The organism is Antrihabitans cavernicola (assembly GCF_008297975.1).
Taxonomy (GTDB): domain Bacteria; phylum Actinomycetota; class Actinomycetes; order Mycobacteriales; family Mycobacteriaceae; genus Antrihabitans; species Antrihabitans cavernicola.
The window spans coordinates 55,978-97,146 of record NZ_VLNY01000016.1 but is presented as its reverse complement, the minus strand read 5'-3'; the positions used below and the strand labels follow the sequence as shown (position 1 = coordinate 97,146).

Here is a 41,169-nt window from a genome sequence, read left to right as displayed (position 1 = left end):
GCTCGATACAAGGCGGTCAGGGTGAAGATTTCCTCGGCCTGCGCGATCGCCGACGCCCGATGCTGGGCGCGCAACTGATCGATCAGCCGCCTCGCCTCATCACTCGCATCGGTATCGAACATGCATTCGATTCTACCGCATACATGCAGATCACGCCAGCTTTTTCCGTTGCTCAGCGAGGGCAGTACCGCGAAGTTGCGCGGCGGCGCTGCGATTCATGTCGGGCGTGCTGTCGGAGGTGATGCGCGCGAACAGGTCCGGGTATTTGTCGACCTCCCCGACCAGCCCCGACATGGTGAGCAACGTACTGGACGAGTGGTACCGCACCAGATACTCCACGTCGCATACGGCTGCGGCGAGTGCGTCGATCAGCTCAGCGGTCGGCGCGAACTCACGTAGCGCGATCGCGGCGTCGATCCGCGGGCCCCAGTGTCCCGGTTCGCGGAGCACCGGCAGGATTTCGCGTCCGTAGCGTTGCTCACCGGTCAGGGCGAAACACGCCTGCGCAACGCGCACGCGAAACGATCCCGTTGCTGCGGGCAGTTGGTCGAGCAGAGCAGGCAGCAGGTCTCGTGGTGGACGAAACTGCCCGGCCAGCGCCGCAATCGACTGCGCGGCAAGGGGATCGCCCGCGCCGAGGCCGAGGCGTAACAGGTCAGCGGTCGATCCCCTGCTGAGCAGCCACTTGCGGCGGAGCTTCGTGTAGTCGGCTCCGTCGTGCCACACCAGGTACGGGTCGCCGAACGTCGCGAGCCGAAATTCTTGCCATGGGTTGTAGTCCACGCTCACGTTTTAAGGATTCCTTAAGGACTCCGTCAGCGGTGCCGGACATGGTTTATCCAACAAGCCGAACACCGAACAGACTAAGGAACCAGACACCATGAACCGCACGCCCGCCAAGATCATCGCCGGACTCGCTGCCACCGCCGCCGTCACCGGAGCGCTCGCAGTCGCGGGCACCGGCATCGCGAGCGCCGATTCCTACACCGGCAATCCGGGCCACGCCCTCACGTCGACGGCCGAGTGCCGCCACGACGACGGCCAGGTCAAGATCAAGTTCGATCACCCGACGGTGTACGCGCAGCCCGACTACCTGCCGGGTGAGCACCAGACAGTTCGCTACCGCACGGTGGTGGTCGACGTGGCCAACGGCGACATCATCGGAGTCAGCAACTACGAGAGCGCCAAGGCCACCGTCGACAAGGCCGCCGATCTGGACACCACGGACGACGTGAAGGTCGCAAGCTCCGATTCCGCGCACTACGTCGCGATCCAGCAGGTGGAATGGCTCGCCTCCAACCAGCAGACCGTGGTCGGCACCACCGATCTGTACGCCACCGCGTACGAGGTCAAGGACGGGCGCACCCTGCTCGGCACCTTCGATACCTGCCAATAACGGCATGCGACAGAACTGGGCGGGTCCACTAGAGGGGGGTGGATCCGCCCAATTCTGTTGTCACCGAACCACTTCCTCGAATACCATGACGGTCGTGCCGATACGCACGCCGTCGCCGTCGGCCAGGATCGCCGCACCGTCGATTCGCTGCTCGTTGACGTAGACGCCGTTCGCAGAATGCAGATCGCTCAACAGAATTCCCGCCCGGCTGCGCGTGATCCTCGCATGGTGCCGACTGACTTTGGGGTCGTCGAGCTCCACATCGTTGTCGGTCATCCGACCCAATGTCAGCCCGTCCGCACCCACCACCACCACGGTTCCGTCGGCCAGCCGTAATTGCCCGCGCCGCACCACGTTCTGCGTTTCGGCCACCGTCTCGTTCATCGCCAAGGCAGCACGCCGCGACGGCCGAGCGAGCGACAGCGGTTCCTGCCGCAAAACCTGTTGCTCCAGCTGTGCCAGCGCAGGTCCGGGATCGATACCCAGTTGATCGGACAGGATGGTCCGGACCCGACGCGCCGCATCGAGGGCGTCCGCCTGCCGCCCGGACAGATACAGCGCGGTGATCAGCTGGCCCCACAACGGTTCTCGCAGTGGATGATCGGCGGTGAGCGCGACCAGCTCGCCGACCACCGATGCAGCCCCGCCGCCTGCGATGTCGGCGTCGATACGAGCCGACGTGGTGAGCAGACGCTCCTCGTCCATCGCAACGGTGAAGTCGTCGGCGAACCCGATTCCGCGTAGGTCGGCCAGCGCAGCGCCACCCCATTCGGCGAGCGCCGCAGCGTAATCGCCTCGGCTACGGGCATTTTCGAACCTGCCGAGATCGCAGTCGTCATCCGCGAGCTCGAGTCGATAGCCGGGCGCGACCGTTCGCAGCATCGAAGCGGCATCGATTCCTTCGGCGCGCAACGACTTTCGAATGTTCGACACCGAAACCTGCAGGCTCGCACTGTAAGCGTCGGGCGGCTCGCCGTTCCACAGCGCGTTTGCCAGCGCCTCGGCGGGAACAGCGCGGCGCCGGTTGATCGTCAGCATTGCCAGCAACGCCCTCGGCTTCGGGCCCCCGACCGCGAGTGGTCGACCGTCCACCAACAGCTGAACAGGCCCGAGAACCCGTATGTCGACTCTCGGGCCCATCACGAATGAATCCCTATCCGGCGCTGACCGACCGGCCGGCCGACTTCAGGTCGTTGCATGCCTCGATGACACGCTCAGTCATCCCGGCCTCGGCCTTCTTCAAGTAGCTGCGGGGGTCGTATACCTTCTTGTTGCCGACCTCGCCGTCGACCTTCAGGACGCCGTCGTAGTTGCTGAAGAAATGACCGGCAATCGGACGCGAGAAGGCGTACTGCGTGTCGGTGTCGACGTTCATCTTGACGACGCCGTAGTTCAGCGAGTCGTCGATCTCCGACTTCAGCGAGCCCGAGCCACCGTGGAAGACGAAGTCGAACGGCTTGCTGCCCTCGGCAAGGCCGAGCTTGGCCGCAGCGACCTTCTGGCCCTCGGCAAGAACCTCGGGACGCAGCTTCACGTTGCCCGGCTTGTAGACGCCGTGCACGTTGCCGAAGGTGGCAGCCAACAGATAGAGCGAGCCCGAGTCGCTGGCACCGAGCGCATCGACGGTCTTCTCGAAGTCCTCGGCGGAGGTGTAGAGCTTGTCGTTGATCTCGGCTTCGACGCCGTCTTCTTCGCCACCGACGACGCCGATCTCGATTTCCAGAATGATCTTGGCCGCGGCAGCCTTCGCCAGCAGGTCTTTCGCGATCTCGAGGTTCTCGTCGATCGGGACCGCGGAGCCGTCCCACATGTGCGACTGGAACAACGGATTCTTGCCCGCGTTCACGCGCTCCTGCGAGATGGCGATCAGCGGACGCACGTAGGTGTCCAGCTTGTCCTTGGGGCAGTGGTCCGTGTGCAGGGCAATCGTGACGTCGTACTTCGCGGCGATCACGTGCGCGAACTCGGCGAGCGCGACCGCGCCCGTCACCATGTCCTTGATGCCGAGGCCGGAAGCGAACTCGGCGCCACCGGTGGAGAACTGGATGATGCCGTCGCTACCCGCGTCGGCGAAACCCTTGATGGCCGCGTTGACCGACTCGGAGCCGACGCAGTTGATGGCCGGGAAAGCGAAGGCGTGCTCTTTGGCCCTACCGAGCATCTCGGCGTAGACCTCGGGGGTTGCGATGGGCACTGTGAACTGACCTCCATGGCGAGTGTCGAAAATCCGTCGACTCACCATAAGACAGCGGACGCCACCGTGGGACAAGGGCCTGCACATGCGGCTATCAGGGGATCTTCAGGTTGATGCCGGTAAGGTAAGCGACGTGATTGTGCAGGCAGCGTCGGAGTCCGTGACCAACTTAGCGTTGATGCCCCAGTGGCTCGATCCGATGTACTTGCTCACTGGCGACGGCCCGTTCGCATCGGCCGTGCTTCCCGCCATTCTCGTCATCGTCTTCATCGAGACAGGCCTGCTGTTTCCGCTGCTCCCTGGCGATTCGTTGCTGTTCACGGGCGGTTTGCTCTCCGCCCAGCACAATCCTCCGGTGTCGATCTGGGTGCTGTTGCCCGCCGTCGCATTCACCGCGATCGCAGGCGATCAGTGTGCCTATTGGATCGGGCGCAAGATCGGACCCGCCCTGTTCCAGAAGGAAGATTCGCGCTTCTTCAAGAAGCAGTATGTGACCGAGTCGCACGAGTTCTTCGAGAAGTACGGTCCCAAAACGATCATCTTGGCCCGATTCGTCCCGATTGTGCGCACCTTCACACCCGTCCTCGCGGGCGTCTCCGCGATGAGCTATCGCAAGTTCCTCGGCTTCGACATCGTCGGCGGCATTCTGTGGGGCGGTGGCGTCACCGTTCTCGGCTACTTCCTCGGCAACATCGCCTTCATCAGGAACCATGTCGAGGCGATCTTCCTGCTGATCGTCTTGATCTCGATCCTGCCTGCCATCATTTCGGTCGGTAAGCGCGTCCTCGACTCGCGTCGTGCATCCAGCCAGGTCGATCGCGTTGCAGTTCCCAACGACCCCACCAGTTGAACCGGTGAGCACCTTCGCCGGCGGTTTCGAGGCCCTCGAAACCGCGGGCCCGCTTGTCGTGTGGGCGATCGTGTTCACCTTCGTCTTCCTCGAATGCGCGCTGATCGTCGGCTTGTTTCTGCCCGGTGATTCGCTGCTGATCACGGCGGGCATCGTGCTGTCGTCGCATGCGGGGAGCGAGCAGGCGTGGGCGCTGTCCGCGGGCACGATGATCGCCGCGGTCGCAGGCAATCAGGTCGGCTACGTGATCGGCCATCGCGGTGGCTCGAAGTTGTTGGTACGCAAAGAGGGCAAGTATCTGAACACCCACAATCTGCACCGCGTGAACGTGATGCTGGATCGGCACGGCTTCTGGGCGGTGCTGATCTCACGCTGGATCCCCTGGGTCCGTACGTTCTGCCCGCTGGTCGCCGGTGCCGCGAAGATGGATCACCGCAAGTACACGATCGCCAGCACGCTCGGAGCCATTGTGTGGGCACCGGTTCTGATCATGGTCGGCTATTACGCGGGCACCTTCATCGAACGCGTGTCGTGGCTGATGCCCACCGTGCTCGCCGTGATGGTTGTGGTGTTGTTGGCTGGCATCGGCGTCGGCGTGTGGCACTACCGCCAGGAAATGGCCAAGGAGCCGGAGTCCGTCACGGTCGACGAGGTCCATTCGGCTCATATGCGGTAGCGACGAATCGCTCGATCAGCTGCCTTTCGACGTCGGGCGTTTCGGCAGGCCACGACAGGAACGACAGCACCACCCGCACCACCCATTGCGCAGCAAGCGGATCGTCGGCAGCATCGATGCCGGCGAGCGTGGCTGCGGTGGTTGCCAACTCGGGTGCTCGCAGCAGATATTCGTTCACCGTCGTCGACGACGTGCGGTCCAGTAGTTGCGACGCGACGGGATCGCCGCGAACCGCGGCGAGCGATGCGGTGATCGCGGTGACGAATCGCTCACGCCCGGTCAACGGCGACACGGCTCGTGCGACCCGATCGCCGATTCGAGCCGCGGCGCGAGTCAGCACGGCGTCGGCGATGGCGGATTTGCCTCCGACGTAGCGATAGACCGTCGCACGGGAGCACCCTGCGGCGGCTGCGATGGCGTCGATGTCGATGGCGGCCGGCCCGTCGCGGGCGATCAGCTTGGCGGCGGCGCCGAGAATGCGCTCGACGGCCAAGGCTTCACGGTTGCCGCCGACCAGCCAGTCTCGACGGGTTGGAGGCACGATACGAAGTCCGATCTGTGTCGCACAGTGAGACAGAATACTGACAAGCGTACCGGATAACTGCAGTTCAAACACTTTCGATGAGATAGACCGGCCGCCCAGATATCAGCCGAATTCTCAGTTGTTCCGGAGCTGTTGACGGCGGTTCCGCCGGACCCGACGATCGGGGAATGACAGCCTTCACCGAGCTCGACGATCCCTATGCGATGTACGAGCGGTTGCGCACGAGCGACCCGGTCCATCGGGTGAGCTGCACCGATTTCTATCTCGTCTCGACTTGGGATCTGGTCATGGAGGCGGTCAACAGGCCCGCGGACTTCTCGTCGCATCTGACCGCCGCGTTGGTGCAGCGACCGAACGGCAAAGCAACGGTGTTCGATCTCGACGGTGCGGGCCAGGCAATTCACGTGCTGGCAACCGGCGACGATCCGACGCACATGGCGCAGCGCAAGCTGGTGCTGCCTACGTTGGTGGCGAAGCGAATTCGAGCGCTCGAACCGGCAATCGAGGCGATGGCCGCGGAGCTGATTACCGATGGCATGCACGACAATCGGATCGAGTGGATGTCTGCGGTGGGCGATCGCCTGCCGATGACCATCGTCGCTCGGCTGATCGGGCTACCCGAGCAGGACGTGCCCCAGTTGGTCGAATGGGGTTATGCCAGTACCGAACTGCTGGGCGGCGTCACGGCGGAAGACCGGCTAGGCGCGGTTGTCACCGCTGCCGCCGCATTGGCCGACTACCTGCGCAGCAAGCTCGAACTCGCCGGTGCGTCGCCGACGGACACTTTGCTCGGCGACCTCGCACGCGCACATTTCGCGGGTGATCTCGACAGTACTGTCGCGGTGCTCATGCTGGTCCAACTCGTGGGCGCCGGTGGGGAATCCACGGCGGGTCTGATCGGCAATGCAGTTCGCATGCTTGCTCTCGATACCGCACTGCAACAACGGATTCGGGTCGATCGCGACCTGCTGGCCTCCTTCTTGGAGGAAGCGCTGCGTCTCGAGTCGCCGTTTCGCGGGCATCATCGCCACGTCGTAGCCGATACCACCCTCGGCGGCGTGCGACTACCGGCGGGCAGCCATCTGTTGTTGCTGTGGGGCGCGGCCAACCGCGATCCCCGCGCGTTCGACGATCCCGACCAGATCCGTTTGGATCGTCCGAATCTCCGCGCGCACTTGGCATTCGGAAAGGGCGCACACTTCTGCGTCGGGGCGGCGTTGGCCCGCCTCGAAGCGCGAATTTCGCTGAGTGCGCTACTCGACGCGACGAGTGAGTTCGCCCTGGCCCCCACCCCCGACGCGGCACAGTGGTTGCCGAGCATTTTCGTTCGACGGCATCTGAAACTGGACCTGGTAACCGTGGCGACACCGGACCACACTTGACAGGTCCAGCCACTCGATCCGGAGGTCACAACTATGTCGACACAACCAACAATCGTTCTGGTGCACGGATTCTGGGGCGGGGCTGCGCATTGGGCAAAAGCCATCGTCGAGCTGCGCAAACGCGGATACGGGTCGCTGTTCGCGGTGGAAAATCCCCTCACCTCGCTGGCCGACGATGCCGCACGTACGCAACAGATGATCAAGCAGGTGGACGGCCCGGTGTTGCTGGTTGGACATTCCTACGGCGGTGCGGTCATCACGGAGGCGGGTGATCTGCCGAACGTGGTCGGCCTGGTCTACATCGCGGCCTTCGCGCCGGATGCCGGCGAGAGCCCGGGGCAGATCAGCCAGGAGATGCCGCCTGCCGCGTTCGACAACATCAAGCCCGATTCCGACGGTTACCTGTGGGTGGAGCAGGACAAGTTCCACGAAAGCTTCTGTCAGGACCTGACCGCCGACGAGGCACTCGTGATGGCTGTGACGCAGAAGGCGCCGCTCGGTTCGACATTCGGCGACAACGTCACGGCACCGGCGTGGAAGAACAAGCCGACCTGGTATCAGGTATCCACCGATGATCGAATGATCCACCCGGACAACGAACGTCGGATGGCGCAACGCATGAGTCCGCGCCACACGATCGAGCTCGCGGCCAGCCATGCATCGTTGGCATCTCAGCCTGATGCGGTGGTCGACCTCATCGATCGCGCGGTGGCCGACCTCGGATGGTTCTTCGCGTCCACCGCGCGAACGCGCCTGCGCCCAGCATCGCCGAACCACCGAGAACAGCCGCGGCAACTCCCAACGCGGCAACACCGCTGATCACGCCGACCACGATCGGCCCGGTGAACATGCCGACGTCGTGGGTCAGCCGCCACGCACCGAGGAATTCGGCGCGGTATCCGTCCGGTGCTGCGTCTGCGCCGATCGTCATCATGACGCCGTTGCTGAGTCCGTTAGCCAAGCCGAGCAGCACAGCTACGCAACCCATGGTCAGCGTGCCGGTGGAGAGGGGCAAAACCAGGTAGCCGAGTCCGAACACCACCATCGACGGGACCGCGACCGCGCGGCGCCCCAGCCTGTCCATCAGCAGTCCGGAGGGATAGGACATCAGGACGTCCACGGCGCCGCTGACGCCGAAGATCAGGCTGGTGGTCGATGCGCTCATGCCGATATGCGCGGCCCACAGCGGCAGTAGTGCCGTTCGGGAGGCGCGCGATGCACCCATCGCCAAGGCGCCGGACCCGAGTGTCCCCAGCAGCCTGCGGTGCTCTACGATCACCGATGCCAGCGAGCGAACCGGGCCTCGACCGTCGGCGATCTCGCCGTCCGGCAGCGTGGCCATCAACCCGCCGGAGGCGACAATCGCGATCAGTTGCACCCAGAGTCCGCCGCTCAGCCCCACCCAATGTACAACGCCCGCACCGAGAAACGGACCGACGAAGAAGCCGAGACGCATCGAGCCCGCCAGCGTCGACAGCGCCCGGCCACGGTCGGCGATCGGCACCGCCGACACCACGTAGGACTGACGGGCCAACCCCCACACCGCATTTGCGACACCGAGCAGCAGCATGCCGACGCCGAGCACGGTGACGTTCCACGCGGAGATGCACAGGACAACGCCCACGGCACCGAGCGCCGAGCCGAGCACCACCGACCAGCGCTCGCCGATCCGCGACACGGCACGACCCGCCGGTAGATCGCCGAGCACCATGCCGAGGCCGGACAGCGCGATGATCACGCCGGCCACCGCGGTCGACGCCCCGAGTTCCAGCGCGCGCAACGCGAAGATCGGCGTTGCGGCACCTTGGCCGAGGCCGAACACCGCGGCAGGAAGGAAGACCTGCAGGGTCATCGCCCGCAGGCGAACGGGCTCTGTTCTGCGACAGTCCGATTCGGTGGCTGTCACTGCTTGAAGAGAATCACTGCGCCGCCGCAGCGCGGCCCGCGAACTGACTTTCCGGCCGAGGCAGCCCGAAGTGATCGCGCAACGTAGTGCCCGTGTATTCGGTGCGGAAAAGCCCACGCTCCTGCAGGATCGGAACCACCGTCTTCGCAAAGACTTCGAGACCGCCTGGGTAATACGGAGGCATCACGTTGAAGCCGTCAGCGGCTCCCTTGGTGAACCATTCCTCGATGGTGTCGGCGACCTGCTCCGGGGTGCCGACGAAGACGCGGTGCCCGCGGGCACCGGCAAGACGGTGCAGCAATCCACGCACCGTCGGCTTCTCGCGTTGCACGATTCCCGCGATCACCTGCAGCCGACTGCGCGAGTTGTCGGTGACATCGCCTGCATCGCCGAACAATTCGACGGGAACGGGGCCGTCGAGATCCAGGTGATCCAGGTCTTTCCCGACCAGGTTCCGTAGCTGACCCAGCCCGTAGGCGGGTACGGTGAGCTCGTTGAACTCTCGCTCCAACGCCTTGGCCTCGGCTTCGGTGTCCGCGATGAACGGGCTGATGCCGGGCAGGATCTTCACGTGCTCCGGGTTGCGGCCGAACGAAGCTGCGCGGGCCTTGATGTCGGAGTAGAACGCCTGCGCGTCTTCGAGCCGCTGATGCGCGGTGAAGATCGCCTCGGCGTATTGCCCTGCGAAGGAACGGCCGTCGTTCGACGCACCTGCCTGCACCAGCACCGGGTGACCCTGTGGTGTCCGCGCCGAATTGAATGGCCCACGCACCCGCAGATGGCGACCGACGTAGTTGATTTCGTGGATCTTGTCCGGATCGGCGTAGATACCGGATTCGGTGTCGAGGACGATCGCGTCGTCCTCCCAGCTGTCCCACAGCGCGACGACGGCGTCGACGAACTCGCGGGCACGCGAGTACCTCTCCGCGTGATCTGGATGCTTCGCGAGGCCGAAATTGGCTGCGGCCAAGTCGGTTCCGGTGGTCACGATGTTCCAGCCCGCGCGACCCCCGGAGATGTGATCGAGCGACGAGAACAGGCGGGCAAGGTTGTACGGCTCGTAGTACGTGGTCGATGCGGTGGCGATCAGTCCGAGATGAGTCGTCGCCGCGGCAATGGCGGTGAGGAGCGTGATCGGCTCCAAGCCCGGTGCCGCATAGTGTTTCACGTTCTGACGCAGCGCTGGACCGTCGGCGAAGAAGACGGCGTCGAACTTGGCGGCTTCGGCAGTACGACCGATTTCCTGGTAGTAGCTGACGTCGTAGATGCGGTCCGGCGCACTGTCGGCGTGCCGCCACGCCGCCTCATGGTGGCCGGAGGGATAGATGAAGGCGTTGAGGCTGAGCTGTCTCGGCTGCGTGGTCTCGTGCATCTACCCGACCTCCTGCAAAGTCTTGTCGAATACGTTGGTCGGCCTGGGCAGGCCGTAGTGCTCGCGCAGGGTCGAGCCGGTGTAGTCGGTGCGGAACAGGCCGCGCTCACGCAGGATCGGCACCACGGTGTCGACGAACGCCTCGAGGCCGGACGGCAGCACTGCGGGCATGATGTTGAAGCCGTCGGCGGCGCCCGAATCGAACCATTCGGTGATCGCGTCGGCCACCTGTACCGGCGTGCCGGTGAACGTGCGATGACCTCGTCCGCCACCGAGCCTGCCGATCAGCTCACGCACCGTGAGGTTCTCGCGGCGGGCAAGACTGACGACCAGTGAGTACCGACTCTTGGCGCCTTCGATCTGATCTTCGGACGGCAGGTTCGCGGGCAGTTGCTCGTCGAGGGACAGCTCGGACGGGTCGATCTTCAGCGTCTTCGCCAGTTCCTTCAGCGCGTACTTCGGCACGATCAACCGATCGAGCTCGCTTTCCAGCGCCTGCGCCTGGGCCTGGGTCTCACCGATGATGGGGACGATGCCGGGCAGGATCATGATGTGATCGGGGTTGCGCCCCAACGCCTTTGCTCGGCTCTTGAGGTCGCTGTAGAACGCCTGGGCGTCGGCGAGGGTCTGCTGGGCCGTGAAGACGGCTTCCGCGTACTTGGCGGCCAGATCCTTGCCGTCTTCCGACGAACCGGCCTGGACGATCAGCGGATGGCCCTGCGGTGAGCGTTCCACGTTGAGCGGTCCACGCACGCCGAAGAACCGACCCTTATGGTCGACGGTGTTCACCTTGTCGTTGTCACCCCAGGCGCCTGCGTCTTTGTCGGCGAGGATTGCGTCGTCATCCCAGCTGTCCCACAGCTGTTGTGCCACTTGAAGAAATTCGGCGGCGCGGTCGTAGCGATCGCGGTGGTTCGGCAGCGTGTCGAGGTTGAAGTTCTGCGCCGCCTCCGCCGTCGCGGTCGTCACCACGTTCCAACCTGCGCGACCACCGGAGATGTGATCGAGCGAGGCGAAGGCACGAGCGAGGTTGAACGGCTCGTTGTAACTTGTTGTGGCCGTGGCGATCAGGCCGATGCGACTGGTGACGCCTGCGACAGATGCCAGCACCTGGATCGGCTCGAGCCCACCGGCGGGCCGACGGCCGACGTCCTGAAAGAGCTGCGGGCTGTCGGCGAAGAAAATCGAATCGAAGGTGCCGCGCTCGGCGATCTGCGCGAGTCGTCGAAAGTGGCCGATGTCGGTGTTGGCACGGGGATCGCTTTCCGGTAGGCGCCAGGACGATTCGTGATGTCCCGTGCTCATCAGGAACGCGTTGAAGTGCAACTGTCGGGTCATGCGGGTACTCCTGTCGGTTCGCGGTCTACGCCCAGACTTTCGAGCAGTAGTTCGCGGTATTCGTTGAATGCCGGTTCACGATGGCGGCGAGGACGGGCAAGGTCGATGCGTTGGTCGACGGCGATTCGCCCCTCCTGCAGTACCAGAACGCGGTCGGCGAGCAGCACGGCCTCGTCGACATCGTGGGTGACCAGGAGAACAGCGGGACGGTGCTTGGCGCAGAGTTCCTGCAGCAGCACGTGCATCTTGATTCGGGTGAGCGCGTCCAGCGCACCGAAGGGTTCATCGGCGAGCAGTAGGTCAGGCTCACGAACAAGAGAGCGCGCCAACGCAACTCGCTGCTGTTCGCCACCGGAGAGCTCTTTGGGCCATGCTCGCTCGCGGCCCGCGAGACCTACCTCGGCCAACGCTTGTCGGCCACGTTCTTTGGCGTCACGACCGGCCAGTCCGAGCACCACGTTGTCGAGGACTCGGGCCCACGGCAGCAGCCTGGAGTCCTGGAATACCACTGCCCTGTTGGCCGGAACTTCCAGCTCGCCGGAACCCGGTACGTCGTAATCCAATTCGGCGAGCGCGCGCAGCAGCGTGCTCTTGCCCGAGCCGCTGCGGCCGAGGAGCGCTACGAACTCGCCGCGCGCGATGTCGAGGTCGATGCCCTGCAGGACGGCGCGCCCGTCGAAGCCGCGGTGCAGGTCCCTCGCGTGTACCAGTCCGCTGTTCTTCAGTCCGCCAACGTCTGTCGCCATACCAGCGCCCTCCGTTCCACTGCGCGCACGACGAGATCGCCGAAGAGGCCGAACAGTGCGTAGATGACCAGCCCCACCACAATCACGTCGATCTGTCCGTAGGTTCGGGCCTGCGTCATCAGGTAGCCGATGCCGCTGGTGGCGTTGACCTGTTCGACCACCACCAGCGCCAGCCAGGAGATGGTGACGGCCATGCGCACGCCGGTGAAGAAGCCGGGCAACGATCCGGGCAAGGCAATCTTGCGAATGAATTGCCACCGCGAAAGGCCCACGGTTTCAGCGAGTTCCACGTGTCTGCCGTCGACGCCGCGCAGTTGGGCGTGAGTGTTGATGTACACGGGGATCAGGACACTGGTGGTGATGACGATGATCTTCATCGACTCGCCGATGCCGAACCACACGATGAACAGCGGGATCAGCGCGAGCGTCGGGATGGCGCGTTTGATCTGGATCGGGCCGTCCACCAGCGCTTCACCGATTCGGCTGAGGCCGGCGACCAGCGCCAACACAAGGCCGATCGCGATGCCGAGAACCAGCGAAATTCCGGCTCGCTGAATCGATGTCAGCAGGTTGCTTTGCAGGGTGCCGTCGCGCCAGAGGTCGGCCCCGGTGTGGAAGACCGTCAGCGGTGACGGCAGGGTTTCCGGGTCGAGCACACCGGTCGCGGAGGTGATGATCCAGGTTGCGAACAGGATGATCGGGCCGATCGCGTGCCCGAACGGAATAGGGCGACCGGGACCGAGTCTGCGACCCTTGGCTTTTCGCCTTGCCAACGGCGCGTCGACTGCCTTGTCACCGGTCAGCGCAATGGGCCGGTTGAGCGTGTGGACCGCCATCAGCTTTTCTCGCGGTCGAACGTGGCGCCGATCTCGTTCACGGTCTTGGTGACCATGGCGTCGAATCGGAGGTCGAAACCGTCGGTGGCCTTGATCTTCTTGGGGAGTTGCCCCTCTTTGTCGAGCACGTCGATGGTGGCCTGTTGACGCGCGACAAGGGCGTCGTCGAGGTGCGGAAATGCCCAGTTGCCCAGGGACGCAACGATGCGCTTGCCGTCCTCGGCACTGATCTTCTGACTGTCCACGTAATACTTCTGCACCCACTCGTCGGGATGGGTGTCCGACCAGTGGACAGCGCGGATGTAGGCGGCGTCGAAGGCTTGCAGCGCGGCTGCCTTGCCCGGATCTTGGATAGCCTCGCGGCGCGCGTAGACGAAACTGAGACCGCTTCCGGTGCCGTCGGTCTCGGAGATCGGCACGGTCGACGAGCCGGGGGTCTTGAGGAAGCGTGTCAGGCGCGGCTCGTTGAGGGGTGCGACATCGACCTGGCCGGTGCGGACGGCGTCGTTGAAGTCGGCCAGCTGCAGGCGGACCAGTTCCACATCCGAGGTCTTCAGGTTCGCCTTGGCGAGTGCACGGAGAACGATTGCCTGCTGCGCGGTCCCTTCGGCGTAGGCGATCTTCTTGCCCTTCAGGTCGGCGAGCTTCTCGACCTTCTGCCCGGGTGCGACGGCGAGCGGAGTGTTGTTCGGATCCGACTGTGCCGCAGCGATGATCGGTACATCCTGACCCGCCAGCAATGCCTGAATCGGCGGCACGTCGCCGACGCCCGCCACATCTGCGGACCCGGCGCGGAAGGCTTCGAGGATCGAGGGCCCGCCGACGAAGTTTGCGAACTCGTATGCAAACGGCAGCCTGTCCAGCTCTCCCGAGGCGCGGAGCAGCGTCTGGATGCGTTCCTGCTGATCGGCGATCACCAACTTGGTGCCGGCCGGGATCGCGGTCGGCAAGGCGGCGGACGAGGAGATCGCGTTGTCGGGCGTCGAGTCGTTGCTGCAGCCGGTCAGCACCGCGGTCGATGCCGCGAGGGCGGCAAGGAAGAGGGCAGCGGACGACGTTCTTCGGCGCAGCAATGTCATGCCCACCAGCTAACAACCGCTGTCGGTACGCGAAAACCTTTACGGTTGGCGTGATTCGAAGTGGATCAGTAGCCCGCGGCGCTCACTACGTAGGCCGCTTCCATCAGCATCCAGCCGCTGAGCTGCACCGAGTAGTCGCGTTCCGGAATATCGGACGAGTGAACGGTTCCGCCGGTGAAGACAGCGAGGGTGTTTCCGTACCCGGGCAGGACCGCGGGTACCGACCAATCGCGGCCCCACAGCGGTTGCTCTTCGACTTCGAGCCTGTTGTCCCATGCTGCAGCCGCCGAGGCCAGCACGATCTTGGCGGCGAGGTCGCGGGCTTCGGTGTCTTCGGGTGAGTTTCCCGGCAGCATCACAGCGACGAGCGCCAGATAGCGGGCGAGGATGCCGTTGAACAAGCCGCCGTCGCCGCCACCGCCGCCGACGATGACGTTCTTGTCGGTCAGCTGATCGGCGACGGCTTGCATCAGTCGGTGGACGCGTTCGGCGTGGCGCGGTTCGCCGATGCGAACGGCCAGTTCGGTTTCCAGCCCCAGCACCACACCTTGGCAGTAGGTGTAGATGGCGCGGTCGAGCGGGTCGGCGGGTGCGCGATCCGGTCGGGTGCCGTCGTAGATCAAGTGTGTGGTGGGGTCGACCAGGTTGTCGTCGATCCAGTCGGCCATGGCCTCTGCCCGCCACACCTTGCCCGTTCGGGAAAGCATGATGCCGCCGGGGCCGTTGGCGGGGGTGTTGTAGAAATCGGAGCCACGACACCACGGGATGCCGCCGCCTTTCTCGGGCGCCCACGAGTCGAAGATGCTGTCTTCCAACGCTTCGATCGCCGATCGGTGTTCGATCAACTGGGTGCGCTGAGCGCGTTCGAGTGAGATGCCGAGCCACGCCATGTCGTCGTAGTAGCTGTTGGTCCAGCCACGCAGATTCCGAATCCGATGCGTGCGAGCTATGCGCACGATGCGGCGGCGGCGCAACGGAGTCGGTTCCCGGTCTGCTGCGTCGACGGCGCAATCGATGAGATGCGCCTGCCACCAGTAGTCCCAGCGGAAGAACAGTCGTTCACGGCGGACGGCAGGCCAGGCAACGACGCCGAGCAGCGTGCCCGGAATGCCCCACAGTCGTCGCAGGTTCCGGGTGACGATCGCGGCCTCGGCCAGATCTGCCCGCGTCGACCACTCCTGTGTGGTTACCGCCGCTCCGCGCATAGGACGATCTTGCCACTGCATTTTCATCAGAATGGCGCCTTTTCTTCAGGCGCTTCCGGTGGTTCCCATTTGTCTGGTCCGTTGCGGATCTTCGGAGTCAGGTCGGGATCCGGTGGTGACGCGGTCAGTCCGCCATCCGGCAGCGTGATGTGGGTGGTTTGGTAGCTGCTGGTCCAGATGACGATCCCGCCGGGCAACATTTTCGCCGACCACAGTTTCATGGTTTTGAGTTGGTGGTGAAATGCGCACAGGCATTGCAGATTCGACGGGATGGTCCAGCCACCCGTATGCGGGGCGTGGTGGCGAAACGGAATCACATGATCAACCTGACACTTCTTCGCCGGGACCCTGCACCCCGGGAATCGGCAATACCGATCCCGGGCCCGAACGATCGCCACAGTTTCCGCATCAGGTCGGTACTCCAGGGCTCCCGGTGGAGGTTGGCTGTGGCCGCCATGGCCGTCCGGGTGTTCCCCGTTTGCTAGCTGTGGGTCTTTCGCGATCGCATTCGCGACCAGCTCGGCTACCGCGGTCGGTGACAGTTCGGTGGTCGCCGGATCTGTTAATGCGGGTGTCGACCCGAACTCCGGCAACCACCCCGCCGTGCGGCGCATCCCGCGACCATGGAAAACCGCCACACACGCCCGCGGTGGGTTGGGCTTGGCGGGCTCGCAGGGGTCCGGCGACGATTCCGATTCCGACGTCCTGACCAAATCTTGCGCTGCCGATTCTTGCTCAACCGAATTCGATGTCGGTGCATCCAGGCGCGCCGAATCCGGTTGCGCCGAATTGAAATTGGACGATTCTGATTCAGGGGAATCCGTCTGTGCTGAATCCGGTTGCACAGGTCCACTTTCAGCACCAACAGCGTCGCCGTCGGCGCTGTCAGGCACCGGCGCGCGCTGTCCTGCCGCATCGGCTTCGACTTCGGCAGCGGCTTCGTCGTCGACAAGACCTAGGGAGCGTGCCATCTCGAGGGCCTCGGTCAACATCGCCTGCCACGTCCCGTCGGCGGCAAGTTCGCGCGCCAACGCGGGATCGATCGGACCGTCCCCTTCGAGATAGGCCGGGTTCGACAACAACCCCAGCAGCGTCGCGACATCGATCGACACCTGCACCAACGGGGTCCGCCGCTTCGCCGACACCTTCTCCGCAGCAACACAATCAGCACGACCACACTTACATTGCAACCGGTTCTCACCATGAATCAACGCTTGAAACGCATCCACCAACCGGTACTGCCTGTTCCGGCGATCATGTTTGCAGACAGTGTCGGCCACCTCCGCGATCCGTTGCCACGTTGCCTCACACTCCTCGGGTGAGAGGACCGCCTCGAACACACCGAGATCACCATCACGACGCTTCCGCACCCGCCGACACCGAGTCGCATCGATACGCCGCTCCGCGACCTCGTCAGGGGCGATCCGGATCAACACCTGCTCGATCGCCGACCCCAACGGCCCCGGCGACAGACTCCGCGCCGCAGCAACAATCTCCGGTTCCGCCGCGGCCACGGTGGCCGGAGTGAACCCACCCAACGACCGCGAAATCTTCGCCACCCGCGCATAATCCAACCCGCCCGCCGCGAACGCCACCCGCGTCAGCGGCAAACGCAACCGCAGGTCGAGGCCGAGCAACGCATAGTTCTCGGCCATCGTCTTCGAACACCCGATCCGCACCGCAATCTCCGCCAACGGCGTTGTTACCGCAATCGACGATCACATCCCCACCCGCAGCAACATCACGCTCGAACCACACATCCCACAACTCCGCAGCAATCGTGACCTTCTCGAACGCACACACGTTCTCCCGCGCCACCACCGACGACAACGCCTCGAACAACGGCAAATCCGTCGTCAAATCCCCTGGAATGAAACCCCCATCGAACATGCATCGATCATACTCGAACACACGTTCTACCGCAAGAGGAAATACGCAGCTAGAGGCAGCATTCTGGCTTCACTGTGATTCGTCGAAGTTGATGTCGACAAACGATGCATAGCCGCCCGTGGACTCGACAATTTCCCAACGCGGCGGTTCACCATCAGGACGAACGTCGGTAGCGCGGAACGCGAACCCGTCCTGAGTCACTGCCTCCCAGTCGAAGTCGACCGTCTCGCCGACGCGGAGTTGGCGGGTACCGCTCGTTCTCACCGCTAGGCTCTGCCCCGGCGCCGCCTTCGGCATAGCGCCGGCCCACAAGTGGCTGAAGTGCACCCAGCACCCGCCCGGCGTTTCCGCGGAATCGATTACACCCCAGCCCTCTTCGCCATACCAACTCCGCACAACGCCAACAGTCATGCCTCGATACTTGCACGCTGGCCATCGGCATTTCGAGCGAATTTCGACCGCTACTGCAGTTCGAGACGCAGACCACGGAACTTGAAGGTGTCGACCAGCCAATCGAATGCTGTCGACCCCTCACCGGCGCGCGCACGGTCGAGATCGGCACCAACCCGCTGCCGGTTCGTCGGATGGCAATGGGCGAGACGGTCGGTCAACTGCCGAACCGTCTCGGCGTAGCCGAGCGCATCTCGCGCGTTATCGCTGTTGCGCAGAACGAAACAGAACTGACCGTTCGAGATTCCGGCCGAAGTAACCACCTTCGCCACGCACCGATTCGCCGACAAGCACGAAAACGTCGTCGAGGCTCGATATTCGAGCGCCATCGATCACGTACTTCATTGTCACTCCCGCGCACCTACAACCGAATATGCCGCAACCCAACCGTCAAGCGCCGCAACTGGTATCGAGCCGCAGGCAACCTCGGCTCGGTCAATTCGAGCCCTGCACGCTCCGCGATTTCTTCGACAACGTCGTCTATCTCGCGGTCATCGGTGTCGACATGCACGGCGAACTTGTCTGTCGCGAGCGCCGTTACGCACCTGTCGATCTGCTCCATCGCCCAATTTTCGCCTCGTCCGACCACCTTCGCCATCAAGAAGCTGGCTCTACTTCGCAGCCGCAACCGCAACGTCTCCGGTGAGGCGATCAGCGCAAAGTGTCGAACATCGACGCCCGCGGCGCGGAGCCCACCCACAATCTCGTCGAAGTACGCACCGTTCACCAACGTCATCGGCACAATCACCGGACCGTCGTGTGCCTCCACCGCATCGATCAGCGTCCTCGTCACAGCCGACCGCCACTGCGGCCTGTCCTGGTAATCGAGGCGCGCAGCCGGCGGCAGCATCTTGTGCAGCGCATGCCCGATCAGCTCAGGATCCGCGACGTGCGATCCCGGCACACGACGGTGCAGCTCGAACGTCGTTTGCGTCTTTCCCGCCCCGAACGCGCCGTTGATCCACACCAGCATGTGCAGCCCACCCCTCAGATCGTGTACGCCATCAACACGTTATCCGAATCCGCGAACGTCCGTGTTTCCTTCAGGTGCAAGGCAGTTGGAGCACCGAAGAGCGGCGTCCCACCGGCTAGTGCTTGCGCGCCCACGATCAGATGCACCTCGTCGACCAGCCCGCTCTCCAGCAGTCCCGTCCACATCGTCCGACTACCGAAGACCACGATCTCGCCCTCCAACGACGCGACCTCGTCTCGCCCGATCACCCGCGTCCGCGCAGCCCAGGGCGCGTCGTCGACGACGGTGAGCGAGTCGGACACCACCACAACGTCGACGTCGTCGTAGGCCTTGCTGAAAGCACGGTGCACGTCGGTCGCATCCGGGTGTTCCGCCATCGCCGGCCAGAATCCGTTGAACAACCGATACGAGTTGGCGCCGAGCAGCACGGTGCCCGCCGCGCGAATCCGCTCCAGGTTGTACGCGTCGAACGCGCCGTCCATAGGCAGGTCCATCACGCCGTTGGTGGGACCCTCGTAGAAGCCGTCCAAAGAAACGATGTTGCTGACGACGATGTTGCGCATTTGCCTATGTCCTCTCGGTCGAGTGTGTGGTTTCTACTCGTTTAGAGACGGGCCATCCACGAAAATCATCGGTCGGCGGGAAAATATTCTGGAAGTCCGAACTGCGCGGTGACAGCCGGATCGACAAACGCGGCAATCCAGCTGATCTTGCCGTCCTCGACGGTCAGCACGTTGATGGCACCGAGCTTGAAGTCCGGGCCCTGATAGCAGGCGTACGCGGGCTGCCCGTTCGCCACCACCGGCACCAGTTTCCACTGCGTGGCGAACACCTTGCGTTCGACGAAACCGAGTACGGCGTCGCGACCGTCGTACCAGGCGAGCAGCGGTGGCATCGTGAACTTGACACCCTCGCTGAGCATCTCGACCAACGCGTCCACGTCCGCGCGTTCCCAGGCATCGACGAACGAGTCGAGCAGCACGCGCTCGTCGTCGGACACGACCGGCTCGGCCGTGACCCGGGTGGACACCGTCGCGCGAGCTCGCTGCAGCGCACTGTTGACCGAGGCAGTCGAGGTGTCGAGCATCCCCGCGACCTCCGCAGCCGAGAACGCCAGCACCTCACTCAGCAGCAGCACCGCCCGTTGATTCGGTGGAAGATGTTGCAGAGAAGCAACATAGGCGAGGCCGATGGTCTCCCGTCGCGGCGCAGCCTCGCCGGGATCCGACGGCCACGGGTCGAGCCAGATCGAGTCCATGATCGGCTCGCCAAGGTCGTCCTCCGGTTCCCGCGACGGACCGTGCTCCCAAGACAGCAGGCGCGGCGGCTGACGTTCGGCATGCCGTAGGCAGCATCGAGTGGCAATCGTGTACAGCCACGTCCGCACCTTGCTGCGACCCTCGAACGCGTCGATACCCTTCCACGCCGCGATCCACGTTTCCTGCAAGGCTTCCTCGGCATCGTGAAGCGAGCCGAGCATGCGATAGCAGTGCTGATGCAAACCGCGCTTATGCTCGTCGACAAGGCCGGCGAACTCGATCTCGTTCACTTCCAAGCCTTTTCGAGATCGGCGTGAGTTCGCACCCAGGCATGCATAGCGATGCCTGCGGCAACACCGGCGTTGATGCTGCGCGTCGACCCGAACTGCGCGATCGACACCGTCATCGCGGCAGCGGCTTTCGCGTCGTCGGTGACGCCGGGCCCCTCTTGCCCGAACAGCAATAGGCAATTGCGCGGCAGCTCAGCGGTTTCCAACGGCACCGAGCCGGGCGTGTTGTCGACTGCGACGACGACCAGCCCTGCGGCACGGGCAAACTCGATCAGATCCGACGTCTCGGGATGATGCACGATGTGTTGGTAGCGGTCGGTCACCATGGCGCCCCGGCGATTCCAGCGCCGACGCCCCACGATGTGTACCACCGCAGCGGCAAACGCATTCGCGGTCCGCACCACCGTGCCGATGTTGGCGTCGTTGCCGAAGTTCTCGATCGCGATATGCAGTGGGTGCCTGCGCTGGTCGATGTCGGCGACTATCGCCTCGCGCGTCCAGTACCGGTACGCGTCGACGACGTTGCGGCGGTCGCCTTCCGCCAGTAAGTCGGGGTCGTATCGCGGATCCGTCGGCACCGGCTCGCCGTGTTCCTCGACCCACGGCCCCACGCCGTTGGGATTCTCGCCCCATTCGCTTGGCCCGGGATGCTCCGCTTCGGTCATGCGGTCAGGGTATTCGGTGGGGCTGGCACTACCACCGATTCGCCAGTTCACACCATCGATCGCGCGCCCGTAGCCGAGCAAAGTCGTACCCATGAGCCAAACTGAATCCGTGCCGATGACCATCCTGCGAGCCCCGTTCGAGGCCCGCACATGGCGAGAGCTGGCATATCTGCTGGTCGGCCTGGTGCTCGGCACCCTCGGCATCGCCTACCTGTGGCTCGGCTTCGGCGCAGGCCTGTTCTTCGCGATCACCCTGGTCGGCATCCCTGTCCTTGCGGGCACCATCCTCGGCGGCCGCGTGTGGGGTCACATCTATCGCTGGCTCTGCGAGTATCTCCTGCAGTCGCCAGTCGAGGTCCCTGCACCGTTTCGGCCGAAACCCGGATTCTTCAACTTCATCAAGGCCGGACTGACGGACCGAGTCGGCTGGCGCGGCATTCTCTACCTGGTCGCGAAATCCGTGATCGGCGTTGTGCTCGCCTACTTCGTGCTGCTGTTCGTCGTCATCTCCGCGTTCGTCGCCATCTCGCCGATTCCGTGGTGGCTGGCCAACCCGCAGAACATCGATTCCAACGGCGTCGCGCATCACTCCCTCGTGCAGTTCGGCGACATGTACATCGAGACCTGGCCTGCCACGCTCGCGTTTGCCGCCCTCGGTGTGGTCTGTGTCTTCCTGGCGCCGTGGCCCGTTCGCGCACTGGTCGCGCTGGACAAGGCATTGGTGCACGCACTGCTCGGGCAGACCGACTACGACAAGCGGGTAAGGCAACTGCAAGACACACGCACCACCGCGGTCGAAGATTCAGCGGCCACGCTGCGTCGGGTGGAACGCGATCTGCACGACGGCACTCAAGCCCGATTGGTCACCATGGCAATGGCTCTCGGTCGCGCGGAGGAGAAGATCGCGTCGGGCGACGACGCGTCCAGCTTGATCTCCGACGCACATGCCAACGCCAAGGATGCGTTGCGAGAACTCCGCGAGTTGGTTCGCGGAATCCACCCGCCCGCACTCGATCTGGGACTGCCGCATGCGCTCGAAACCTTGGCGTCGCGCAGTGCGGTGCCGGTCGATTTGAACGTCGCGCTGCCTGTTCGCCCGACACACGGCATCGAGGCGATAGCGTATTTCTCCGTGGCCGAACTGCTCACCAATGTCGCCAAGCACGCCAACGCATCCGCAGCGTGGCTGAACGTCGCCACCATCGACGACGACCTCGTCATCACCCTGCGCGACAACGGAACCGGCGGCGCCGATCCGATTGCGGGCACCGGTCTGACCGGCCTCGCGGCTCGCGCCAGCACGGTCGACGGCTCGTTGAACGTCGTGAGCCCTGGCGGCGGCCCGACAGTCGTGACGATCGCACTCCCGATGTCAGGCTCACGATGACTGCGCTCCGAATCATCATCGCCGAGGACAGCGTCATCCTGCGAGATGGCCTGGCGCAGTTGCTGATCGACCGCGGTAACGAGGTGGTGGCGATGGTGGGCGACGCCGTCGACCTCGGACCGGCGATCGACGAGCATCGTCCGGACGTGGCGGTCGTCGATGTGCGGATGCCGCCGAGCTTCACCGACGAGGGCCTGGTCGCCGCGATCGAGCTTCGCCGCAAGTATCCCGACATGGGCGTCCTGGTGTTCTCGCAATGGGTGGAAACCCGTTATGCGGCCGAACTTCTCGCGGGAAATGCTGCCGGTGTCGGCTATCTGCTCAAAGATCGCGTTGCCGATGTCAGCGAGTTCGTCGACGCCCTGACGCGTGTCGCATCGGGTGGCACCGCGCTCGATCCGGAGGTGGTGAGCCAACTGATGGGGTCCTCACGGCAACGCGAATCGCTGGAGCGGCTGACTCCTCGTGAACGCGAAGTACTCAATCTGATGGCGCAGGGGCTGTCCAACTCGGCCATCGCCGACGCCTTGACGGTCACCGATCGCGCCGTCGAGAAGCATGTCGGCAACATCTTCACCAAGCTCGACCTGCCGCCGTCCGATGCCCACCATCGCCGCGTGCTGGCGGTGCTGAAGTCCCTGGCCTAGCCTTGAAGTCTGATGAACCATCCGCGGATCTTTCGTGCCGTCCTCGGCGTTTGCGCTGGGTACGCGATCATTTTCGCGATCTGGGCCGGGTGGCTGGTGCAGCACACCCCGCCCGGCACCCTGCAGTATCAAATCGCCGGACTGCTCGGCCTCCTCGGATTCGGGCTCGGCGTCGCGATGATGCTCGCCAACCGGCCCACCAAAGCCGATCGACGGTTGTTGACACACGGCCTCGAAGGCTGGGCTCGCATCGAGGATGCGCATCCGGTCCAGCAGACCGATCACCACTCCGAACTCACCGAGCTGCAATTGCAGCTCACCGTGCCCGGCTCCGAGTCCTACAGCGGCAGAATCGTTTTCGACGTCACGCCGATCGATCGCGATCGGCTTGCTGTGGGTGCAGTCGTACCCGTTCGCGTCGACCCGCACGACCGTGGGCGCATCATGCTGTGCCCGGACGCCGGACGACTCTGAACCCGATATGCCCGCTCGACGTGTCAACGGTGACACCGGACCGAGCCGACGTGCGGTAGCGCCTGCAATAGCTGTCGTGACACAGATACGATCCGCCCCTGATCACCCCACGCTCGTCTCGTCGCAGCGGATCGAACACGCCCGTGGTCCATTCCCACACGTTGCCGGTGCAGTTGTACAAGCCGAATCCGTTGGCCGCGTGGCTGCGTGCAGGCTGGGTGTAGACGGCATCGCTGTCGTTGCCGGGGAACTCGCCCTGCCACACGTTCATCTGTTCACGCCCGTCGCGGTAGCGCTCGCTGCCCCACGGAAACGGTTGCTGCACCAGTCCGCCCCTCGCCGCAAACTCCCATTCCGCTTCGGTGGGCAATACGGTGTCGGTCCACGCGCAGTACGCCGCCGCGTCGCGGCGCGAGACGTGCGTCACCGGGTGGTCGGGAACAGCGCTCGACGCGGGCCCTGACGGACGTCGCCAATCGGCGCCGGTCACCACTCGCCACCAGGGCGTTGCCGCCAGGACGGGCGAGTCGTCGGCGTCGGGCAATGCGCCGACGAACACCAGCGAATCGCCGAATTGCTCTGCATCCGTGACATATCGGGTGACACCGACGAACTCCGCAAACTCCGCGACGGTCACCGTGGTCGCCCCGATCTCGAACGGCTCGACGTCGACCTGCCGCACCGGACCCTCCCGATCCTCCGGATACGCCTCCGGGTCGGCAGAGCCCATCAGGAAGCGTCCGCCCGCGATCGGAAGGGTCGTGGCGCTCCCGCCACATCGCACCTCGCGCTGCTCGGGCGATTCACCCTCTGCCCGCGCGGGCGTGCAACAGTGCTTCGCCATACCCTCATTGATACCCCACTACCGTTCGCAACGAAGGGACTGCCGTGCCCGCAGAGAACGTCCTTCTGATTCATTGGCACGATCTGGGCCGCCACCTGGGCGCGTACGGTCACTCCGCCGTCGCGAGTCCACGACTCGATGCCTTGGCCGCCGAAGGGATTCTGTTCACCCAGGCACATGCGACCGCTCCGTTGTGCTCGCCGTCGCGCGGATCCCTCTTCACCGGTCGATACCCGCACAGCAACGGACTGGTCGGACTCGCCCACCACGGCTGGGAATACCGCCCCGGCGTACGCACCCTGCCGAACCTGCTCTCCGAGTCTGGCTGGCACACAGCTCTTTTCGGCATGCAACACGAGACGTCGTTCCCGACGCGACTCGGCTTCGACAAATTCGACGTGTCCAACTCGTTTTGCGAGTACGTCGTCGAGAAGTCCGAGGAGTGGTTGCGCGGCGACCACCCCGAACCCTTCTTCCTCACCGCGGGATTCTTCGAAACCCACCGGCCGTACCCCGCCGATCGGTACACGCCGGCCGACACTGCGACCATCGACGTGCCGTCGTACCTGCCCGATACGCCGGCGGTACGTGGCGATCTGGCCGACTTCTACGGCTCCATCACGGTCGCCGACGCCGCCGTCGGCCAGTTGCTCGACACGCTCGCCGACACCGGACTCGATCGCAGCACCTGGGTTGTCTTCCTCACCGACCACGGACCTGCCTTCCCGCGTGCGAAATCGACGCTCTACGCACCGGGTACCGGCATCGCGCTGATCGTACGGCCACCCGCCGATCGCGGCCTGGCACCGCGGGTGTATGACGATCTGTTCAGCGGCGTCGACCTGGTCCCGACCTTGTCGGAGTTGCTCGGAATCGAGATCGGCGACGACATCGAAGGCGTCTCGCATGCCGCGCAATTGCTCACGATCACCGAGGAAACCGCACGTCAGCAGGTATTCACGTCGAAGACCTACCACGATTCGTACGACCCGATTCGCGCTGTTCGGACCAAGGACTACAGCTACATCGAGAACTACGCGCCGCGCCCCATGCTTGACCTGCCGTGGGACATCGCCGACAGTCCGTCCGGTCAGGCTGTCGCATCCGACGTCACCGCCGCACGGCCCGAACGCGAACTCTACGATTTGCGCGCCGACCCCGGCGAGATGGTGAATCTGCTGGAACGAGACGGCTACGAGCAGATCGCCGAGGAACTTGCACTGCGGCTCTACACCTGGCGCGACAGCACCGGCGACGTGTTGCCGTCGGAGTTCGTAGGCAACCGCATCTCCGACCGCTACACGCACGACTACGCGAAGATTCACAATCTGGCCGTCCGAAGTCGCGCCGCGTATGCTGCCGAACGCGGTATAGACGACTGATGCACACCCACGGCTGAGAGGCAACATTTAACCTCACCGAGAATGAATACCGCTGGTACGCATACTCTTTGAATCACCTCTAGTATTCCCGGCATGGCCGAGCACCCACGGGGATATCTGGTACTCGCATCGCAGCGCAGTGGCAGCACACTACTGGTGGAATCGTTGCGCGCAACGGGTGCAGCGGGCGAGCCGCAGGAGTTCTTTCAGTACCTGCCGTCGACAAGTCTTGCGCCGCAGCCGCGGGAGTGGTTTGCCGATGTGACCGACGAGTCGATTCTGCGATTGCTCGCACCGCTGCGCCCGGGCACGGTCGACACCGAAACCAGTACCGAGTGGCGCGATCGGATTCTGCGGGCGGGTCGCACACCCAACGGTGTGTGGGGCGGCAAGCTGATGTGGAATCAGACGCCGCTGCTGGTGAATCGCGCGGCGGGCCTGCCCGATCGATCGGGCACCGACCTCCACTCGGCAATCCGAGATGTGCTGGGCGACAACATCGTTTTCATTCACGTCTTCCGACCCGACGTGGTGTCACAAGCCGTGTCGTTCTGGCGCGCAGTGCAAACCCAGGTGTGGCGGGGTCGCGCAGAACCCGACGCGGACGCCAAGGCCGAGTACCACGCGGGCGGCATCGCCCACCTGGTTCGGATTCTGCGCGATCAGGAGCAGGGTTGGGCGAAGTGGTTCGCCGACAACGGAATAGACCCGATCGAGGTCAGCTACCCGGTCCTCGCCAAGCAACCGACCGAGACCATCGCCAGGGTGCTCGACGCCATCGGGCTCGATCGCGAATTGGCTCCGCCGCCCGCGTTGGAACGCCAGGCCGATCAGCGCTCCGACGGTTGGGTCGATCGCTACCGAGCCGAAGCCGCTACGGAAGGACTGCCCCTGTGACCGCATCACTCGATACCCGACGCGTCGACGAACTACGGATTCTCGAGGCCGAGTCGGTCCACATCATTCGTGAGGTGGTCGCCGAACTGGAACGACCGGTGCTGCTGTTCTCGGCAGGCAAAGACTCGATCGTGCTGCTTCGGCTGGCGGAGAAAGCTTTTCGGCCCGCGTCGGTGCCGTTCCCGGTGTTGCATGTCGACACCGGACACAACTTTCCCGAGGTCATCGAGTTCCGTGACCGCCGCCTCGCCCAGGGCGATCACAAGCTCATCGTCGGCTCGGTACAGGAGGCCATCGACTCCGGTCGCGTGCAGGAGGTCGGCGGACCGAGCGGTTCCCGCAACCGCCAACAGACGCGCACCTTGCTGGACGCGCTGGAGGCAGGCGGATTCGACGCGGCCTTCGGCGGCGCTCGTCGCGATGAGGAACGCGCCCGCGCCAAGGAGCGGGTGCTCAGCTTCCGTGACGAATTCGGCCAATGGGATCCGCGGGCGCAGCGACCGGAACCGTGGTCGATCTACAACGGCCGTATTCGACGCGGTGAGCAGGTGCGGGTCTTCCCGCTGAGCAACTGGACCGAGCTGGACATCTGGCGCTACATCGAGTTGGAGCAGCTCGAGCTGCCGCCCATCTACTTCGCACACGAGCGCGAGGTGTTCGAGCGCGACGGCATCCTGCTGGCCACCTCCGAACACGTGCAGCCCGGCCCCAACGAGACCGCCAATGTCGAGTGGGTCCGCTATCGCACGGTCGGCGACCTGACCATCACCGGCGCGGTGCGCTCGCGTGCCACCGAGATCGCCGATGTGATCGACGAAATTTCCGCCGCAACAGTTTCCGAGCGTGGCGAAACCCGCGCAGACGACCGGACGTCGGCCGCAGCAATGGAAGACCGCAAACGGGAGGGCTACTTCTGATGACCACCACCCGACAGCTGCTGAGACTGGCCACCGCAGGTTCCGTCGACGACGGCAAGAGCACCCTGATCGGCCGGTTGCTCTACGACACCGACAGCCTGCCGCTCGACCACCTGGAATCGGTGACCGACGAGGCCGGCGAGCCCGACCTTGCTGCACTGTCCGACGGGCTGCGTGCCGAACGTGAGCAGGGCATCACCATCGACGTCGCGTATCGGTTCTTCTCGACGCAGTCGCGCAGCTACATCCTGGCCGACACGCCTGGCCACGAGGCCTACACCCGCAACATGTTCACGGGTGCCTCCAACGCACATGTGGGAATCCTACTGGTGGACGCTCGATCCGGCGTGCTGCGCCAGACTCGACGGCACGCCCGAATCGCCACTCTGCTCGGCGTCAAACACCTTGTGGCAGCGGTGAACAAGATCGATCTGGTCGATTTCGACGAGGTGCGGTTCAAGCAGGTCGAGGCCGATCTGCAGGCTCTCGCGCATCGCCTCGGCGGTGTGGAGTTGCTGGTCATACCGATCGCCGCCAAGCACGGCGACAACGTGGTGAACCGTTCCGACAACACGCCCTGGTACTCGGGTCCGACGCTGTTGGACTATCTGGAATCGGTGGAACTGGTTGCGCCGCATGCGCAACCGAGCGAGCTCCGGTTGCCGGTGCAGTGGGTGTCCCGTCCCGTGGCAGTGCCCTCTGGTCGCTCCGCAGGCTCCGCTCCTGCCGAGCGACGCCGCTACACCGGTCGCCTGTCGGCAGGCACCCTCGCCGTCGGCGATGTGGTGACCGTTCTACCGGCCGGCGCGCAGAGCACCGTCACCGCTCTCGACACCCTGGACGACGATCGCACCACTGCCGTTGCACCGCTGTCGGTTTCGGTGGAGCTGGCGGACGACATCGACATCGGCCGCGGCGACGTCTTGGTCAGCGGCAGCGACGATGCGCACCTCCCCGTCCTGGCCCGCGAGCTGGACGCCACCATCTGCTGGTTCGGCGAGACGCCGCTGCGCGCGGGCGATCGGCTGGCACTCAAGCACACCAGCCGAACCGTCCGCGCCACCGTGCAGGCACTCCATACCCTGCTGGACCCGGAGACCCTGGACGAGCACGACAATCCGGTTGCGCTGGCGCTCAACGACATCGGCACCATCACGCTGCGCACCAGCTCGGTCGTGATCGCCGACGAATACGCGAACAATCGCGACGGCGGCGCATTCATCCTGATCGACGAGAACTCCAACGACACCATCGGTGCGGGCACCATCTTGGAGCCCCGCGAGGTGAAGCCGGGCGCGCAGCAGCGCACCGATGTGCGCTGGCATCCGTCGTCGCTGGACCGTGCGCATCGGTGGTCGGCGACCGGACATCGTGGCGCCACCATCTGGTTCACCGGTCTACCGGCATCCGGAAAGTCAACGGTGGCAGTCGCATTGGAGCGGGCTCTGGTCGAGGACGGTCGCGTCGCCTACCTGCTCGACGGCGACAACGTGCGGCACGGACTCTCCGACGACCTCGGCTTCAGCCCAGGTGACCGTGCCGAAAACATTCGCCGGGTCGGTCACCTGACCCGACTGTTCGCCGATGCCGGCGTCGTCGCCCTGGCGTCGTTGGTATCGCCGTTGGAGTCCGATCGGGCCATCGCCCGGGCGCTCAACGACGCCGCGAAGCTGCCGTTCATCGAGGTGCATGTCAGCACTCCGCTCGCGGAATGCGAGCGCCGAGACCCCAAGGGGCTATATGCGAAAGCCCGAGCAGGCGAGCTGAAGGGGCTCACCGGCGTGGACGCGCCGTACGAGGCGCCGTCGAATCCGGACCTGGTCATCGACACCACCGGCGCAAACATCGACGACCTCGTCGCCCAAGTCCTGGATCTCCTTGCGGCAAGGGAGAGAGTCAGCACGGCCGCGCATCGACGCGAACTCCAGGCCTAAGCCGAGCCGACGGCATCGAGGGCCGCGGCAATCGGCTCCAGCTCGGCGATCAGCTCATCCAGCTCGCTCGGCTCCAAGCAGTCGTAGGGTGCCACCGCCAGCTCATCGGTCAGCGACTCGATGCGTTGCTTGGTCGCTCGGCCTGCGTCGGTGAACCGGCCGTCGTCGTCGAGAATGGCGCGGGCACGCAGGCCGTTCATGACTTCGGCCAACCGGGCCGCGGGCAGGTGATGGATCCTGCCGAAGGTCTCCGCGGGGTAGATGCCGCTGTCGAGTGCACTCAGCACGTGCGACTCCGTCCCCCCGATCCGCTCGGTGACCAAAGCAGCGATATGACCGTCGCCGCGGTGCTCGCGAAGCATGTTGGCCGCATGCCAGAGCCGAGCAACGGGCTCGGTCGGCACCTCGAGCGCGCGGAGCCCCGCGTACATGACCCGCCCCTCGATCGGGGCGCTGACCGCAGCCTTGGCCATGAGCTCGGCGGCGCGCGCAAAGCCACGGGTTTCGACCAGATCGCCGAGGATCCTTCGCAGCGCTGCAACGCAACCCGCCATGCGAGCGGCATGCGCCGCGTCAGGGGTAGCCGTCTCCCACACGCTCGGAATGTGGCGCGCCGCTTCGCCGTCGCCGAAGTTGTAGAAGGCTGCGTGCACCACCTCCGCGGGGACCCGACCCAGCGGCGCGGACCTACTCGCGAAGTAACCGTCCCAATAATTCGGGAACCCGATGGCGCTCAGGGCCTCGTTCGGCTCGTCGGAGAAGAAGTTGACCAGGCAGATCGGCTCGGTCAGCTGGAAAAGGCGGCGGGCGACAGACTTCGGTTGCGGCATCTCGGGTCAGCTCCTGTTGTTGTGGCTGTACCTCGTGAACAGCCTCTCATCAGTACTACGAACGAGTCGGCCGCGATACGACAGGTAGCTCTACTACCGCAGCGCCTGCAACCCGTCGACCAAGAGCGCCTGTGCCGCAGCGTAAGTCGCGAGGATCACGCCCTCGGCAATGCGACGGCCGGTCTCGTTGCGGACGAAGATGCGCCGAACCAGGATCAATCCGTCGGAGACGGTGAAGAGCTGCGCGCCGGCGAAGAGCTGTTTGTCGAGTGCTGGATCTGACGCCAATGTCGTCGCAGCGCCGAGGGTTACGCCGTACGCGGTGAGCGGTGCCGCAACCGTCGGCGCCTTGGTTCGCAGCAGCACTGCGGCTCCCGCCCAGCCGAGCAGCCTGGGCAACCACGCGGGTGCCGTCGGCCGTGCACCGTGGCGCAGCAGTAGGGTCGTGTAGCCGGCCTGCATCACCGCGAACGACGAGGCACCCTGCACGAGCCTGCGGTCGTCGTCGGGATCGATGAGCAGCACATCACCCACGGCAGCAGCCGTCAGCCCGCCGACCAGCAAGGCCGTCTCGAGGTTGTCCGGACCGCGCTTGCGCCATGCCCGCACGGCCAGCGACGGTGCGATCAACGGCTTCGCCACTTGCTGCATCCGCTCGTTGCCGATGACTGCGCCCGCCACGGTGGTCGCCGACGCTGCAAGGAATACGAGCCGGTCGGCGTCCATGGGAATCTCGTTTCAGTCGCGAATCAGGTACCGCTCGACGTCGGTCAACGCCTGATCGATTTCATCATCCGGCAGATTGCCGCGCACCAGCGACACCATCTCGTCCACCAGTACACCGACCGGACCGCCGCCGACCTGGGCCATACCGGTCAATGTTCTGCGCCCCGACCAGTCGTCGATGTCGACCCTGATCGGCATACCGGCACCCGCCGAGGCCTGTGACTCGCCGGCGGTGTCCACTGCCTCCGTCGCGCTCCACAGTGCATCGAGATCGGCGGTGGGCAGCACGTTTTCTTCGCGCCGCGGATCGGTGCCGGACATCGTGCACGCGATGCGCGCCACCGCCTGCAGCGCCTCGACCACGATCAGCACGTTGCGATGAAACGTCGGCATGAACAGGACGCGGACCAACCGAACGTCCTTGGAGTTCGGCAGCAGATCCAGCGGCGATTCGTGCAGTGCCGCCAACGCCACGTCGGCTTGCTTGTTCAGGGGAAAAGCGAACTTCGAAGTCATCCGGGTCCTCGAACGGTCGGCAGCTGACGGCATGCGGGTTCAGTGTCTCCCGCAACGCTCGTCCTCGCATGTCGTAGAAGGTCTCGGTTTACATACATAGTTAGCTTATGTAATAATACTTGTCATGACGACGACTGGAACCGACCAACGCGATCTCATCGTGGAGCTGGTCACCAATTCGTCTCGCTTCACGCGCCTTGCGTCGTCGCTCGCCAACGACGATCGGCCGCGGGCACTTGTTCGCGCGCTGTCGCTGCTCGAGGAGTACGGCGAGCTGCGGACCAGCGAGTTCGCCCGACTCGATCGCTGCAGTCAACCGTCGGCGACGGCGTTGATGAAGAAGTTGCACGCCCTCGACCTGGTCGAGCGCACGCCCGACGCGCACGATTCGCGCGCATCGCTCATCGCGATCAGCGACAAGGGCAGAACGTGGCTCGCCGAATCACGTGCCGCCATCGGCGATGCCCTCGCGCCGCGATTCGCTCAGCTCGAACCCGAGCAGATCGCCCGGATCACCGAGGGCCTGCAAGAACTGCGCGACATTCTCAAATCCACATCGGATAGCTAGCTGGAAAGAAGGATCAGTGAGTACCACCACCGCACCAGCGGAATCCGCCGATCAGGCGAGTCTGCTGAAACAGCCGAAGGCCGTATGGGCAGTCGCGTTCGCGAGCGTCATCGCGTTCATGGGCATCGGTTTGGTCGACCCCATTCTGAAGCCGATCGGCGAACAGCTGCACGCGTCGCCGTCGCAGGTGTCACTGCTGTTCACCAGCTACATGCTGGTCACGGGCGTGGCGATGCTGATCACCGGCGTCGTCTCCAGCCGGTTCGGCGCCAAGAAGACACTGCTCGGCGGCCTGGCGATCATCGTGGTGTTCTCGGCCCTCGCGGGCATGTCCGGCAGCGTCGGTGAGATCGTCGGGTTCCGCGCAGGCTGGGGCTTGGGCAACGCGCTCTTCATCGCTACCGCGCTGGCGACGATCGTCGGTGCCGCAAGCGGTGGCGTCGCCCGCGCGATCATCCTGTACGAGGCTGCGCTGGGTATCGGCATCGCGACCGGCCCGCTGGTCGGCGGCGTGTTGGGCAGCATCAGCTGGCGTGGACCGTTCTTCGGTGTCGCGGTCCTGATGGCGTTCGCCTTCGTGCTGATCGTCGTGATGCTCCCGGAAAGCCCCAAGCCGACCCATCACACATCGCTTGCCGCGCCGTTCAAGGCACTGCGCCACCGCGGGCTGCTGACCGTCGGCATCACTGCACTGCTCTACAACTACGGCTTCTTCACCCTGCTCGCCTACACGCCGTTCCCGCTGAACATGAGCGCGTACTCGATCGGCTTCATCTTCTTCGGCTGGGGCCTGATGCTGGCGATCGCATCGGTGTTCCTTGCGCCGCGACTCCAACGCGCCTTCGGCACACTGCCGATGATGGCGGCTGCGCTCGTGCTGTTCGCGATCGATCTCGGGGTGATGGCTGCGTTCACCGAGAACAAAGTGGTGCTGATCGTGGGTGTGGTGCTGGCAGGTCTGTTCCTCGGCGTGAACAACACCCTGATCACCGAGACCGTGATGATCAGCTCACCGGTCGAGCGGTCTACGGCATCGGCCGCCTACAGCTTCGTGCGGTTCGTCGGCGGTGCCGCCGCCCCGTACCTGGCGGGCAAGCTCGGCGAGCACAGCATCCACATCCCGTTCTGGGTCGGCGCGGCGTGCACGTTGGCAGCGGTGTTCGTCCTACTCAGTGGCCGAAAGGTGCTGGCGCACATCGACGATCACGATCCTGCCCCGCACAGCATCGACGAAGCCGAAGCGATAACAGTCGGGGACTAAAAGCTGGCTTCCTTCGGCGCGGGCGGCAGAGTTACTACCTGGCCCGCATAGCTGAGGCCGGCGCCGAAGGCGAGCAGCAGCGCCGTCTGGCCGCCCTTGGCCTTGCCGGTCACCAGCATCTCTTCGATCGCCAGCGGGATCGAGGCAGCGGACGTGTTCCCGGTGTTCTCGATGTCGTTGGCGACCGGAACATGTTCGCCGAGGCCGAGATTGGCCTTCATCAGGTCGTTGATGCGGGCATTCGCCTGGTGCGGAACGAAGACCTCGATATCTTCCTTCGCGACACCTGACTGCTCGATCGCACTCGACAGCGCCTTCGGCAACGTGATTGCGGCCCAACGGAATACGCGTGGGCCTTCCATCCGAACCACCATGCGTCCGACCGGATCCGTCTCGGCATCCTTGCCCTGGAACTCCTCGGCACGGTCCATGTATTCAGGGATGTCGTAGTTCTGCGAGATGGCGCCCGCGTTCTCGCCGTCGCTGCCCCACACGGTCGGCGAGATGCCGTTCTCCTCGCTAGGACCGACCACAACTGCACCCGCACCGTCGGCGAAGATGAACGCGGTGCCGCGGTCCTTCGGATCCATCACCACCGACATCGTCTCGGTTCCGATCACCAGCACGTACTCCGCGGAGCCCGCCCGGATCATGTCCGTCGCGACGCCGAGGCCATAACCGAAGCCGCCGCAACCCGATTCCACATCGAATGCGGGCAGGCCGTTGATCCCGAGTTCGAATGCCACCTGCGGCGCCCCGTGCGGAATCTTCGTCTTCCAGCTACCGGTCGTCAGGATCACGGCGCCGATCTGCGACTTGTCGATACCGCTGTTGCGCAGCGCCCGCTCTGCTGCCGCCACCGCCATCGACTTCGCGGTCTCGTCGCCGCTGATCCACCGACGGTTACGGATTCCGCTGCGCTCGTAGATCCACTCGGGCGTCGAGTCGAGGGTCTGGCATACCTCTTCGTTGCTGACGATTCGCTTCGGCCGGTATGCGCCGATGCCGAGCATCGCGACGTTCGCATGTCCCTTGTTGACCGCAATGCTGACCACAGGTTTCGTATCCTTCGCTCGCCGACTGGTTCGTTACAGGCTAACTAATGGTTAATTCGCCAATCCCAGGTCGTCGAGTCCAAGCAGCGACCGGTACTCCAGCCCCTCCGCGGCGATCACCGCATCCGCCCCGGTCGCCCGGTCCACGACCGTGGCGACGCCCACCACGATCGCACCGACATCGCGCAGCGCCTTCACCGCCGTCAGCGGCGAATTGCCCGTCGTCGTCGTGTCTTCCACGACCAGCACCCGCTTACCGACGACGTCGGGGCCTTCGATCTGCCGCTGCATACCGTGCGCCTTGGCGGCCTTACGGACGACGAACGCATCGATCGGCCTGCCCGGCGCATGCATCACCGCCATCGCAACCGGATCGGCACCCATCGTGAGCCCGCCGACCGCGTCGAAATCCCAGTCGGCGACCAGTTCGCGCAACAGCGAGCCGATCAGCGGAGCGGCCTTGTGATGCAGCGTTGCGCGTCGTAGATCGACGTAGTAGTCGGCTTCCTTGCCCGACGACAACGTCACCTTCCCGTGCACGATCGCCAATTCCCTTACCAGCGCGGCAAGTTCGTCCCTAGCGGTCATTTACGACTCCTATGTCCGGCCGCGACCGCGGCCCACCAATGTGTTGATCTTGCGCACAGCCGACTTCGGAATCACGCGACTCGCGCTCGTGATCACCTTGTACTGAATGCCAGGGATGGAAATGACCTTGCCCTTCTCCAGATCGTCCAGCGAGGTCGTGACCACCTGATCCACGTTCAGCCACATCGCCGACGGTATCGAGCTCATCTCGATACCCGCGCGCTCGTGGAACTCGGTGCGGACGAAGCCGGGGCACAGTGCCTGCATCCGTACGCCGGTGCCCTCGACGCCGCCTGCCAGACCTTCGGTGAACGAGATGACGTACGCCTTCGACGCGGAATAGGTGGAGCCGCGGCCCGCGACCAGCCCAGCAACGCTCGCCACGTTGACGATCCGCCCGTTCGCCGCTGCCACCATCGACGGCAGCGCAGCGCGGGTCAGCTGCATCACGGCGGTGACGTTGACGTCGAGTTGGTTCTGCAGGACCGCGGGATCGACTGTCCAGAATTCGCCGGTGATGCCGAATCCTGCGTTGTTGACCAGGAATTCGACGCCCTGATCGAGCCTGCGGCACACAGCGGCGCGGCCCTCGTCGGTGCCGAGGTCGGCGACCACCACCTCGGCGCCAACACCGTACTGGTTCTCCAGATCGGCGGCGAGGGCGTCCAGTCGTTGCTGGTCGCGGGCGACCAAGACAAGGTCGTAGCCGCGGGCAGCGAGCTTGCGGGCAAATCCTTCGCCGAGACCCGACGTGGGACCGGTGACCAGTGCGACTGGGCGAACAGCGTTGGGCGACATGGGCAGAACCTTATCGGGGCACCGCTAATCGAGATCGGGCCGGATGCGCTCTGCTGCTTGCGTCGGTGGGCCGTCGAAATCTTGCGGCCGACTTGGGGCACGGCCTCGCTCGCCTGGCGGCGGAAAACCTTCGACCGGCCTGCGTTCACCGGTCGGTGGAGCAACGCGCGGCGGCGCTACCCGTGCCGGGCGTTCGCGCAGGTCGGTCTGCGGCGGGCGCGGTCGGCCGGGATCGTGGTTGCCGCCGCGATCGCTGCGACCCGCACGGGGTTCGCGCGGCGGCGGGAGGACATGCAACATTCCGGACAAGCGGGCAACGGAATCGATCGCGTCGTCCCAGTCGCGGCCCATCGCGGTGATCGGGAGCGAGCCGAGTGTCCAGTTGCCTTCGCTCCACAGCATCTGCAGCTTCGCGGGCAGGCCTTCGGTGAACGCGACCATTCGCTGATCGCACACTCGACGGGCGATCTCGAGGTTGGTGGCGAACACGATGCGCGGGCCGATGCCGCCGAGTAGTTCCATGTCGGCGTCGCGGGGCGGCGGTGTGGTCTTCAGCCGCAGATCGATGTCCACGTCGGAGCCGATTTCGCGACGGACGGCAACGATCGTCGCGGTGTCCTCGAGATCGAACAGAAAGAACTGCTCACCGCGCCGGATGCCGCTGACGATGTCCACCGCGGACAGATAATCCTGTTTGGCCAGCGCAGCGCGCCGCCACGTCGCGGGAAGATTCGGATCTTCCACCGTGTACGTGAAATTTTGAGCCTTTGCCCACATCTGCCGAACCCTGCCACCGCGTTGGTGCTGGATCCGGTCGATGTACAGCAGTACAGCCGCACCCACGAGTGCGATCACTGCCAGTCCAAACCACATTGCCGTCATCGATTGCTCAGCCTAGCGGCCGAAGCCGTTGGGATTGGGCAGCGACGTACTGATGATGATGCGTGCCGTGATCGAACCGTCGTCGGCCTTGTCGCCCTGAATGACGACGCTGTCGCCGACCTTCAGGTCCGACACTTTCGATCCGGACATGGCGACGACCTGCGTCTGGTCGTTGGTGTGCACCGTGACGGGCGATCCGCCGATGCCGTCGACCGTGAGGGTCGACCCGTCGTTGGCCGAGATGCTGCCGACCGTGGCACCGAAATCCTGAATGGCGTTGCCCAGAGCAGGCGGCAGTTGGACGCCGGACGATTCGGGCGATTGCGACGCCCGCGGGCTGGTCCGTGGCGCCGCCGTCGTCGTCGGGGGCAGTGCCTGGGTGCTGGTGCTGCCACCGCTTGCCGTCGTGGACGATTCCGGACTGCCGCCGGTCGCGACGAACGCGATGACTCCCGCCAACGCGAGCACGACGAGGCCCGCCAGGATGCCGAGCCACATCTTCGACTTACGCTTCGGCTCCTGCGTCTGCTCCAGCGGCCGAACCTCGCCGGGATACCCTCCCCAGGGCTGATCTTGGGGTTGTTGCTGGTAGGGCTGCTGTTGATACTGCTGCTGGTAGCCGCCCTGGTAGGTCGGGTAGGCCTGCGTCGGGTTCGGCGGCGGCTGGTTCGGGTCGTAGGTCTGATACGTCGGGAACGCCATCGTCGCGTTGGGCGGCGGTTGCTGTCCGTAGGCCTGATACGGGTCGGCTGTGTGGTAGATCTCCGTCGGCTGATCAGGCTCGATGGGCCGGCCGAACTGATCGGTCGGCCGATCGAACTTCTCGGTCCGAGGATCGTCCGGGTTGCTCATGGGGACAGCGTAGGCGCTTCGCGCAAGGTGAGCGCTTTGGTGGTCCAGGGACCAACTAAACGCTCACCTGCGACGAAGTCGCCTAACCCACCAGCAATCCGGCACCGTCGTCGGTGACTGTCACCGGGACGGTGTCACCGTCGTGCACCTCGCCTGCCAGCAAGCGCTTGGCCAGCTGATCGCCGATCGCTTGCTGAATCAACCTGCGGAGCGGACGGGCGCCGTAGACCGGGTCGTAGCCGCGTACCGCCAGCCAGAACCGCGCCGAATCGGCTACGTCCAGCGTGAGCCTGCGTGCGGCGAGCCGCTTCTGCAGCTGCTCCAACTGGATGTCGACGATGGATTCCAGCTGCTCCTCGTTGAGCGGGTGGAAGATCACCACGTCGTCGAGTCGGTTGATGAACTCCGGCTTGAAGGCGCGACGCACCGCATCCATCACCTGATCCTTGTCACCGCCTGCGCCCAGGTTCGACGTCAGGATCAGGATGGTGTTGCGGAAATCGACGGTCCGACCCTGCCCATCGGTGAGCCGACCTTCGTCGAGCACCGCAAGGAGAATGTCGAACACATCGGGGTGCGCCTTCTCCACCTCGTCGAACAGCACGACCGAGTACGGCCGACGCCTGATCGCCTCGGTGAGCTGACCACCCTGGTCGTAGCCGACGTATCCGGGCGGCGCACCGACTAGGCGCGCGACCGCGTGCTTCTCGCTGTACTCGCTCATATCGATGCGGATCATGGCGCGCTCGTCGTCGAACAGGAAGTCCGCCAACGCTTTTGCCAGCTCCGTCTTACCGACACCGGTCGGACCGAGGAACAGGAACGATCCAGTCGGCCGGTTCGGGTCGGCAACACCGGCCCGCGCCCGACGCACCGCATCGGAGACGGCCTGCACCGGTTCTGCCTGCCCGACGACTCGCTTACCGAGCTCGTCTTCCATCCGCAGCAGCTTCGCGGTCTCACCCTCGAGCATGCGACCCGCCGGAATGCCGGTCCAGGCCGCAACAACATCTGCGACGTCGTCGGGACCCACCTCTTCCTTGAGCATGACGTCACCGTCGCTGGACGCCCCGGAGACCTTCTCGGCCTCGGCGAGTTCCTTCTCCAGCGCCGGGATGCGGCCGTAGCGCAGTTCGGCTGCCTTGCCCAGATCACCGTCGCGTTCGGCACGCTCGGACTCGCCGCGCAACTGGTCGAGCTGCTCCTTGACCACGCGCACCGAGTCTATGGCCTGCTTCTCGTTCTGCCAGCGGGTGCTGAGCTGACTCAGCTTCTCGCGCTCGTCGGCGAGTTCTTGGCGCAACTTCTCCAGTCGGGCCTTCGACGCGTCGTCGGTCTCCTTCTCCAGCGCGACCTCTTCGATCTCGAGGCGGCGAACGATGCGCTCGACCACGTCGATCTCGACCGGTCGCGAATCGATTTCCATGCGCAACCGCGACGCAGCCTCGTCGACAAGATCGATCGCCTTGTCCGGCAGGAACCGCGACGTGATGTACCGATCGCCCAGCGTTGCCGCAGCGACCAGCGCGGAGTCCGTGATGCGGACGCCGTGATGCACCTCGTAGCGATCCTTGAGGCCACGCAGAATTCCGACGGTGTCCTCGACGGACGGCTCGCCGACCACCACCTGCTGGAACCGACGTTCCAGTGCGGCGTCCTTCTCGATGTACTTGCGGTACTCGTCGAGGGTGGTGGCACCGACCAGTCGCAGCTCGCCGCGGGCCAGCATCGGCTTGATCATGTTGCCCGCATCCATCGCCGACTCGCCTGTCGCACCGGCGCCGACGATTGTGTGCAGCTCGTCGATGAAGGTGATGACCTGCCCGGCACTGTTCTTGATGTCGTCGAGGACGGCCTTGAGGCGCTCTTCGAACTCGCCGCGATACTTCGCACCGGCGACCATCGAACCGAGGTCCAGCGACACAACGGTCTTGCCGCGCAACGATTCCGGGACATCGCCCGCGATGATGCGCTGGGCGAGCCCTTCGACGATCGCGGTCTTGCCGACGCCCGGCTCACCGATGAGAACCGGGTTGTTCTTGGTGCGCCTGCTCAAAACCTGTACGACGCGCCGGATTTCGGTATCGCGCCCGATCACCGGGTCGAGCTTGCCGCTGCGGGCCGCCTCGGTGAGATCGGTGCTGTACTTCTCCAGCGCCTGGTAGCTGCCCTCCGGATCGGGACTGGTGACACGAGCACTGCCGCGCACCGTGGTGAACGCATCGCGCAGCGCCACCGAGGTAGCGCCATGGCCTGCAAGGAGTTTGGCGATATCGGAATCGCCCTCACTGAGGCCCACCATGAGGTGCTCGGTGGAGACGTACTCGTCGTCGAGTTCGGTCGCGAGATGCTGCGCAGCGGTCAACGCGGCCACGGCCTCGCGGCTGAGCTGGGGCGACTGGGTTGCGCCGGTGGCCTTGGGCAGGCGGTCGACGATCGACTGTGCCTCGTTGCGGACGCCGATCGGATCGACACCGACCGCCTTGAGCAGCGGTGCGGCGATGCCGTCGGTCTGATCCAGCAACGCCACCAGCAGATGAGCGGGACGGATGTCGGGATTTCCGGCGGACGAGGCCGCCTGAAGTGCCGCTGTCATCGCGGCCTGAGTCTTGGTGGTGGGGCTGAACGAGTCCACGAATCACCTTTCTTCTACGAGTCGAACTGAGTTGTCTATCCACTCAACGTCAGAAGAGTTGAGTCTGTTCCGCTCAACTTGAGAAATTTCGCTCATCTCATGCTCCCACTCGATGGCCCTGCGACATCGTCGCCTCGATAATCTACTATCTACGTATGAATGCAGATAACCAGCCTTGCCGTCGGAAGCTCGACGACGACCAGGTCGGCTTGGTCGTCGAGATCTTCCGCATGCTGGCCGACGCGACCCGCGTGCAGATCCTGTGGGCGCTGGTGGACTGCGAACTGTCGGTGAACGATCTGGCCGACGGCGTGGGAAAACCGGCGGCGTCGGTATCGCAGCATCTCGCGAAGCTGCGGATGGCGCGGCTGGTGCGGACCCGGCGCGACGGCACCTCCATCTACTACAGCCTCGAGAACGACCACGTGCGGCAACTCGTCACGGACGCTGTCTTCAACGCGGAGCACGCCGGGCCCGGCATTCCCGGTCACCACCGCAGCGCAGCGGAGTTGAAAGTGCAGCACTCGTGAAGCACGCGATCCCGCACAGTCACGACGCCGCCGATCGGGTGGACGACGCTCTGGAATCCAGCGCGATCGGGATTCGAGCGGTCAAGATCAGCCTGGTCGCCCTGGGTATCACGGCAATCGTGCAACTCGTGGTCGTGCTGATCTCCGGATCGATCGCGTTGGCTGCGGACACCATCCACAACTTCGCCGACGCCACCACCGCCATCCCACTCTGGATCGCGTTCGCCCTGAGCCGACGAGCAGCGACCAAGCGCTACACCTACGGCTTCGGTCGCGCCGAAGATCTTGCCGGGCTGTTCGTCGTACTGATGATCGCCGTCTCGGCCGGGATCGCCGGCTACGAGTCCGTGCGCAGGCTGATCGATCCCGTCGAGATCGATCACCTCGGGTTGGTG

The 41,169-nt window shown here is 64.7% G+C and carries 43 protein-coding genes and 1 pseudogene (1 of these 44 only partly in view); 16 read left to right on the top strand and 28 right to left on the bottom strand.

Annotated features, from left to right (window positions below):
- Positions 1-150 precede the first annotated feature (150 nt).
- Positions 151-789, bottom strand: coding sequence for a hypothetical protein (locus FOY51_RS23475; RefSeq protein WP_149432696.1), 639 nt, complete (start codon positions 787-789; stop codon positions 151-153).
- Between the two features lie 91 nt (positions 790-880).
- Here FOY51_RS23475 and FOY51_RS23470 point away from each other — a divergent pair, with 91 nt between their 5' ends.
- A complete protein-coding gene (locus FOY51_RS23470; protein WP_149432695.1) occupies positions 881-1,396 on the top strand; it encodes a hypothetical protein in 516 nt (171 codons plus the stop codon).
- A 60-nt stretch (positions 1,397-1,456) separates the two neighbouring features.
- Here the strand turns inward: FOY51_RS23470 and FOY51_RS23465 are convergent, their stop codons facing one another.
- Positions 1,457-2,536, bottom strand: coding sequence for a BTAD domain-containing putative transcriptional regulator (locus tag FOY51_RS23465; protein ID WP_149432706.1), 1,080 nt, complete (start codon positions 2,534-2,536; stop codon positions 1,457-1,459).
- 13 nt (positions 2,537-2,549) lie between these two features.
- Positions 2,550-3,590 (bottom strand): class II fructose-bisphosphate aldolase, encoded by a 1,041-nt coding sequence (gene fbaA / locus FOY51_RS23460; protein WP_149432694.1) that lies wholly within the window; start codon positions 3,588-3,590, stop codon positions 2,550-2,552.
- 178 nt (positions 3,591-3,768) lie between these two features.
- Here fbaA and FOY51_RS23455 point away from each other — a divergent pair, with 178 nt between their 5' ends.
- Both FOY51_RS23455 and FOY51_RS23450 read left to right on the top strand, forming a co-directional pair.
- A complete protein-coding gene (locus FOY51_RS23455) occupies positions 3,769-4,440 on the top strand; it encodes a DedA family protein (protein WP_187776441.1) in 672 nt (223 codons plus the stop codon).
- A 4-nt stretch (positions 4,441-4,444) separates the two neighbouring features.
- A complete protein-coding gene (locus FOY51_RS23450; RefSeq protein ID WP_149432692.1) occupies positions 4,445-5,116 on the top strand; it encodes a DedA family protein in 672 nt (223 codons plus the stop codon).
- Here the strand turns inward: FOY51_RS23450 and FOY51_RS23445 are convergent.
- On the bottom strand, positions 5,079-5,657 hold the full coding sequence (locus FOY51_RS23445) for a TetR/AcrR family transcriptional regulator (protein ID WP_149432691.1): 579 nt from the start codon (positions 5,655-5,657) through the stop codon (positions 5,079-5,081). The two genes, FOY51_RS23450 and FOY51_RS23445, sit on opposite strands and share 38 nt — an antisense overlap.
- A 170-nt stretch (positions 5,658-5,827) precedes the next feature.
- Between FOY51_RS23445 and FOY51_RS23440 the strand changes: the two genes are divergently transcribed.
- Both FOY51_RS23440 and FOY51_RS23435 read left to right on the top strand, forming a co-directional pair.
- Entirely contained in the window at positions 5,828-7,042 is a 1,215-nt protein-coding gene (locus FOY51_RS23440; protein WP_149432690.1) for a cytochrome P450, read from the top strand.
- Between the two features lie 33 nt (positions 7,043-7,075).
- Positions 7,076-7,762, top strand: a pseudogene (locus FOY51_RS23435) (alpha/beta hydrolase); the annotation flags it as partial.
- Here the strand turns inward: FOY51_RS23435 and FOY51_RS23430 are convergent.
- From FOY51_RS23430 to FOY51_RS23365, 14 genes are all read right to left on the bottom strand, one after another.
- Positions 7,737-8,894: an MFS transporter gene (locus tag FOY51_RS23430; RefSeq protein ID WP_235916680.1), complete on the bottom strand. Its 1,158-nt coding sequence runs from the start codon at positions 8,892-8,894 to the stop codon at positions 7,737-7,739. The pseudogene FOY51_RS23435 and the gene FOY51_RS23430 sit on opposite strands and share 26 nt — an antisense overlap.
- A gap of 67 nt (positions 8,895-8,961) precedes the next feature.
- A complete protein-coding gene (locus tag FOY51_RS23425; protein ID WP_149432688.1) occupies positions 8,962-10,320 on the bottom strand; it encodes an LLM class flavin-dependent oxidoreductase in 1,359 nt (452 codons plus the stop codon).
- The gene (locus FOY51_RS23420) at positions 10,321-11,658 is read right to left on the bottom strand and encodes an LLM class flavin-dependent oxidoreductase (protein ID WP_149432687.1); all 1,338 of its coding nucleotides are present in this window, start codon (positions 11,656-11,658) and stop codon (positions 10,321-10,323) included.
- Positions 11,655-12,404, bottom strand: a complete 750-nt coding sequence (locus FOY51_RS23415) for an ABC transporter ATP-binding protein (RefSeq protein ID WP_149432686.1) — start codon at positions 12,402-12,404, stop codon at positions 11,655-11,657. The genes FOY51_RS23420 and FOY51_RS23415 overlap by 4 nt, the downstream gene beginning before the upstream one ends.
- Entirely contained in the window at positions 12,380-13,240 is an 861-nt protein-coding gene (locus FOY51_RS23410; protein ID WP_149432685.1) for an ABC transporter permease, read from the bottom strand. Before FOY51_RS23410 ends, FOY51_RS23415 begins: the two co-directional genes overlap by 25 nt.
- The gene (locus FOY51_RS23405) at positions 13,240-14,319 is read right to left on the bottom strand and encodes an ABC transporter substrate-binding protein (RefSeq protein WP_187776440.1); all 1,080 of its coding nucleotides are present in this window, start codon (positions 14,317-14,319) and stop codon (positions 13,240-13,242) included. Before FOY51_RS23405 ends, FOY51_RS23410 begins: the two co-directional genes overlap by 1 nt.
- Before the next feature lie 65 nt (positions 14,320-14,384).
- The gene (locus FOY51_RS23400; protein ID WP_235916678.1) at positions 14,385-15,551 is read right to left on the bottom strand and encodes a glycoside hydrolase family 76 protein; all 1,167 of its coding nucleotides are present in this window, start codon (positions 15,549-15,551) and stop codon (positions 14,385-14,387) included.
- Complete coding sequence (locus tag FOY51_RS23395; protein WP_290367919.1) at positions 15,551-17,203, bottom strand: HNH endonuclease signature motif containing protein; 1,653 nt, start codon at positions 17,201-17,203, stop codon at positions 15,551-15,553. The genes FOY51_RS23400 and FOY51_RS23395 overlap by 1 nt, the downstream gene beginning before the upstream one ends.
- Before the next feature lie 280 nt (positions 17,204-17,483).
- Entirely contained in the window at positions 17,484-17,825 is a 342-nt protein-coding gene (locus FOY51_RS23390; RefSeq protein ID WP_149432683.1) for a cold-shock protein, read from the bottom strand.
- A 50-nt stretch (positions 17,826-17,875) separates the two neighbouring features.
- The gene (locus FOY51_RS23385; protein WP_235916676.1) at positions 17,876-18,136 is read right to left on the bottom strand and encodes a barstar family protein; all 261 of its coding nucleotides are present in this window, start codon (positions 18,134-18,136) and stop codon (positions 17,876-17,878) included.
- An 89-nt stretch (positions 18,137-18,225) separates the two neighbouring features.
- A complete protein-coding gene (locus tag FOY51_RS23380; protein ID WP_149432682.1) occupies positions 18,226-18,837 on the bottom strand; it encodes an AAA family ATPase in 612 nt (203 codons plus the stop codon).
- Between the two features lie 14 nt (positions 18,838-18,851).
- Complete coding sequence (locus FOY51_RS23375) at positions 18,852-19,400, bottom strand: dihydrofolate reductase family protein (RefSeq protein ID WP_149432681.1); 549 nt, start codon at positions 19,398-19,400, stop codon at positions 18,852-18,854.
- A gap of 65 nt (positions 19,401-19,465) precedes the next feature.
- Positions 19,466-20,386: an RNA polymerase subunit sigma-70 gene (locus tag FOY51_RS23370; RefSeq protein ID WP_149432680.1), complete on the bottom strand. Its 921-nt coding sequence runs from the start codon at positions 20,384-20,386 to the stop codon at positions 19,466-19,468.
- Positions 20,383-21,051, bottom strand: coding sequence for a TrmH family RNA methyltransferase (locus tag FOY51_RS23365; protein ID WP_149432703.1), 669 nt, complete (start codon positions 21,049-21,051; stop codon positions 20,383-20,385). The genes FOY51_RS23370 and FOY51_RS23365 overlap by 4 nt, the downstream gene beginning before the upstream one ends.
- A gap of 91 nt (positions 21,052-21,142) precedes the next feature.
- On the opposite strand from FOY51_RS23365, the gene FOY51_RS23360 reads away from it, so the two are divergent.
- From FOY51_RS23360 to FOY51_RS23350, 3 genes are read left to right on the top strand one after another with little or no spacing between them, the layout of a single operon-like run.
- Positions 21,143-22,438, top strand: coding sequence for a sensor histidine kinase (locus FOY51_RS23360; RefSeq protein WP_149432679.1), 1,296 nt, complete (start codon positions 21,143-21,145; stop codon positions 22,436-22,438).
- Positions 22,435-23,085: a LuxR C-terminal-related transcriptional regulator gene (locus FOY51_RS23355; protein WP_149432678.1), complete on the top strand. Its 651-nt coding sequence runs from the start codon at positions 22,435-22,437 to the stop codon at positions 23,083-23,085. Before FOY51_RS23360 ends, FOY51_RS23355 begins: the two co-directional genes overlap by 4 nt.
- Positions 23,086-23,097: 12 nt before the next feature.
- Positions 23,098-23,559: a hypothetical protein gene (locus FOY51_RS23350; RefSeq protein ID WP_149432677.1), complete on the top strand. Its 462-nt coding sequence runs from the start codon at positions 23,098-23,100 to the stop codon at positions 23,557-23,559.
- On the opposite strand, the gene FOY51_RS23345 is transcribed toward FOY51_RS23350, so the two are convergent.
- The gene (locus tag FOY51_RS23345) at positions 23,528-24,403 is read right to left on the bottom strand and encodes a formylglycine-generating enzyme family protein (RefSeq protein ID WP_149432676.1); all 876 of its coding nucleotides are present in this window, start codon (positions 24,401-24,403) and stop codon (positions 23,528-23,530) included. The two genes, FOY51_RS23350 and FOY51_RS23345, sit on opposite strands and share 32 nt — an antisense overlap.
- A 44-nt stretch (positions 24,404-24,447) precedes the next feature.
- On the opposite strand from FOY51_RS23345, the gene FOY51_RS23340 reads away from it, so the two are divergent.
- The 4 genes from FOY51_RS23340 (at position 24,448) to cysC (ending at position 29,533) form a co-directional block, all read left to right on the top strand.
- Positions 24,448-25,785, top strand: coding sequence for a sulfatase family protein (locus FOY51_RS23340; RefSeq protein ID WP_149432675.1), 1,338 nt, complete (start codon positions 24,448-24,450; stop codon positions 25,783-25,785).
- Between the two features lie 93 nt (positions 25,786-25,878).
- The gene (gene stf0, locus FOY51_RS23335; RefSeq protein ID WP_149432674.1) at positions 25,879-26,682 is read left to right on the top strand and encodes a trehalose 2-sulfotransferase; all 804 of its coding nucleotides are present in this window, start codon (positions 25,879-25,881) and stop codon (positions 26,680-26,682) included.
- Positions 26,679-27,599, top strand: a complete 921-nt coding sequence (cysD, locus tag FOY51_RS23330; protein ID WP_149432673.1) for a sulfate adenylyltransferase subunit CysD — start codon at positions 26,679-26,681, stop codon at positions 27,597-27,599. Before stf0 ends, cysD begins: the two co-directional genes overlap by 4 nt.
- Positions 27,599-29,533 (top strand): adenylyl-sulfate kinase, encoded by a 1,935-nt coding sequence (gene cysC / locus FOY51_RS23325; protein WP_149432672.1) that lies wholly within the window; start codon positions 27,599-27,601, stop codon positions 29,531-29,533. The genes cysD and cysC overlap by 1 nt, the downstream gene beginning before the upstream one ends.
- Here the strand turns inward: cysC and FOY51_RS23320 are convergent.
- The 3 genes from FOY51_RS23320 to FOY51_RS23310 form a co-directional block, all read right to left on the bottom strand.
- On the bottom strand, positions 29,530-30,363 hold the full coding sequence (locus FOY51_RS23320; protein WP_149432671.1) for an SCO6745 family protein: 834 nt from the start codon (positions 30,361-30,363) through the stop codon (positions 29,530-29,532). The genes cysC and FOY51_RS23320 overlap by 4 nt on opposite strands.
- Before the next feature lie 93 nt (positions 30,364-30,456).
- Positions 30,457-31,089 carry a lysoplasmalogenase gene (locus FOY51_RS23315; RefSeq protein WP_149432670.1) on the bottom strand — a complete coding sequence of 211 codons (633 nt, stop codon included), beginning with the start codon at positions 31,087-31,089 and terminating at the stop codon, positions 30,457-30,459.
- A gap of 12 nt (positions 31,090-31,101) precedes the next feature.
- Positions 31,102-31,605 carry a hypothetical protein gene (locus FOY51_RS23310; protein ID WP_149432669.1) on the bottom strand — a complete coding sequence of 168 codons (504 nt, stop codon included), beginning with the start codon at positions 31,603-31,605 and terminating at the stop codon, positions 31,102-31,104.
- Between the two features lie 124 nt (positions 31,606-31,729).
- Here FOY51_RS23310 and FOY51_RS23305 point away from each other — a divergent pair, with 124 nt between their 5' ends.
- Together FOY51_RS23305 and FOY51_RS23300 are read left to right on the top strand one after the other, a co-directional pair.
- Positions 31,730-32,173: a MarR family winged helix-turn-helix transcriptional regulator gene (locus FOY51_RS23305; RefSeq protein ID WP_149432668.1), complete on the top strand. Its 444-nt coding sequence runs from the start codon at positions 31,730-31,732 to the stop codon at positions 32,171-32,173.
- Positions 32,174-32,189: 16 nt separating this feature from the next.
- On the top strand, positions 32,190-33,434 hold the full coding sequence (locus tag FOY51_RS23300) for an MFS transporter (RefSeq protein ID WP_235916675.1): 1,245 nt from the start codon (positions 32,190-32,192) through the stop codon (positions 33,432-33,434).
- Here FOY51_RS23300 and FOY51_RS23295 read toward each other — a convergent pair.
- From FOY51_RS23295 to clpB, 6 genes are all read right to left on the bottom strand, one after another.
- Complete coding sequence (locus tag FOY51_RS23295; RefSeq protein ID WP_149432666.1) at positions 33,431-34,489, bottom strand: beta-ketoacyl-ACP synthase 3; 1,059 nt, start codon at positions 34,487-34,489, stop codon at positions 33,431-33,433. The two genes, FOY51_RS23300 and FOY51_RS23295, sit on opposite strands and share 4 nt — an antisense overlap.
- A gap of 51 nt (positions 34,490-34,540) precedes the next feature.
- Positions 34,541-35,077, bottom strand: coding sequence for an orotate phosphoribosyltransferase (gene pyrE / locus FOY51_RS23290; protein ID WP_149432665.1), 537 nt, complete (start codon positions 35,075-35,077; stop codon positions 34,541-34,543).
- A gap of 9 nt (positions 35,078-35,086) precedes the next feature.
- Complete coding sequence (locus tag FOY51_RS23285; RefSeq protein ID WP_149432664.1) at positions 35,087-35,875, bottom strand: SDR family NAD(P)-dependent oxidoreductase; 789 nt, start codon at positions 35,873-35,875, stop codon at positions 35,087-35,089.
- Between the two features lie 24 nt (positions 35,876-35,899).
- Positions 35,900-36,748, bottom strand: coding sequence for a TtfA family protein (locus tag FOY51_RS23280; protein ID WP_149432702.1), 849 nt, complete (start codon positions 36,746-36,748; stop codon positions 35,900-35,902).
- 21 nt (positions 36,749-36,769) lie between these two features.
- The gene (locus FOY51_RS23275) at positions 36,770-37,609 is read right to left on the bottom strand and encodes a DUF5666 domain-containing protein (protein ID WP_149432663.1); all 840 of its coding nucleotides are present in this window, start codon (positions 37,607-37,609) and stop codon (positions 36,770-36,772) included.
- A gap of 82 nt (positions 37,610-37,691) precedes the next feature.
- Entirely contained in the window at positions 37,692-40,244 is a 2,553-nt protein-coding gene (gene clpB / locus FOY51_RS23270; RefSeq protein ID WP_149432662.1) for an ATP-dependent chaperone ClpB, read from the bottom strand.
- A gap of 155 nt (positions 40,245-40,399) precedes the next feature.
- Here clpB and FOY51_RS23265 point away from each other — a divergent pair, with 155 nt between their 5' ends.
- Entirely contained in the window at positions 40,400-40,774 is a 375-nt protein-coding gene (locus FOY51_RS23265; RefSeq protein WP_149432661.1) for an ArsR/SmtB family transcription factor, read from the top strand.
- Positions 40,771-41,169, top strand: the 5' end (the start) of a protein-coding gene (locus FOY51_RS23260) for a cation diffusion facilitator family transporter (protein WP_149432660.1). 525 nt of this gene lie beyond the right edge of the window; only the first 399 of its 924 coding nucleotides appear in the window; its start codon is at positions 40,771-40,773; its stop codon lies off the right edge, out of view. Before FOY51_RS23265 ends, FOY51_RS23260 begins: the two co-directional genes overlap by 4 nt.

Excerpts from the sequence above, each read along its gene's own strand:
- FOY51_RS23470 (WP_149432695.1), top strand. The coding sequence starts at position 881 with ATGAACCGCACGCCCGCCAAGATCATCGCCGGACTCGCTGCCACCGCC.
- FOY51_RS23465 (WP_149432706.1), bottom strand. The coding sequence starts at position 2,536 with ATGGGCCCGAGAGTCGACATACGGGTTCTCGGGCCTGTTCAGCTGTTG.
- FOY51_RS23455 (WP_187776441.1), top strand. The coding sequence starts at position 3,769 with ATGCCCCAGTGGCTCGATCCGATGTACTTGCTCACTGGCGACGGCCCG.
- FOY51_RS23440 (WP_149432690.1), top strand. The coding sequence starts at position 5,828 with ATGACAGCCTTCACCGAGCTCGACGATCCCTATGCGATGTACGAGCGG.
- FOY51_RS23430 (WP_235916680.1), bottom strand. The coding sequence starts at position 8,894 with ATGACCCTGCAGGTCTTCCTTCCTGCCGCGGTGTTCGGCCTCGGCCAA.
- FOY51_RS23425 (WP_149432688.1), bottom strand. The coding sequence starts at position 10,320 with ATGCACGAGACCACGCAGCCGAGACAGCTCAGCCTCAACGCCTTCATC.
- FOY51_RS23420 (WP_149432687.1), bottom strand. The coding sequence starts at position 11,658 with ATGACCCGACAGTTGCACTTCAACGCGTTCCTGATGAGCACGGGACAT.
- FOY51_RS23415 (WP_149432686.1), bottom strand. The coding sequence starts at position 12,404 with ATGGCGACAGACGTTGGCGGACTGAAGAACAGCGGACTGGTACACGCG.
- FOY51_RS23410 (WP_149432685.1), bottom strand. The coding sequence starts at position 13,240 with ATGGCGGTCCACACGCTCAACCGGCCCATTGCGCTGACCGGTGACAAG.
- FOY51_RS23405 (WP_187776440.1), bottom strand. The coding sequence starts at position 14,319 with ATGACATTGCTGCGCCGAAGAACGTCGTCCGCTGCCCTCTTCCTTGCC.
- FOY51_RS23400 (WP_235916678.1), bottom strand. The coding sequence starts at position 15,551 with ATGAAAATGCAGTGGCAAGATCGTCCTATGCGCGGAGCGGCGGTAACC.
- FOY51_RS23390 (WP_149432683.1), bottom strand. The coding sequence starts at position 17,825 with ATGACTGTTGGCGTTGTGCGGAGTTGGTATGGCGAAGAGGGCTGGGGT.
- FOY51_RS23380 (WP_149432682.1), bottom strand. The coding sequence starts at position 18,837 with ATGCTGGTGTGGATCAACGGCGCGTTCGGGGCGGGAAAGACGCAAACG.
- FOY51_RS23375 (WP_149432681.1), bottom strand. The coding sequence starts at position 19,400 with ATGCGCAACATCGTCGTCAGCAACATCGTTTCTTTGGACGGCTTCTAC.
- FOY51_RS23365 (WP_149432703.1), bottom strand. The coding sequence starts at position 21,051 with ATGACCGAAGCGGAGCATCCCGGGCCAAGCGAATGGGGCGAGAATCCC.
- FOY51_RS23360 (WP_149432679.1), top strand. The coding sequence starts at position 21,143 with ATGAGCCAAACTGAATCCGTGCCGATGACCATCCTGCGAGCCCCGTTC.
- FOY51_RS23355 (WP_149432678.1), top strand. The coding sequence starts at position 22,435 with ATGACTGCGCTCCGAATCATCATCGCCGAGGACAGCGTCATCCTGCGA.
- FOY51_RS23350 (WP_149432677.1), top strand. The coding sequence starts at position 23,098 with ATGAACCATCCGCGGATCTTTCGTGCCGTCCTCGGCGTTTGCGCTGGG.
- FOY51_RS23345 (WP_149432676.1), bottom strand. The coding sequence starts at position 24,403 with ATGGCGAAGCACTGTTGCACGCCCGCGCGGGCAGAGGGTGAATCGCCC.
- stf0 (WP_149432674.1), top strand. The coding sequence starts at position 25,879 with ATGGCCGAGCACCCACGGGGATATCTGGTACTCGCATCGCAGCGCAGT.
- cysC (WP_149432672.1), top strand. The coding sequence starts at position 27,599 with ATGACCACCACCCGACAGCTGCTGAGACTGGCCACCGCAGGTTCCGTC.
- FOY51_RS23320 (WP_149432671.1), bottom strand. The coding sequence starts at position 30,363 with ATGCCGCAACCGAAGTCTGTCGCCCGCCGCCTTTTCCAGCTGACCGAG.
- FOY51_RS23315 (WP_149432670.1), bottom strand. The coding sequence starts at position 31,089 with ATGGACGCCGACCGGCTCGTATTCCTTGCAGCGTCGGCGACCACCGTG.
- FOY51_RS23310 (WP_149432669.1), bottom strand. The coding sequence starts at position 31,605 with ATGACTTCGAAGTTCGCTTTTCCCCTGAACAAGCAAGCCGACGTGGCG.
- FOY51_RS23305 (WP_149432668.1), top strand. The coding sequence starts at position 31,730 with ATGACGACGACTGGAACCGACCAACGCGATCTCATCGTGGAGCTGGTC.
- pyrE (WP_149432665.1), bottom strand. The coding sequence starts at position 35,077 with ATGACCGCTAGGGACGAACTTGCCGCGCTGGTAAGGGAATTGGCGATC.
- FOY51_RS23285 (WP_149432664.1), bottom strand. The coding sequence starts at position 35,875 with ATGTCGCCCAACGCTGTTCGCCCAGTCGCACTGGTCACCGGTCCCACG.
- FOY51_RS23280 (WP_149432702.1), bottom strand. The coding sequence starts at position 36,748 with ATGTGGTTTGGACTGGCAGTGATCGCACTCGTGGGTGCGGCTGTACTG.
- FOY51_RS23275 (WP_149432663.1), bottom strand. The coding sequence starts at position 37,609 with ATGAGCAACCCGGACGATCCTCGGACCGAGAAGTTCGATCGGCCGACC.
- FOY51_RS23265 (WP_149432661.1), top strand. The coding sequence starts at position 40,400 with ATGAATGCAGATAACCAGCCTTGCCGTCGGAAGCTCGACGACGACCAG.